Origin of the sequence: Flavobacterium sp. Arc3 (assembly GCF_041431375.1) — a bacterium.
Lineage (GTDB): Bacteria > Bacteroidota > Bacteroidia > Flavobacteriales > Flavobacteriaceae > Flavobacterium.
In genome coordinates this window covers 1-42,020 of record NZ_JASMRI010000032.1, presented here as the reverse complement: position 1 = coordinate 42,020, position 42,020 = coordinate 1, and the positions used below count along the sequence as shown (strand labels likewise).

Here is a 42,020-nt window from a genome sequence, read left to right as displayed (position 1 = left end):
ATAAATTTTAAAAGGTCTATAGAAGTCATATCTCAAAGTTAATTATGCAAAAATATTCATTTTTGCAAAACTTCTCCCCAGGTTTTGTTCCTGATCCGAAAAAGTGGATCAAGCGCAAAAGTTGGGGATTATCCAAAAAGGTTAGATAATCTGAACAAGAAAAAGTCGATTTTCCGAACTCCTATAAACTGACTTCTGAACCCTTTAATTTTTTTTGCATTAAAAGATTCTGCAGAAGCATTTATACTTCGATTATCAAAGTAGTTTAATATTGAATTATAATTGACGGTTATGGTATTGAGAACGATATTAAAGTTTTTAAAACTTGATTCCTCCATTTTTCTATACCAATGCGCTAATTTTAATATAGCAACATTTTTATCATTAGTACTGTTGCAGATAGTTCATAATTGCTGTGATAAAGCATATTCTTTTTTAATATGTGGATACAATTCAAATAGTAGCTTCGCTCTTTGTTCTTGGCTTTTGGTCCATTTTTGTTTTAAGTTGGTTTGTAAGAGAAAGACAGTTTGTTTAGGTACTATTTATTTTTTTATTTCGAAAATAATTTTTGTTTGAAATATATTTAGTATGTTGTTAAACATTCAATTTTATTGGGTATTATTTAACTTATTGCCCTTTATTGTTAATTTTATATTAATATTTCATTTGTCTGGTAAAAATAATAATATACTTTTAGTCAGTTAAAATATTTCTCTTGTTCTATCTACACATATTAATAACAAAACTTATTCTATGAAAAATAAATTACTTTTATTTTTATTGTTTTTTTCGGTTGTAAATAATGCAATGATAGCTGGCGTTATTGTTAAAAATGTAAATATCCGTGAGTTGTATTTAAAGGATTCAATAATTTCTAATGTAATTGATCCTGTTCAAAAATTAAAAAAAACAGCAAAGATAATTATGGTTGAGGCTGTCCTGCCTCCTCCTTCTACAATAGCAGGGAGTTCTTGTGGAGATGGTGTGAATTTTGTTCAAGTTAATGTTTATGCTAATGGTGTAAATGGAGATGAAATAATAGAGTGGTTTTCTAGTCAGAATTCTACATCACCTTTGTATACTGGATTTGTCTATAGTCCGAGTATAAAAACAACAAAGACCTATTATGTTAGAAGCAGATCAAAAACGACAGCTGAAATAAGTATTCGAGTTCCTGTAGTTGCTTCTGTATATCTATCGCCTCCTTCTGTTTTTTTGACTGTGTCACCAGGTAATAGTGCAATTAATGTATTGTGTCCAGGTACGTCAGTACTATTTAGTGCTGTTGGTGGTGGGGATTTATTTGAATTTTCTGTAGAGGGAGCAGTACAACAAGCTATGTCGTTAAGTAGGACGTTTACAACAAGTACGTTAACTAATGGACAAACAGTAAGTGTTCGTACAAGATTTAATAAAACTATTGATGGTTCTATGACTGAATCTGCTTGGGGAACTGGTCCGCTTGAGGAAAATAGTCTTTCAGCATCGTTATCTCCTAACGCTTCTGTCGGTTATATTAATGCTCTAAAAGTTAGCCCTGAGGAGGATAAATTAGTTTTTGGAATTGCTGGGAAGGTAAGTAAAGACATAAGTCTTTTGGTTTTTTTAGATTCTAAAACTGGAGGTTTTAATGTGTCAAATTACGGTGATGTTGTAGGATCGTCTACAATTAAAGGATTTAATTATTTTAACAACAATCCGAGTACTTTCGATTCGTATTTTCAGGCGGATTATTGTTTAGTAATCTCAAAAGCTGCCTCTCAAGATATTTTTTTTGCTGATGTTATTGAATTAAAAAGTGGGGAGTCTGTTAGAACTCCTATAGGTAGTGCGATGTCTGGTTCTCCTTCTGGTGTTTTTGGAGTAAATAAAAATAACGCAGGTACCACAGATTACAATTTAGGTTTTGAAGTCGAAATATTAAAGTCTCTGATCGGGTATACCACAGGGGATATTAAGTTCTTTGCCTTTACAATGCAAGATACCGATGAGAGTAATTACAATGTAACAAACTCTTTCCTAAGTCCAGAGACTATTAGTAGTGCGGATTTTGGAAGCTCAGCAGTTGACTATAATGTAAAAGATCCTAATCCAGTTGTTTTTTCTTCGTCTGCGCTAACTCCTTGTTATACGAATGCTTACTTTCCTGTTTACTTTTATGAAAAACCAGTAGCTTCAACAGTTATTCAGCCTACTTGTTCTGTTTATTTTGGAAGAATTGAAATTTTGGAACAAAATGGAGCAGAGTATAGTATTGATGGAATTAATTACCAAAGCTCAAATGTTTTTACAAATCTTATTCCTAACAGTTATACTTTATATATTAGAAAAGCGAGTGATTATACTTGTGTTAACGCTTCAGAGGCGTTTGTCATAATTAATGAGGTGACTACTCCTCCTTCAGAGCCTAGTGCGGAAAGTGTTAGTCAACCAACTTGTAATGTGCACTCCGGAACAATTCTGATTGCTGCACAAATAAATGTTGAATACAGTTTAGATGGTATTAATTATCAAGCATCTAGCGTTTTTACTGAATTAGCTCCTGATAATTATATACTTTATGTTAGAAATATAGGAGACGCAACATGTAGGTCTAATTCTACGTCTGTTGTAACTATAAATAATATTCCAATTCAGCCTGCTAGTCCTGTAAGTGGAGGTGATCAAGTGGTATGCGAGTTAACGCCAATACAGACTTTGATTGCAAGTGCTTCTGTAGGAAGTGGAGAGTTAGTTGTTTGGTATGATTCTGCTGCAGCTGATAATATAGTTGCAAATCCTATTCTTGATACGGTTGGAACAATTACATATTATGCACAAGCAGAAAATAATGTAACTGTATGTAAAAGTGCTACTCGTACTGCTGTGACATTAACGATTAACCCAAAAGCTGCTGAACCAGTAAGCGGTGGTGATATATCAGAATGTGTGATGTCGCCAATACAAACGCTAAGGGCGACAGCAAGTGTGGCTTCGGGAGAATCATTAGTATGGTATAATAGAGCAACTGGAGGTAGTATTGTAGTAAATCCGACCTTAAGTTCAATAGGCACCATCACCTATTATGCCCAAGCATCTACTAGTATTAACTCATGTGTAAATGAGTTGCGTACTGCTGTTACTCTAACTATAAGCCGCAATCCAACGAAACCTGTAACTGGAGGTAGTCAAGTAGAATGTTCTCAATCACCGCTTCAAACTTTAACAGCGAAAGCAACAGTAGGTTCTGGCGAATCTATTGTTTGGTATGATGCTGTATCAGGCGGTTCAGTGGTGGCAAGTCCAATATTGAATTCTATAGGTACTGTTACTTATTATGCAGAAACTGTAAAGAACGAAAACGGATGTATCAGTAATACTCGTACTGCTGTAAGTTTAACGATTAATCAAAAGCCTATTAGTCCAATAGGTCGAGATAGTAAGAGAGAATGTGCTTTATCACCAATACAAACTTTGACAGCAAAAGCTACTGCTCAATCTGGAGAGTCGGTAGTTTGGTATGATGCTGCAACAGGCGGTTCAGTGGTAGCAAGTCCAACTTTGAATTCCATAGGAACTATAACTTATTATGCAGAAGCATATAATAATGTTAGTGCCTGCTTAAGTGATTCACGTACTGCTGTGACCTTAACAATCAATCCAAACCCAGTGCAACCGATAAGTGGTGGAGATAAAATAGAATGTGCTTTATCGACAATTCAAACTTTGACTGCTACAGCGACAGCTCAAGCAGGAGAATCGGTAGTATGGTATGATGCTTCCACTGGAGGTAATGTAGTATCAAATCCTTTACTAAGTACATTGGGGACAATTATTTATTATGCGGAATCTGTAAATGATGCTACAGCTTGTGTAAGTGATTCGCGTAGAGCAGTTAGTTTAACTTTAAATCCAAAGCCATTAGTACCAGTAAGTGGAGGGAATCAAACGGTTTGCGCATCATCGCCAATCCAGACGTTAACTGCTACCGCGACAGCCCAAGATGGAGTGAAGGTAATATGGTATGATGCCATTACGGGGGGGAATGTAGTTTCAGATCCTTCTTTAAGTTCATTAGGGACGGTGACATATTATGCGGAATCTATTAAGAACATTGCCTTTTGTGTAAGTGATTCACGTGCCGCTGTGACTTTAACTATCAATAGAAAACCTCTTAAACCGATAAGTGGTGGAGATAAAATAGAATGTAGTTTATCACCAATTCAAAATTTAACTGCTACGGCGACAGCTCAAGCAGGAGAGTCAGTAGTATGGTATGATGCTTCCACTGGAGGTAACATAGTATCAAATCCTTCATTAAATACATTGGGGACAATTATTTATTATGCGGAAACTGTAAATAACGCAACTTCTTGTGTTAGTGTATCACGAACAGCAGTTTCTATAACTATAAATCCATCTCCTGCACTAGCGGTAAGTGGAGGGAATAAAACAGAATGTATTCAAAATCCAATACAAACATTAACTGCAACAGCAACTGTTGGCACTGGAGAAACATTAATTTGGTATACTGCGGCAACTAGTGGAACTGTTGTTTCTAATCCAATATTGAGTGCGGTAGGAAACGTTACTTACTATGCAGAGTCATCTAATGGAACTTGTCCAAGTTTGACACGTACTGCTGTTAGTTTGTCAATTGTGGGTGTTGTTCCAAATCCCGTAGGAGCTGATCAAACTGTTTGTTCTGACGGAACCACAACGCAAACATTGACGGCAACCGCGACAGCAGCAGGAGCTACAATCACTTGGTATACTGGTGCAATAGGAGGTAGCGTTGTTGTTAATCCAATTCAGGTTGGTGTTGGGACCAAAACCTTCTATGCAGAATCTTCAGTAGGAAGCTGCTCAAGCGGTTCGAAAACAAAAGTAACATTGACTATTGCGGCAGTGCCATTAAAACCAACTGTTATTAGTGTCTCTCAGCCAACTTGTTTAACTCCAACAGGAACAATCGCAATTACTGCACAAACAGGTGTTGAGTATAGCATAGGAAACGGTTTTCAAGATAGTCCTATTTTTACACTTTTAGTTCAGGGGAATTATACGCCAACTGTACGTTTTAAAAATAATGTTTCATGCGAAATAAAAGGAGTAGCACAAACCATTAATCTAGTTCCTGCACAGATTCAATTTGAAATAACGGGTAATTGTGAGGGTAAGGATTATGTATTAAGAGCAAACGCATTACAAAACTCTTATGATAGTAACAATGTGGTGTATGAATGGAAAGATAATTTTGGAGTAACAGTAGGAAGTAATTCTAATATGTTAAACGTTTCTAATTTATTAGGTTCAATTGTAAGTAGCACTATTTTTCCGTTGACTTATAGTTTAAAGGTTAGTTCTGCATCAACAGGGTGTGAGACTACAAATAACGTTACGGTAGAATCTATACATTGCAATATTCAAAAAGGAATTTCTCCTGATGGAAATGGTATGAATGAATCTTTTGACTTAAGATTAAGGGGTGTTAGAAAACTAGAAATATTTAATAGATATGGAATTAAAGTTTATGAGCAATCTAATTATACGGATCAATGGAAAGGCCAATCAAATGAAGGAGATAATCTTCCAAGTGCAACTTATTATTATGTAATAGAATTTAATAAAGGAGAAACAAAAACAGGTTGGATCTATCTAATCAGAGAAAAATAGTAAGTTAATTTATTTTTAGAATCCATGACTAGTTTCTGGATAAAAAAAACGAAACACAAATAGATATGAATAAAATATTTTTGAGCTCTCTTTTAGTTCTTATTGCCTATATGAATTCATATTCGCAACAGAACCCTCACTATACGCAGTATATGTATAATATGAATGTCGTTAATCCTGCATATGCAGGTTCAAAAGGAAGTATTTCTTTTGGAGCTTTATACAGAAAACAATGGGTTAATATTGAAGGTGCTCCCACTTCTTTTACTTTTTCCGGACATGCACCAGTAGGTAATAATGTTGGAGTAGGTTTGTCTTTTATCTCAGATAAGATAGGACCGGTAACTGAGCAGAATGTGTATGGGGATTTTTCATATACATTACAATTGAATGAGACTAGTCGGCTGGCTTTAGGAATAAAAGCGGGTGTGTCATTTCATGAAGTTGGTTTAAGAGATATCCAATCATCCTTGCCAGACCCTTCAGAAGGTATTTTCGGGGAAGATATAAATGATGCTTCATTAAATTTAGGAGCTGGAGCTTTTTATTATTCAGAAAATTATTATGTTGCCTTTTCTATTCCAAATTTAGCAAAGTCGGCACATTTAGATTATAATGGACGTGAATATGGTTCGGATGTATCTCACTATTTTTTGACTGCAGGCTATGTATTTGATGTTAATTATGATTTGAAGTTCAAGCCGTCATTTATGTTAAAATCTGCTTCTAATGTCAATCCTTCTTTAGACTTATCTGCAAACTTTTTATACACTGAAAAATTTGAAATTGGTGCTACATATAGATTGGAAGATAGTTTTGGAGGCATGGTGAATTTTGCTGTAACACCGGAATTAAGAATCGGTTATGCGTACGATCATGTTATTTCGGATTTGAAGGTAACTAGTCCGTCCTCACATGAATTTATTCTATTATATGATTTGTTTGCTCCAAAGAAAGTTTCACGTTCTCCAAGATTTTTCTAATATTAAATTTTACGATTAATGAAAAAAATTACCATACTATTGTTTTTAGTTTATACGACTGTATCACTAATGGCACAAAATAAAAAGACTAAGAACGCCGATAAATTGTTTGAGCAGTATGAATATGTTCATGCCGTTAAAGAATATCTAGCGCTAGTTGAAAATGGAAATACAGATAATTATGTATACAAACAACTTGGTACTTGTAATTTTAACATGGGTAATAGTGCGGAGGCTGAAAAGTGGTATGCAAAAAGCATCACGGTTAAGCAAAATGCGGATGTATATTATAATTATGCGCAGGTACTTAAATCAAATAGCAAGTATGGTGATGCTGATCTTCAGATGACACAATTTGCAATTATACAGCCAAATGATCAAAGGTCTATTGATTTTATAACTAATAAGGATTACCTGTCTAAACTTCTAAAAAAGGAAAAATTGTTCGTGCTTAATAAATTAGAAGTGAATTCTGATAAATCTGATTTTGGAGCTGTAATGTACGACAATACCTTGTATTTTTCGAGTGGAAGAAATGTGGGAGGTAAAACATATGGGGTGAATGACGAACCATTTTTAGATATATACCAAAGTACTTATAGTGCAGATGGTAGTTATTCAGATCCTATTTCTGTTACAGAATTGAATACAAGATTTCACGAAGGCCCAGTTTCATTATCAAAAGATGGTAATACTATTTATTTTTCCAGTGAAAGTTTTAACGATGATTTATTTCAAAAAGACAAGGTCAATAAATTAAAAATAAGCCAAGTTAATCTGTATAAAGCAATAAAGAAAAATGGAAAATGGACTGCTATAACTCCATTGCCTTTTAATAGTAAAAGTTATTCAACGAGTAATCCGTCAATTGATAAGGATGGAAAGACGCTTTATTTCTCATCTAATATGCCTGGGTCAATAGGAGGGATTGATATATGGAAGGTAGAAGTGAATGAAGATGGTGGTTTTGGAACACCCAAAAATCTAGGAAATAAGATAAATTCGCCTGGTGATGAAAGTTTTCCTTTCGTTACAGATGATAATATGCTCTATTTTTCCTCAAAAGGGTTAATAGGTTTTGGTGGATATGATGTTTTTTCGGTAGATTTAAATAGTGGGAGTGTTCCTAACAATATTGGTCAACCTATAAATTCAGAAAAAGATGATTTTGCTTTCACCTTGAATAAAGATAAAAATATTGGTTTTTTATCAAGTAACCGTTCGGGTGTTGATAATATATATAGTGCAAGTCCTATTTGTAAATCGCAGATAGTGTCCGTTGTTGAAAACACTAAAACCGCTAATTTTTTATCTAACGCTCGAGTTACACTTTTAGATAAAAGTAATATAGTCTTAGATAAATTATTAACTAATGATAAGGGTGAAGTAGTGTTTAATGTAGATTGTAACAAAGACTACTTTCTTGAAATATATAAAGATGGTTTTATTTCTCAAAGAAGCGCTGCTGTAAAGACTGTGAGCGGAACTTCAAAAGTCACTATCTTTTTAGTTCCAATGGAAGAGGTTGTTGTTACAGAAAATGAAATTATTCTGAATCCTATTTACTTTGAAAATAGCAGAAGTGATATTACAACTCAAGCCGTTAAAGTATTGGATAAACTAGTTTATATAATGACTCAAAATCGTGATTTATCAATTTTTGTAAAATCACATACTGATATCAGAGGTAAAGATGATTATAATATGGATCTTTCAGAAAGAAGAGCAAAGTCAACTGTTGACTATCTAGTTTCTAAAGGAGTCAATGCTGAGAAGATAGCTGGAAAGGGATTTGGGGAATCTGAATTGAAAGTAGAGTGTAATAAGTGTAGCGAAGAAGATCATGCTGCAAACAGACGATCAGAATTTATAATAGTAAAATAATATAAACAGTGTATAACAAGGAATGATCGAAAGACATCCCTTGTTTTATAGTCTTAATTTCATTATTTGCTATCCATGGACAGTTTCGTTTTTGCCGTAGTTTACAATGATGGAAGTTTCAAAGTCAATCCATTCTTGCCAACGTTTGTCAACATCAACGTTGTCAGCATATTTTCGTGCAAACCCTAGAAATATAGTATAATGCCCAGCTTCGGAAATCATTAGGTCTCTGTAAAATTTAGCTAATACTTGATCTTTTATGTTTTCTGATAATATTTTGAATCGTTCGCAGCTTCGTGCTTCAATCATAGCTGAAAATAATAGACGCTCACATAATGCATCATTGCGACTTCCATCTTTTTTCATGAATTTGAATAATTCATTTACATAATGATCCTTATGTTCACGCCCCAAACTTAGTCCTTTGCTTTTTATTAAATCGTGCACCATCTGTAAGTGTTCTAGTTCTTCTCTAGCAATAATCATCAATTCGGTTACCAATTCTTCTTTTTCCGGATTTTGCGTGATAAGGCTTATCGCATTCGAAGCTGCCTTTTGTTCACACCAGGCATGGTCTGTCAAAATTTCTTCGATATTTGATTCAACTATATTTACCCATCTTGGGTCTGTGACTAATTTTAATCCTAACATATGATTTTATTTAATTATAGCAAAATTAGTGTTTTCTTTCTGATTTCTTGTTTTAATGATGGTTTAGAGGTCTAAATTGTATTATTTTGTAATCGAATTTAAATACTAAAATGAGTCAAGTAAAAAAGCTTTTAATAATTGGTAGTGTGTGGCCAGAACCTAATTCTTCGGCTGCTGGGACCAGAATGTTACAGTTGATTTCTCTTTTTAAAGAGGAAGGATTTATTGTGACATTTGCAAGTCCTGCGATGAATAGTGATTTTATGGTAGACCTTGAATTAGAAGGAGTAGTAAAACAAACTATTACTTTAAATAGTTCCAGTTTTGATGATTTCGTAAAAGAACTAAATCCGTCAATAGTATTGTTTGATCGGTTTATGATGGAAGAGCAATTTGGTTGGCGCGTAAGTGAAAATTGTCCAGATGCCTTACGATTGTTAGATACTGAAGATTTGCATTGCTTGCGAGTAGCGCGTCAGAAAGCTTTTAAAGAGAAAAGGCCTTTTGTGGAGGCTGATTTGTTGGTGGAAGAAGTAGCGAAAAGAGAAATAGCTAGCATTTTGCGTTGCGATTTGTCTCTGATGATTTCAGAATATGAAATGGAACTGCTTAGAGGAATATTTAAAATTGAAAGTTCATTATTGTTTTATTTGCCTTTTTTATCGGAAGGAATGTCTAATGTAGATAAATTGCCCTCATTTGAAGAAAGAAAAAATTTTATTTTTATTGGTAATTTTTTACATGAGCCCAATTGGAATGCAGTGCAATATTTAAAAGAAAGTATTTGGCCTCTTATAAAAAAGCAGTTACCCGATGCTATTTTACATGTCTATGGTGCTTATCCTTCGCAAAAAGTATTACAACTGAACAATAGTAAGGAACGCTTTATAATAAAAGGTCGTGCTGCTAATGCATATGAAGTAGTTCGACAAGCGCGTGTAGTTTTAGCACCTTTACGTTTTGGAGCAGGTATTAAAGGGAAACTATTAGAAGCTATGCAATGTGGGACGCCAAGTGTTACGACGACTATTGGGGCGGAATCGATGCACGGCGGGTTACCATGGAATGGATTTGTAACGGACGATCCGTTAGTTTTTGCAAAGGATTCAGTGCGTTTGTATGATGATAGAAGCACTTGGCTTCAGGCGCAAAAAAACGGAGTTGATATAATTAATCTGCGTTATTTAAGAGAATTATATGAAGACGATTTTATAGAGCATATAAAAAACCTACAAGTTAATTTACAGCAGCATCGTTTGAATAATTTCATGGGGTCTTTGCTTCAGCATCATACCTTGAAAAGTACTATGTATATGTCAAAATGGATTGAGGAGAAGAATAAGGTTTAGATTGTTTATTACACGTTTTAATTTTCAGATTAGGGATGGTAGCGCTATCATTTTGCGGAATGTAATAGAGTAAGAAGGCTAACGTACAACGCGACTGCGCTGTAATAATATTGGAAGCGAGGTTATGCTCAAATAAAAAACCCGTCAAGTTTTGTACAAGACGGGTTTTAGATTTATAAAGAATCAGTAATTATGCAAGCATCGTAACTGGGTTTTCTATGTATTGTTTTAATGTTTGTAAGAACTGTGCTCCAGTTGCTCCATCGATAGTACGGTGGTCACAAGCAAGAGACAACATCATAGTGTTTCCTACTACGATTTGACCGTTTTTAACCACTGGTTTCTCTACAATCGCTCCTACTGATAGGATTGCAGAGTTAGGTTGGTTGATGATAGAATTAAATTCTACGATACCAAACATTCCTAAGTTAGAAACAGTAAAAGTACTTCCTTCCATTTCGGTAGGTAATAATTTTTTGTTTTTAGCTCTTCCTGCTAAATCTCTTACGCTTCCTCCAATTTGAGATAGACTCATTGCATCTGTAAATTTCAATACAGGAACAACTAATCCATCTTCTACAGCTACAGCAACACCAATATTAACATGATGGTTGATTGTAATTGCATCTTCTTTCCATTGAGAGTTAACCTTTGGATGTTTTTTTAATGCCATAGCACATGCTTTGATAACCATGTCATTAAAAGAAACTTTTGTATCAGGAATACTATTGATTATAGTTCTAGATTTCATTGCGTCATCCATCGTAACTTCAATAGTTAAGTTGTAATGAGGCGCAGTAAATAATGATTCTGCTAATCGCTTAGCTATAATTTTTCGCATTTGCGAATTCTTAATCTCTTCTGTAAATACTTCTCCCGCAGGAACAAATACTTTTGGTGCAGCAGCAGTTGCTGTTTTTGCAGTTGCAGGTGCAGCAGCTGGTGTTGGACTAGCTGGTGCTGTTGGGGTGAAATTTTCAATATCACTTTTCACGATACGTCCATTTTCACCAGAACCTTTTACTTGTGTCAATTGAATTCCTTTGTCACTTGCAATTTTCTTTGCTAGTGGCGAAGCTAAAATTCTTTTTCCATCTGTAGCTTCTTCTTGAACTACTACCTTTGTTTCTTCGGCTGGAGCTGATTTTTCCTCAGCAGTATCAGTAGTTGTAGCAGTTTCTGCTTTTGCACCTGATTTGAAGTTTGATGCTATAGCGGAAACATCAGTTCCTGCAGGTCCAATTATTGCTAGTAAACTATCTATTGGAGCAGCATTTCCTTCTTCGATACCGATGTATAATAAGGTTCCTTCATTGAAAGATTCAAATTCCATCGTTGCTTTATCAGTTTCAATTTCAGCAAGGATATCACCTTCGCTAACTTTGTCACCAACTTTTTTCAACCATGTAGCTACAGTACCTTCTGTCATGGTATCGCTTAAGCGAGGCATGGTTACTACAACGACACCTTCTGGTAAAGAGGCTGCTGCTGCAGGTGCGGCTTTTTCTTCTTTTGTAGTTTCAGCTGCAGCTGGAGCTTTGTCGGCTTCAGGTTTAGCTTCTTCTGTCTTAGGTGCTGATTTTCCTGCTATTAAAGCGGAAACATCTTCACCTTCTTCACCAATGATTGCTAGTAAAGAATCTACTGGTGCTGTTTCTCCTTCTGGAATTCCAATATATAATAGAGTTCCTTCATTGAAAGATTCAAACTCCATTGTTGCTTTGTCGGTTTCAATTTCAGCTAGAATATCTCCTTCGCTAATTTTATCTCCTACTTTTTTAAGCCAAGTCGCTACCGTTCCTTCCGTCATAGTATCGCTCAAACGAGGCATTGTTATAATTGTTGCCATAATTGATTTATAGTTTATGAGGTATAAATGGATAGTTTTCTTGGTCGTATACTACGTCGTAAAGTTGTTGCACTGGGGGGTAATCAGATTCTTCTGCGAATGTTACACATTCTTGGACTAAATCTTTTACTCTTTGATCAATGGCAGCGATTTCTTCTTCGGTAGCATATTTTTGATCTTTTATTAAGTCTAAAACTTGAGTAATTGGATCAATTTTTTTGTATTCTTCTACTTCGTCTTTAGAACGGTATAGTTGCGCATCAGACATTGAGTGTCCTCTATAACGATACGTTTTCATTTCTAAGAAAGTTGGTCCGTCACCACGTCTTGCTCTGTCAATTGCTTCAGTCATTGCTTCAGCTACTTTTACAGGATTCATTCCGTCAACTGGTCCACAAGGCATTTCGTACCCTAAACCTAATTTCCAGATGTCAGTATGGTTTGCTGTTCTTTCTACAGAAGTTCCCATTGCATAACCATTGTTCTCAACGATAAAAACTACTGGTAATTTCCATAACATAGCCATGTTAAAAGCTTCGTGAAGTGATCCTTGACGAGCAGCTCCATCACCAAAATAGGTCATTGTAACTCCGCCAGTTTCAAAATATTTATCTGCAAAGGCTAGTCCAGCTCCTACAGGAATCTGTCCACCTACAATTCCGTGACCACCATAAAAACGGTGTTCTTTTGAGAAAATATGCATAGAACCACCCATTCCTTTAGAGGTTCCAGTAACTTTTCCTAAAAGCTCAGCCATTACACGTCTTGGATCTACACCCATTCCGATTGGTTGAACGTGATTTCTGTATGCAGTAATCATTTTATCTTTTGTCAAATCCATTGCATGCAATGCACCAGCAAGTACAGCTTCTTGACCATTGTATAAATGCAAAAATCCTCTGACTTTCTGTTGTATGTATAATGCTGCAAGTTTGTCTTCAAACTTTCTCCAAAGGAGCATATCTTCATACCACTTTAAATAAACCTCTTTTGTAACTTCTTTCATCTCAATTGTTCTTTTGCTAAAGTTTTTATTGTGTTATCAACTAGTACCTATACCGCAAAATAGTCTCCTCACACAAATTTGCGAATCGCAAAAATAGGACATTCCAACTAAGAAGTAAAATTAAAAGGCTTCTTTTTGGTTATTTTACAAGAATTTTTTGTCGAACATAAATGGTAACAAGTTTTTTAAGGATTCTGACATGTAAATGTCACCTGTTTCTCCCATGAAATAAATCTCTATTGGAGTCTCTTGTCGAGTTTCATATTCGGCTATTGATTGCCTGCAGGCGCCGCATGGAGGGATAGGACTAATTGTAGTATTGGTATCTGAAGCGGCGGTAATTGCCATTTTTATAATTTTTGCTTCTGGATAAATAGCTCCTGCATGAAAAATTGCAACACGTTCAGCGCATAGGCCTGAAGGATATGCTGCATTTTCTTGGTTTGAGCCTAAAACAATTTGTCCGTTATCTAATAGAATAGCGGCTCCTACGCGGAATTTTGAGTAGGGAGCATAGGCGTTTTTTCTTACGCTCACAGCCTGTTCCATCAAGTTTTGAATGTCAGTAGGTAATTCTTGGAGTGAGCTATAAGCCGAAAATTGGCTAGTAATAGTAATATTTCTCATTGTTTTTTTAGGGAAAAAAAATCCAAATTTCATGGTGTTGAAATTTGGATTGTTAATTTGTTAATTTGATTTTAGAGATTGCTAATATACATCATATTTATCTCCAAAATTAAAAGTAAGAGAGAAACGTAATGTATTTTCTAATGGGTTTTTAACTTTTGAAGCTGAAAATAAGTAGGAGACGTCTACTTTGACAACATTGTATTTAAAACCCGCTCCTAAAGAAAAGAATTTTCTAGCACCTTTTAATGGGCTTTCATTAAAATAACCCACACGCATAGCAAAAGAGTCTTGGTAGGAGTATTCAGCTCCTACCGCATAAGTTACTTCTTTAGTTTCTTCGCTAAAACCGTCAGGCGCATCGCCAAATGATTTAAATACACCAGAAACCCAACCGATAGATCGATAATTGTCTAAATTTTGCGCTCTTTCTTCAGCAGTAATTGTTCCGTCACCGTTTAAATCAGGATCTTGAGGTGTTGGTACAAGTAATTTGTTGAATTCAACATTTAGTGCGACTTTATTATAATCGTCTAAAATAAAATCAAATCCTGTTCCCACTTTTAAATTTGCAGGTAAAAAGTTTGTGCTTATATCGTCGTTGTCATAGCTGATTTTTGGACCTAAATTTTGAATATTAAATCCAGCTCTCCATCTTCCATTAAATTCATTATAAGCCATTTCTTCTGACTGGTAGAACCCTGCAACATCGATTGTGAATGAACTAGCGGCAGAAGCATCTCCATTATCACTAACCACTTTTAAATTTGAACGAATGTATCTTCCGGCAACTGCCATTGAGAATTTTTCGCTTAATTTTAAGGAATAGGAACCGTCGATTGCAAACTCATTAGGAGAAACTCTTCTAGGTACCTCATTAGGGTCTCCAGTTTCACGTAATTCTATTTCGCCAAAACCAAAATAACGAAGACTACCTGCAAAAGCACTTCGTTCACTTATTTTGTTGTAGTATGTTAATTGTCCTAAAGAAATATCATTTGCTAAATCTGTAAGATAAGGAGTATAGCTTATGGAAAACCCTTGCTTGTCTATTGCAAAGGCATATTTTGCGGGATTCCATTGTTGTGAAAAAGCATCTGCAGATGTAGCAACACCTATATCTGCCATACCTGCGGCTCTAGCGTCAGCAGATACCAATAAAAAGGGTACTGCAGTGGTAATAACTCTGTCTTGAGCGTTTGCAAAAGAAAAAGCGAGTAAGCAGCTTGTGAAAAGTATTAATTTCTTCATTTTTTTGTGAAAATTCATTGAACAAATATAGTATTTAATTAAAGTAAGACAAGTTTTTCAAATTTTTCTGCTCTTTTATTCGTTAAAGTTGACTTGACAGTTAGTTTATAGATGTATACTCCTTTTCCTATTCGATTACCAAAATCATCTTTTCCGTCCCAAGTAATCTCTTTTGATAGAAATCCTTCTGTTGAAATAATTTGGTTTTTGGTCCAGACCACTTTGCCAGTTATTGTCATAACTTGTATTTGTACCATTAAAGGTTCGTAAGGCCTATTGTGGGTGAACCAAAACTCTGTATAGTTGACAAATGGATTAGGATAATTTAATACATGGGTCAAAGTGATAGATTCATCACCTATTACTACAAACTGGATTTCAGTAGTTGTGGGATTGTTGTATACGTCCCACGCCTTAAATGTAATAGTATGTAAACCTACCGCTATATTACGTAGAGGAAATCGTAGACTTCCTTTAGTGTAATCATCCAGATTTGTTTGATAGTAATCATTTAATAGATAGGGATTAGTTACGTCTCCGTCTAAAATTGCCACAATATCATGTCCTATTCCACTAGCCGTATTTATTCCGTTTTCATCTTCAAGGAAAGCTAGTAGAAATGGGGATGTATTTGTTATATCGCCTGAAACAAACGTCTCGTCATTCATATATAACTTCACTTTTGGGCTAATATTGTCTGCGGTGGCATTTTCATTAATTCCGCCTATCAGAATACTAGTGTCAAAACCGGTTTCGTTTTCTAGTGTTTGGTTCTTTTTAGCATAAAAACTTATTTTCCCGTTTGCTAGTGGAATTCGAATGTCTCTTGGGACTACCAAGTTAAATTCAAACAAACCATTGGTAATAGAAGCATTTCCTCTGAATATGGTTTCGCCAAGAGTGTTGAAATTTATTGCTGGGCTATTGTTGTCGTTATTTAAAGTTGTCCTTGGGATGGTTTTGTCGAATATCGTAGTGGAAACTTCGCCATTGTAATTTGTTAATCGCGTATCATTTTCATCAGTGATTTCACCACTCACTTTCATACGAGCCAATGATTTGAAGTCGTCCGTTGTTTGTGATATTGGAATGTCGTTTACTTTTGTGAGTTTTATTTTGGGCTTAGGTATTGCTAGAAATAGTGCGGGATCGCCTAAAAAGAACACCACATTTGTAGCGCTGTTTGGGTTACTGTTTTTTGATAATCGCAAAGCTTCGGCAATAGAGGTGTATTGGCTTGAGTCAAAGGAGAATAGTTTTTCAGATAGGACATCATTAAAATTTTCTGCGCTAAATTGCCCAATGGAACGAATTGTAGTAATCATCGCAATGGCTCCGCCTTTTGGGTTCCAATACGTATATTCGCCAGCTGTAGGTCTGGAAGGATTGTCAAAACGGGAGAACTCACAGGTGATTGTTATGAATAAAGGGTACTTGTATTGATTGCTTAAATTTTGGCCATCTGATTTTTCCCAAATTCGTTCTGCTGATAATCCGTCCTCACCTCCGTGTCCTAAATAATTAAAGACTAAAGCACCTTTTTCGAATGCATTAAATAAGTCTGTTCTTGCTTTTGGATATCGGAAACCTCCTGCAGATGCTTCTTGAACATAGGAGTCCAAAATAATTTTATTAATATTAAAAAATGGCTTTTGAGTTGTGATTATATCAGCTAATTTGTTTTGTCTGCTTTGTAAATTTGCATCGGAGGTTTGATCTGAATCATCGCTAATCATCACGAAATTATTTCTCCAGCTTCCGTATGATTTTATATCATGGTATTCAATTACCTTGTTTACCATTTCTTCTGCTTGTTGTGGGTCATTTACAATCATTCTTCCAACTGCAATATCAATCCCTCCAAAATAAGAAATAATATTGCCCTCGCTGCTATCCATCAGTCCATAAAAATCATCAGATGCAAAAGAAGCTTCGCCTGTTGTACGACTATTAAGGGCATGATATATAGGTACGATATTCGTGTTATTGATAGTTCGGTTTTTATAGTCATAGGAAGCATCACCAAAAAGGTTCACGTATTTTATTCTTTTAGCTGTGGTGGAAGCATTTTCATAAATATATTTTATACAATTTCTAATTGCTGCTATGTCTTGCTTTCCCGAAGAGAATTCTGGGTATATAGATTCTGTTGTGATCACTTTTACATTCAGTTTTGAATAGGATCTATGGAAGCTGGCTAACTTTTCGGCTTGGGTTATTAAGGAATTTGGAGTAATAATTACGTAATCAATATCTTCAAATTGACCTTGGTTATTTTTAAAAATGGAGCCTTTTATGTTTTGATTGGATACTTTAGGTTTGCTGTCTTTTAAAGGGGTAAAATAGTCAGAAGGATCAATAGCTACATATTCCCTAAGCTCTCCTAGATTTGCTTTGAAAGAAAAAAGGGGTTGATTAGTGGTTTCGAATTTACTGACATTAAATAGGTCCGTAACGTCCCAGACCTGGCTTATTGCTGCTGCATTAGATAGGGTGTAATTCACCACTCCAAAACTAGCAACTGAAGCATCATATTGAAAGTTAAATTGTTTTCCGTATCCTTGAAGTTTTCTTTTTGCTATTAGCTGGATGTTATCTAAAAAACCTTTTGAGCCTGGAACGCCATTGTTATTATAGGTAAGTTTTATTTTTAAACTTTCGGACGCGTTAAGGGAGGTGTCACTCGGTAAAGAGCCAACAATAAATTCGGTTTCTGAATTGGTATTGATTGCTGAAAATGATATTGCACCTATGTTTTGTCCGCTCGAGGTGATCTTAAAAGAAGTAGGGGTATATGCTGCAGAAGCTACCGTAGCTTTGATTTTTACTGCTGTTGTGAGATCTATGTTTGGAAAATTAAATTCAAATTCCTGTTCTTGGTTAATGTCAAAAGATTCGCCAAACCATTGTCTGCCAAGCTTTGCAATATTTATTAAATCTAATTCGTGGAATTGATGATCGTCAAAAGTAGTAAGACTTAGCGTAGTGCTGCCGGTGGGTTGATTTGCCTCCTTAATTCTTTTTCCCTCATCTCCTGAAGTGGTAATGTAATAATAAGATTTGCTATCATATAGATTGTTGTATGTTTGACTTTCTTCATTATAGGTGTCAAGACCTTCAGCATAGAATAATATGTAATCTTCGTTATCAAAAGTCCCATCGTTTTCTCCAATAATTTGGATTGCATTTTCGGTTAAATCTGATGGGTAGTAGATATTATTAGACAGCGGTAGCATTTTTCCTCCATTTCCGAAAATTTTCAGTTTTTTTGGATTGATGCTATTTACGTTAATGCCTATGTCTTGCAAGAAGTTTTTAGGAATTTTATAAACACCTGATTTTTCAATATAAAAACGGTACCAGTCTCCAGTGGCTAAAACAGAGTTAGAGATTGTATTTGTTGATTTGTTTGATTGTGCGATCTTTGCGGTTGAACTAGTGATGCTATAAGAAAAAGAGTTGATTCTTTTATAGCCGTATTCGTCTTTTACTATGGGGGACAAGAGTAGAAAGGATTGTGTAATGCCTCTTGACTGCGTGTTTCTTAGAGAAGTCACTATTTGCTGTGGTATGTTTTCAAGGGCTAAGTCCCCAAGTTGAGCGGTCGTTATCGTTTCGTAAACAATATTGGTGATTTGGACATTGCTGGCTTCAAAAAGGACAGGGTTTACTAATTCTAAGCTGAATAAAAGTTTTTTTTCAGATGCTTTATATTGGTAACTGTTTCCTGTGAATTGAGGAATATTGATTTTATAATTCCCAAAAGAAACTTCGGTTTTTTCTGTCCAAGCAATCGTTACGTCAGCTGTATTCTGCGCAAATGATATATAAGAAAGTAGTAATAAACTATAAAGTAGTAGTTTTTGCATTTTTTGCTTAAATTGCATGAATAGTTAATTGTTAGATAAAGTAAAAATATATCTTTTAGTATAAAAACAAATAATAAATAGTATAAATTTGCGTTTGATTTCTATGATGCGTTTAATATAAATCAACAGAATAAAATTTTTTAAAACGGTGTTGCGGGTTAATTGTTAATTATTATATTGCAACACTTAAATTATTACCTTTAAAAGAGTATGAAAGTAAATAAAATTACAGCCTTGCGATTGATGTTATCGATAACAATGATTATTGGTTTTGCCAGTTGCAGTAAAAAATCAAGTTCAAAAAATGCTTCAAGAGCTACTGGCTGGAATGTCGATGGTAAAAAAGCTTCGGGTAATACAAAACAAGTTGCCGGACCTGGATTAGTTTTTGTAGAGGGAGGAACTTTTACGATGGGTAAAGTACAAGATGATGTTATGCATGATTGGAATAATACTCCAACACAACAACATGTTCAGTCTTTTTATATGGATGAAACTGAAGTTACGAACTTTATGTATTTGGAATATTTAGATTGGTTGAAAAGTGTATTCCCACCTAGTGATGATAATTATAGACATATATATGAAGGTGCTTCACCTGATACTTTAGTTTGGAGAAATAGGTTGGGTTATAATGAAACGATGACTAATAACTATTTGAGACATCCTTCTTATGCAGAGTACCCTGTAGTTGGTGTAAACTGGATTCAAGCTGTAGAATTTAGCAAATGGAGAACAGATCGTGTTAATGAGGCCCTTTTGGAAAAAAATGGTTACTTGAAAAAGAATGCTAAAACACAAGATGTTACAGCTGAGAGTACATTTAGTACAGACACTTATTTAGCAGCGCCTACAATGACTTATGGAGGAAATGAAGAAATTGTGTTAGCAAAAGGAGCTAAGAAAGGCTCTAAAGTTGGAAAAAACGGAAACGTTGTTGAACCGAAAAATGTATATGCACAACGTTCATCTGGTATTATTTTACCAGAATACAGACTGCCTACTGAAGCAGAGTGGGAATATGCAGCTGCAGCCGATGTTGGACAGAGAGAGTATAATATTTATAAAGGACAGAAAAAATATCCTTGGTCAGGTAGTTATACCCGTTCTGGAAAAAGACAAAACAAAGGAGATCAATTGGCTAACTTTAAGCAAGGTAATGGAGATTACGGTGGGATTGCAGGTTGGTCTGATGACGGAGCTGATATCACTAATGCGGTTAAAAAATATCCGGCAAATGATTTTGGATTGTACGATATGGCTGGAAATGTGGCCGAATGGGTTGCTGATGTTTACAGACCTATTATAGATAACGAAGCAAATGATTTCAATTATTTTAGAGGAAACCGTTATACTAAAAATAAAATTGGTGCAGATGGTAAAGTAGAAATTGTCACTTTAGAGACAATGAAAAAAGATACTTTAAGTAATGGGAAAATTATTGTAAGAAGTTTCCCTGGAGAAATCGCACAAGTTCCTGTTGATGAAAATGAAACGTACTTGAGACAAAATTTTGATAAGAGTAATAATATTAATTATAGAGATGGTGATAAGCAGTCTTCTAAAAATTATGATTTTGGACGTTCTGAGTCTGATACAGATAAAGGTGATAAAGCCATGTATAACTCGCCTAAGCATAACGTAACAACAGACAGTTTAGGATTGATGGTTAGGAAATACGATAGATCAAACAAGAGAACAACATTGATTAATGACGATGTGAGAGTTTACAAAGGCGGTTCTTGGAGAGATAGAGCTTACTGGTTAGATCCTGCTCAGAGAAGATACTTCCCTCAAGATATGGCTACTGACTATATTGGATTTAGATGTGCAATGTCTAGAGTTGGTCCAAAATCGGATAAAAGAAAAACAGCAAGAAATTAAATTTTATATAAAATAGTAATTAAAGCCCTTTCATTAGGGCTTTTTTTTTAATCGTTTTTAAATGGATATAGCTAGAATTCATAGTTTATTTTTGGAATGTAAATCAGTTTCAATTGACACTCGTAAGATAGAGTCAAATTCATTATTTGTTGCCATTAAAGGGGACCGCTTTGATGCAAATACATTTGCAATAGAAGCTTTAGAAAAGGGAGCGTCTTATGTAATCATAGACAATGAAAATTATTATCTTGATAAAAGAACGATCTTGGTAGACGACAGTTTGTCTACTTTGCAGGAATTGGCAAAATTGCATAGAAAATATCTCAATTTGCCTATTATCGCCCTTACTGGAAGTAACGGTAAAACAACTACTAAAGAGTTGATTCAGGTGGTTCTTTCTAAAAAATACAAAACTAAAGCAACCGTTGGTAATCTTAACAATCATATCGGAGTTCCATTGACATTATTGTCGTTTAATTCAGATACCGAAATAGGTATTGTGGAAATGGGAGCCAATCATAAAAAGGAAATTGAATTTCTTTGTAATATAGCAAACCCCGATTATGGTTATATAACTAATTTTGGTAAAGCACATTTGGAAGGTTTTGGAGGCATTGGTGGTGTTATTGAAGGTAAAAGTGAGATGTATCAATATCTATCTCAAAATGATAAGTTAGCTTTTGTTAACCTTGAAGATCCTATTCAAGTTGAAAAAACAAAAAAAATAAAGTCTTTTTCCTTTGGTGTAAATAAAGAAAATGCTGATGTGTGTATTACATCTGTTAAAGCAAATCCGTTTGTTGAAATAGGGTATTCAAATATTGTAATTTCATCTCATTTAATTGGACTTTATAACGCTAATAATTTAAATGCGGCACTTGCTATAGGAAAGTTCTTTAAAGTAGATAATCTCTGTGCTAAAGAGGCTTTGGAGGGTTATATTCCTGAAAATAATCGATCGCAATTGTTAACAATTGGAACGAATAAGATTATTCTGGATGCTTACAACGCAAATCCAAGTAGTATGGCGGTAGCAATTGAGAATTTCCTTCAATTGGACAGTACAAATAAAATAATGATTTTAGGAGATATGTTTGAATTAGGAGCTGAAAGTAAAAAAGAACATCAGGAACTGGTTGGTTCGCTTTTGAACGAGGAAGCAGTCCAATGTTTCTTTATTGGTGCTGCATTTTACTTATGTAAGGTTGGTAATCCTCAATTTCAATTTTATGAATCATTTGATTCTTTTTCCGCCAGTTTAAAGGATATGAACATAGAAAACAGCACGATTTTGATAAAGGGTTCGCGTGGCATGGCATTGGAGCGAACATTGGATTATTTGTCATAATCTATTTTTAAGTTTTAGTAAAACAAAACAGCCATCTCAAAATGAGATGGCTGTTTTGTTTTAAATACTCATTAGGAAACCAATGAGATTTTCTTTCTTGTTGAGTTCCAGTTTTTTTCTTAATCGATAGCGAGCAAGCTCTACGCCTCCGTTTGAAATGTTCATTATTTCTGCTATCTCCTTTGTGGACATATTCAATAATAGATAAGTAGAAAGATCAAGCTCTCTAGGAGAGATTGTGGGGTATTTTTCTTTTAATCTTTTTAAGAAATCAAAATGCACATTTTTAATGTGTTTTTCTAAATCTTTCCAACTTTTATCTGCATTTACTTCCTTAGCAATGCTCTTGTTTAATTTGTTAAGCTGGAACTTCGTTGAATCGTCAAATGAGTCTATATTAATGTCTTTTAGTTTATGTATAATACCATTTAAGATTTTGTTTTTCTTGACAACTTGTAGTGAGTTGTTTACGAGTTCTTTGTCTTTTGTTAATATTTTTATTTGCAGTTTATCGTTTTTTAGCTTTTCAATTTCTTTTTCAAGTTCGTACTGCTCTAGTCTAATTTTGGATTCTTTTTCTAAATATATTCTTCTTTGTTCTATTGTTTCGTAATATTTATTCTTTCTGATTTTATCTTTTACTCTCTTTCTAATATAAATGATTGTGGTTGCTATTGCAGCTATGTAAAATAAGTAAGCTAAAAAATGTCTATACCATGGTGGAGTAATAGTGAAATTGAATATAGTGTTGTCTGATTCTATTCCGTAGCTATTGCGTGCCCTTACCATCATCTTGTAATTGCCTTCTCTTAAGTTAGTGTATTCTTTAAATGAAAATGTTGACCAAGGACTCCATTTGTCTGTAAAGCCAGATAATAGATATGAAAATTCGACGTTTTCAACATTTTCATAGGTAGGTGAGGAGAAGGTAAAGCGCACCGAGTTTGATTTGTACGGGATTGTATAGTCGTCTAGTTCTTTTTCCCCATTACCTAATAATAGCGTGTCGGTAGGAGAGGTAAAGCTCTGGATAAATGCCTTGGGCTTCGTTATGAAACTCTTTGATAGATTAGCGTTGTAATGAGCTAATCCATCCGTTAGTCCTATAAATATATTTGTAGAATCGACGGTGTTGATTGATACATAGTTATCGACTAAGTTACCGGTTAAATTTGAAAAGGGTGCTACGGAGTTTTTGTAGGTGTTGTTTTTGTTTTTTAGTAATACTCCTAGCGATTCGTTGAATGTATACCACAAATTGCCTAAGCGGTCTTCGGTAAGAGATCTAATTAATGGGATTTCTTTAAATAAAGCAGTAATAGCTTTGTCTTCATAGAATACATCCTTTTCTTTAGAATATTTGTAAAAATGATTTTTGTTTTGAAAATAAATGTGATTGTTAAATTGTTGTATGCTTCCTATTCCTTTAAAGCCTTTTGCTAATTCTTGGAATGATTTTGTTTTTGTTATTTTACTTAAGTCTTCTGATAGTTGCATCTGATATAAAAGGTCATCTTTTTTTAACCAAAGATTATCTTTGTCTATTTCGAAGGTGTTTGCTGGTTTATCAAAACCAGCTATCTTGTTTTTGAATTCCCAGCCGTTTTTTGTTTTTTCAAATACAGTAAAACCATTATAGGTAGCGGCTATCATGTTATTAGGATGATTAGGCATTTTTTTAAAGCCAAAGTAACCTCTATTGTCAAGTATTTTAACGGTATTTGGTCCTGCAATAAGTAATGCTCCTCTATTGTGAGCGCAGAATAACTGATCATCGATTATTTGTAAATTCCATGCTTGACCTGTTGTGCCTTGTACGAGTGAAAAAGCATCTTCCTTGATTGTTTTATTCCAAGTGTGGTAAAAGACTCCTTGATTAGTTGCTACGTATAATTTGTCATTAAAAATAACGGAAGCGTAAACAGTGCTTAAATCATAACTAAAGCCAAAGTAGGAAAAAGGAGAGCTTTCATTAATAAATGCAATCCCGTTATCAAGGCCCAGCCAAAGGTTGTTTTTGTTGTCAAGAAAGGAAGTAAGTACGGTATTGTTTTGTAATCCTTTTTTATGGTTGATGTGTTGAATAATTTTACCATTAAGGTCGCAAATTATTATTCCGTCTAATACTGAATTTATAGCGATAAAACGATTCGTTATCTTGACTCCCCCTAGCGAGCTATTTTTTTTAATAAACTCATTGGCTTCTGTATCCCAAGGTATCATTCCTTTTCCATCGTAAATAAAAAGTCCTTTGCTTAATGTGGCGACCAGTATTTTATTATCGGGCATTGGAAACATACCCCATGCCTCGTTATTGTTAATTATTTTTGAACCTTTTAAAGGGATGAATGTATCGTTTTTATACTCTAGTAGTCCTAGCGAAATGTCTTGTAGATAAAGCTTATTGTTTATTAAAAAGGAAAATTGAAATCGATTAGGTGCATTGCGTATTTTGAGTTTGTTGTCTTTGTAGATGTAAATTTTTTCAAAGGATTGGAAAATTACTTCTTTGCCACGGATATGTATTTTCCAGATGAAGTCTATTAGTTTTTTAGCGTCCTTAGTAATCATTTTTGATAAGGAAAAATATTCAAGCGCTCCTTTTTTATTGGAGTCAAAATAACCAAATTCACTATAGCCACCAACAAATATTTTACCGGAATCATCAATTTTTATCGATCTGACTGCAAAGGAATTTGGTAATGAATATTTTTTCCAAGATGAACCATCAAATTGAAGTAGGCCGTTATTGTTTGCGAAATATAAGTTGCCATTTTTATCTTGGTCAATAGCCCAATTTTGCGTTCCTCCTTTATAATCGGATCTCTTGTAGTTGCGAATGTCAGGAAGTCCAATGTTTTTTAATTGACTTGTCAGTATTGTTGAAGTCAATAGAATTCCTAGAAGTAGTAGTTTTAATATTTTGTATTTCATAATAACATAATAGATACTGGGTAGTTTTATAAGTTAAAACCAATTTTCACAAATCATTTTTTATCTCTTAAATATCGAATAAATGCTAAAATAATCGATTTTCATTTAATGTAGTGTTTATTTTAGTTTATTATATTTTGTAATATGCTATTATTTTATTTAAACAACTGTTTTATACGCTTTTATGATATTTTTGATGTGTTTTTGTAAAGCTAAATTTTGAGCGTTGATGTGTTTTTGTAATGAACTATAAATGATAATACCAAAAAAAAACAGGTATTATTGCAGTAAATAACTAAATAATTAACCAAAAATTATAGAAAAATGAAATTAACGAAATTACTTATTTTTTGTTTTTCATCAATACTATTCTCAGTTTATGCACAAGCGCAAGATATTGTAGTGAACGGAATAGTCAATGATGAAACAGGAATGCCAATTCCAGGAGCATCAATTTTGCTGAAAGGGAGTACTCAATCTACCTCTTCGGATTTTGATGGAAAGTTCCAATTTAAAGCTCCTACTAATGGAATCTTAATGATTAGCTATATTGGATATGCTACGATTGCAGAACCTATTAAAGGTCGATCTTCCATTACTATTAAACTGGTTTCACAATCACAAGATTTAAACGAAGTGGTTGTTGTAGGGTATGGTACTCAAAAGAAAAGTGTTGTTACTGGAGCTATTTCTAGTATCAAGGCGTCAGACCTAGAAGATTTGCCTATTACAAGAGTTGAACAATCCTTGCAAGGTAGAGTTTCAGGTTTAACTATTGCAGCAAACTCTGGACAACCTGGTTCCTCTGCAACAATACGTGTTAGGGGGATTACTACTTTCGGGAATAACGAGCCACTTTGGGTTGTTGACGGAGTTGTGGTAGATTCTGGAGGAATAGGTTATTTAAATCAATCGGATATTGCTTCTATAGAAGTTTTAAAAGATGCCGCTTCTCAAGCAATTTATGGTGCGAGGGCTGCAACAGGTGTGATTTTAGTAACTACTAAAAAAGGTAAATCTGGAAAGGTTAGTGTGAATTATAACGGTTACACCGGTATATCTGCTCCAGCCAGGAAATTAGATTTGTTAAATGCAACGCAATATGCAACGTTAATGAACGAAGCTTCTGTAGCGGGTGGTGGTGCAATTAAGTTTGCAGACCCAGCTTCATATGGTACTGGTACAGATTGGCAATCGGCTATTTTTAACAATAGTGCTAAACGTGTAGGTCATGAATTAAGCTTAAGCGGTGGAAATGAGGTTTCAACGTTCTATCTTTCATTTGGTCTTTTGGATCAAGAAGGAATTGTTGCTACTGATATTTCTAATTATATTAGAAAAAACATTAGGTTAAATTCTACACATAAAATAACTAAGAAAATTACTTTTGGTCAAACATTAGGTTATTCTAGAGAGAAAAGTGTTGGAGTTGGAAATACCAATAGTGAGTTTGGCGGAGTCTTAAGTTCTGCAATTAATTTAGATCCTCTAACACCAATCGTTGAAACAGATCCTATTCTTGCTAATCAATCTCCTTATACAAATAGCGGTGCTATTAGAGATGCTAATGGGAATCCTTATGGTATTTCATCTAATGTAGGTCAAGAAATGTCTAATCCATTGGCATATATTCAAACGAAATTAGGCAATTACGGTTGGTCTGATAATTTTGTGGGAAATGCTTATTTAGAAGTGGAACCTATAAGTGGTTTAAAAATACGTACGACTCTTGGTGGGAAATTAGCGTATTGGGGTAGCGAAAGTTTTACTCCTGAATCATACTTAAATGCTTCAAGTATTGTTGCTAGAAATAATATATATAGAAGTACTAATACTGGATTTGGTTGGAATATTGAAAATATTGCGTCCTATTCTAGACTTATTAATAGTCATAATTTTAGTGTTTTAATAGGTCAAGGTACTTATGTTGATAATATTACAAGCGGTAGTGGAGTGACCTATTATGACATTCCTGTAACTAATTATAAAGACGCTTCATTTAATTATAGTGTAGCTACTGATCAAGTTACTGCTTTTGCGTACACGGGATCAGAACATATTGTAACCTCTTTATTTTCAAGATTAAATTATGATTATAAGGAAAAATACTTGGTGACAGGTATTATCCGTAGAGACGGTTCTTCAAGATTTGGATCAAACAATAAGTACGGAACTTTTCCATCGTTCTCTTTAGGTTGGGTAGCTTCAAAAGAAGATTTTTGGAAAGAAAACAACGTAATCAGTCAGCTGAAATTTAGAGGAGGTTACGGAGTAACAGGTAATGATGCTATTGGAGATTTTAGATATTTAGCTACAATTGGCGGAGGAAGAAACTACACTATTGGGAATTCAGGTTCTGTAACTATAGGTAATAGTCCTAATGCTCCTTCAAATCCAGATTTAAAATGGGAAGAGACTAGTCAGACTAATATAGGTTTTGATGCCACAATTTTTAATGACTTTAACCTTGCGGTAGATTTATACGATAAAAAAACAACAGGTATTTTGCAAGATGTTATCATACCCGGATATGTGGGTTCAACGGGGAATCCTGTCGGTAACGTTGCTGATATGCAGAATAAAGGTATCGATTTTGAATTGGGGTACCGCAAAACGGTGGGTCAGGTAAATATGTCTATTAACGCTAATGTATCTTATTTAGATAATAAAGTTACCAATTTAGGTAACGGGGTTGATTTCTTATCAGGAGGCCAAACCATTCAGTCTAGTACTTATCCTATTACAAGAGTGCAAGTAGGACAACCATACAATGCCTTTTACGGATTTAAAACAGCAGGTATATTCCAAAATCAAACTGAAGTAAATGCATACACAAATGCTAGTGGAGGATTGATTCAACCTAATGCAGTTCCAGGAGATTTCCGTTGGAAAGATGTAAATGGAGATGGGCAAATCACATCAGATGATAGAGAGTTTTTAGGAAGTCCAATACCTAAATATACTTTTGGTTTTACTATCAATTTAGATTACAAAAATTTCGATCTATTAGTTTTTGCACAAGGTGCTAGTGGTAATAAGATCTTTCAAGGTTTACGTAGGTTAGACATTGGAAATGCTAATTTTCAAACTACTGCATTAGGTCGTTGGACAGGAGAAGGAACTTCAAATACTTTTCCAAGGTTGACTACAGATGACACGAACAAAAACTTTAATAACCCATCTGATTTTTATTTAGAAGACGGTGATTATTTAAGATTTAAAACGGTTCAGTTTGGTTATACATTGCCAAGTGATGTCATTAATAAAGCTGGTTTACAAAAAACAAGAATTTATTTAACAGCTGAGAACTTATTCACTTTCACTAAATATTCTGGATATGATCCTGAAATTGGTGGAGGAGTAATGGGAATTGATAGAGGATTTTATCCACAAGCGAGAACATTCATGCTAGGTGTTAATTTACAATTTTAATAAAAGATATTATTATGAAACTTAAAAATATAAAATTTTCACTTATTGCTTCTGTTGTGATTTTTTCAGCGACATCATGCAGTGAGGAATTTTTAAATGTGGAACCAAAAGGGACGGCATTAGAAGGTAACTATTATACTAACGAAGCAGAAGCTTATTCAGGGCTTGTTGCAGTTTATGACGTTTTAGGGAAGCAATCCAGAGGATTTGAAAATATGATTTGTATGCTAAATGCTGGGTCAGACGATTTTTATGCTGGTGGTGGTGGAGCTACAGATGGCACAGGAATGCAATCTTTTTCAGATTATTCAATAAGTGCAGTGACCATACCTTCTAGTTATTGGAATGATTTTTACCAAGGGATTTTTAGAGCAAATATTTTACTTCAAAAACTACCTACTGTTCCGATGGCAGATGCTGCTAAAGCAAGATTTACTGCGGAGACTAAAGCATTACGTGCTTATTATTACTTTGAGCTAGTTAGAACATTCAAAAATATTCCATTGATCACTGAGCCAATTTCAACTAGTGAGATTTATAACATTACGCAATCAACTTCAGATGTTGTTTATGCTCAAATAGAGAAAGATTTAACGGAAGCATTACCTAATCTACCTACTTCAATCACTGATATAGCTAATGAAGGTGGTCGCTTTTCACAAGGATCAGTGCAGGCATTGTTAGGGAAAGTGTATTTATATGAAGGGAAAAAGACTCAAGCCGCTGCGGCATTGGCTTTAGTTAATGGAACTCCCGGAGGGACAAGTATTTATGGTTATAAATTACTAAGTAAATTTTCAGACTTATGGACTATAAGCAATAAGTTTAATACGGAGTCAATTATCGAAATTACGAGTACTGACAAAAGCAATGCAGATTGGGGTAATTGGGGTTCAGGTTCAGATGAGGGAAATAGTGTTAATGTTATGGTTGGACCAAGAAATTTTTCTAGACCAACTGGTTCTACTGCTCCAGATTATGCTTCGGGCTGGAGTTTTAATACAGTGACTCAAAGTTTGTACGATGTTTTAAAATCTGATCCACGTTTTGATGCTACGATTGTAGATATGAAAGCATTAAAAGCTGCAGGACAAGCAGATTATTCTCCTGGATATAGAGATACAGGCTACTTTTTGAAAAAATTTATGCCATTAACAACGGATGTGTCTACAGGAGGAGGTGCAACTGTTTTGAATTATAAACAAGATGTATATGCGATTCGACTAGCGGATACTTATTTAATGGAAGCAGAGGCACTTGGCGCTACTGGTGCAAGAGCACAAGCATTATTAGATGCTGTAAGAGCAAGAGTAGGTCTAGGTTCAGTACCAGTTTCTATCGATGCAATATTACTAGAGAGAAGAATGGAATTAGCTGGAGAAGGACACCGTTGGTTTGACTTAGTACGTACAGGAAAAGCAGCTTCAGCATTGGCGAGTAAAGGTTTTACAGTTGGTAAAAATGAAATCTGGCCTATTCCTTTGAAAGAATTGGAAAACACAAAAATTGTACAAAACCCTAATTATAACTAAGCGCTAAAACATATAATTATGAAATTAAATATCGTTTTAAAAAGAAGTATTTACCTAATGTTTGCTATGGCAACATTAGGGTCGCTGACTAGTTGCCAGCCCGACACTATAGGAGAAGGAAACGGATTAACGGATACTAATGTAGATGCAACATTTACAATTACTCCAATTGCAGGAAAAACAAATACTTATCAATTAATGGCTCAAACGCAAAGTGTAATTTCCTCAAAATGGGATATAGGTGACGGCTTGTATATGGGAAAAATGAATGAAGAAATTTCATTGCCAGATGCAGGAACTTACCAAATAAAGCACGTTGCAATAGGAAGAGGTGGGGCAGAAAATACAACTACGAAAGAAATTGTGGTTGCTACTTCCGACCCTTTAAAAGGGAATTTAGTACAAGGCGGTACTTTTGCAGATGCAACTGATTATGCAAAATGGACCGTTATGAATTTAAGCCCATCAGGTGCAGCAAAATGGACTTTTAAGACTGGTAGTGCTACTATAAATTCTAATGGTGGCTGGAGTCAAGAGGCTATCTATCAAGCGATAGATGTGGTAAAAGATAAAGAGTATAAAATTGATATGCTGGTTTCTTCACAAAATGGTTCTGATGAAACTTGGTTTGAAGTATATGCAGGAACGACAGTACCTGTGCTAGGGGTTGAATATAAAGACAATAAAGTTATGGGGTTAAGTACTTGGGACGGATGTGCTAAAGCTGCTTTCTCCGGAAAATTATCCGTGGTAGGTTGTGTGAAAAATGACTCTGGGTCTATTTCAAACGTAGTTAAATTTAGTCAAACAGGAAAGATATATCTAGTAATTAGAAGTGGCGGAAATGTCTTTACTAGCAGTGGAATTACGGTTGCAAAAGTAGAGTTGAGAGGGGTTTAATAGAACTTTAAAAAAGAGGCTATTTCGAGTTGAAATAGTCTCTTTTTATAAAAAAAGGAGTAAAAACTATTTGAATTAGAGGTAGTAATATAGGTACCTATAAAGAGTTTTAATTCGTGGTTTTAATAAATTAAAATTATATCACAATGAGAAAATTTATATTGTTTTTAAGCCTAATCAGTCTTTTTTCGTGCAGTAGTAGTAACACAGATCCTGAAGTGATAGTCGTAACACCATCGAACCTGTCAGTTTCTGCAACGGTTGTAGGTGCTGATGCTCAAAATCCTAACGGTGATGGCAGTGGAACTGTAAATTTTACAATTACGGCAACCAATGCGACATCGTATAAAATTTTACTAGGTAATGGAGTGACTAAAGAACTAACAGATGGGAACCTTGCTTATACTTATTCAACAGCTGGTACAAATACCTATGTTATATATGTGTCTGCATACAATTCTGGAAAATTTGTTTCTACTTCAATTACAATAAAAGTTTTAGTAGGCACATCATTGGTTTGGTCAGATGAATTTAATGTGGATGGAGCTCCTGATGGCACTAAATGGAATTTTCAAACCTGGGATCCAGGTTATGTTAATGACGAACTTCAATCTTATACCAGCCGTGCAAAGAATATAAAAGTTGAAGGTGGCGTTTTGAAAATCACAGCATTTAGAGAAGATTATGGTAAAGGGAAGTTTACTTCTGGAAGAATAGAAAGCAATGGAAAATTTGAATTTACTTATGGTACAATTGTGGTAAGAGCAAAAGTGCCTACTGGAGTTGGGACGTGGCCAGCTGTCTGGATGTTAGGCGGTAATATTGGTAGTGTAGGATGGCCAGCTTGTGGAGAGATAGATATTTTAGAATCTGTGGGAAAAAATTTAAATCAAAATCACTCTTCGTTGCATTCGCCAGGAAGATCAGGAAATACACCTGATACAGGAATTATAAAAGTCCCTAATAGTAATACAGAATTTCATATTTATAAAGCAAATTGGACTGCTACTGATATTAAGTTTTATGTTGATGATGTCTTGTATTATACTTTTCAGAATTCGGATAAATTCCCATTCAATAAGAACTTCTATCTAATAGTAAATTTAGCCATGGGAGGCATTTGGGGAGGGGATGTTGATCCAAATTTCACATCTTCTACATTTGAAATTGATTACATAAGAGTTTATAATTAGTTTATTGTTTTTGGTTAGTAGATTCTTCATCAAGAGTTTATATTCAAATTTGGAAAGGAACTCTAATGAAGAATTAATTAATAGTATAGAAAATGAATTGTATCAAAAAAGTAATTATTCCAATAATTTTCATGTTAGTGAGTGTTGTTTCTAATGCGCAATCATTAAAAGTAATGGCGTACAATATCCGTTTGGATGTAGCTAGCGATGGAGATAATAATTGGAATCTGAGGGCAGTTTTTTTTACATCTCAAATACAATTTTATGCTCCTGACATTTTTGGAATTCAAGAAGCATTGCCTAATCAAGTTTTGGATATTTCTAATGCACTGCCTTCCTACAATCACATTGGGTTAGGTAGGGAAGAAAATGGGCTAGGAGAGTCTTCAAACATTTTTTATAATAAAAATAGATTGGAGATTAAAAAGAGTAGCACTTTCTGGCTTTCTGATACTCCAGAAAAAGTTTCAAAGGGTTGGGATGCAGCTTATAATAGAGTTTGTACCTACGCTTTATTTAAAGATGTAAAAACAAAACAATTGTTTTGGGTTTTCAATACACATTTAGACCACATTGGGGAAGTAGCTAGGAACAAAGGGCTAAGTCTTATCATGACTCGAATTGCTCAACTCAATACTAAAAAGTATCCAGTAATTTTCATGGGAGATTTGAATTCTGAACCTACCGAAAATAGAATTATAGCATTAAAAAATACAATGGATGACTCCAGAGAAATAACTAAAGAAAAGCCTTTTGGACCTTTAGGAACATTCAATAATTTTAAGCACAACGAAGCAGTCAACAAAAGGATTGATTATATTTTTCTTTCTAAGAACAGTATTTTTAAAGTAAAAAAGTACGCGGTTTTAAGTGATTCAAAAGATTTAAAATATCCATCAGACCATCTGCCTGTTTATGTAGAAATAGACTTTTAAATAAAAACATGAAAACTATAAAAAATACTATGAAAGCTTTCTTTTTATTAATCGTTTCGGTGATGATTTCAAAATGCTCACCGTCTAGTGATACCGTTAGTCCTACACCAACTAATCCCACGCCTGTAACGGTTACTAACGAGGTTGATTTTTGGTTGACCAAAGGGAATCAAAGCAGTATGCTCCAAAAACAAACAGGAGTTTTAGCTTTCAATACGACTTATAACACCTATCCTAATATAACAGTTGATGAAGCGCAAACTTTCCAAACAGTAGATGGATTTGGATATACCTTGACAGGAGGAAGTGCTCAGGCAATTAATCAATTAAATGCTAGCAAAAGAAAAGAGTTATTAGAGGAATTATTTGGTACAAGTAGCACTTCTATTTCAATTAGCTATTTAAGATTAAGTATAGGAGCATCTGACTTAAATGCAACGGCATTTACTTATGACGATATGCCCGTTGGACAAACAGATCTAAATCTGACTAATTTTAGTTTAGCTCCTGATAAGACGGATTTAATCCCTATGCTTAAAGAAATCATTGCAATCAATCCTGCTATTAAAATTATGGCAGTGCCATGGTCTCCGCCAGTTTGGATGAAGGATAATGGTAGTTTTATAGGCGGTAGTTTGCAGCCACAGTATTATAGTGTATATGCAAAGTATTTTGTAAAATATATTGAGAAAATGAAAGAAGAGGGAATAACTATTGACGCTATTACTCCTCAAAACGAACCGTTACATCCTGGAAATAATCCTAGTTTATTGATGTTAGCGGCACAACAAGCTGATTTCATTAAAAATCATTTAGGGCCTGCTTTTAAAGCGGTAAACAGTAAAGTAAAAATCGTAGTATATGACCATAACTGTGATAAGCCTGAATATCCTATTGCTATTTTGAATGATAGTGGTGCAAACTCGTATGTTGATGGTTCAGCATTTCATTTATATGCTGGGGATATTAGCGCGCTGTCGACTGTTCATAATGCTTTTCCAAATAAGAATGTTTATTTCACGGAGCAGTATACTTCCTCATCAGGGAGCTTTGATGGAGATTTAAAGTGGCATGTTAAGAATGTTATTATTGGATCAATGCGGAACTGGAGTAAAATAGCCTTAGAGTGGAATTTAGCAAATAATAGTTCTTTTGGTCCACATACTCAAGGAGGTTGTGATTCTTGTAAAGGAGCTTTAACAATAAATAGTAGTGAGAGTTTTTCTAGAAATGTGGCCTACTATATTATAGCGCACGCTTCAAAGTTTATTCCTGATGGATCAATCAGAATAGCTAGTAATACTGTAGGTAATTTAAATAATGTGGCGTTTAAAACTACTGCAGGTAAGAAAGTTCTAGTACTAGAAAATGATGGAACTACAAATGAGATTTTTAATATTAAGTATAATGGAAAGTGGATTGCTACATCTCTGGACGCAGGAGCAGTAGCAACTTACATTTGGTAAAATAACATAAAAAAGATGATGAAAAAAATTACAACAGCGGCACTTTTAACGGTTACACTTTTTGCTTTTTCGCAACAAAAGAAGCAAGTTAAGACGATACCTTTTTCTATAAATAATAGAACCGTTACAGTTTATACTTCTGCAGATAGCACAGACTTGAGACTAACAAAAACAGATGTAAACTTAAAATTCAAAGATTTAAAACAACCGCTTGAAACACAATTTTGCGTTTTTGTAAATCCAAGCAAGACCTTTCAAACCTATTTAGGTATTGGAGGAGCAATCACTGATGCAAGTGCTGAGGTTTTTGCAAAATTATCCAAGGAAAGTCAGGCAGAATTTTTACAAGCTTATTATGATAAGGAAAAAGGAATAGGGTATTCTATTATTAGAACTAATATTCACAGTTGTGATTTTAGTTCAGAGAGTTATACTTATGTAGATGAGGGAGATGCTGCTCTAGAAAGCTTTAGCGTTGCGCACGATAAAGAATTTAGAATTCCATTAATTAAAAAAGCAATTGCAACCGCAGGAGGGAAAGCAACTGTTTACGCAAGTCCATGGAGTCCACCCGCTTTCATGAAAGACACGAAGGATATGCTACAAGGAGGTAAGTTATTGCCGGAATTTTATCAATCATGGGCAAATTATTACGTGAAGTTTATCGATAGTTATGCAAAAGAAGGAATTCCAGTATGGGGGCTAACGGTTCAAAACGAACCTATGGCTAAACAAACTTGGGAGTCTTGTATTTATACCGGTGAGGAAGAACGTGATTTTGTTAAGAACTTTTTAGGGCCAACATTGCAAAAAGCAGGACTTAAAGATGTAAAATTGACTGTTTGGGATCACAACAGAGATTTATTATCCCAAAGAGCAAGTGCTGTGCTTGATGACCCCGAAGCTGCAAAATATGTATGGGGTGTTGGATTTCATTGGTATGAAAAATGGAGTGGTGGAGAATCGATGTTTGAAACCGTTGGAAAAGTCCACGAGATGTACCCAGATAAAAATTTACTTTTTACTGAAGGTTGTGTTGAAAGTTTTGATAGCAAAAATTTACAACTTTGGGCAAATGGAGAACGTTATGGAGAATCTATGATTCATGATTTTAATAACGGTACCGTAGGATGGACAGATTGGAATGTACTATTGGATGAAAATGGAGGTCCAAATCATGTGGGTAATTTTTGCTTTTCGCCTATACACGGAGACACAAAAACGGGTAAATTGATCTACACACCTTCTTATTATATGATTGGTCATTTTTCTAAATTCATTGGGAAAGACGCCAAAAGAATTAGTAGTGTTTCTAGTAGAAGTGCATTACAAACAACTGCTTTCTTAAACCAAGACGGTAAAGTAGTAACGATTGTTATGAATAAAACGGATAAAAACTTAACATACAATTTGTGCATTGGTACAAAAGCAACTGAGGTTACTATTCTTCCTCATGCAATTCAAACATTAGTTTTCTAAATTAATTTTCTTGAGTCTGGATTATTTCTCGATACAATTTTTCATTAGTGAAGATGTATCGAGAGTTAACTATGCTCAACAGTTATAACCATGAAATAATTATTACATGAAAAAAATACTAGTAATACTTTTTGTATTTCTTTCGATCTCTGTCTTTTCTCAAGGATTTTTGCATCGAAACGGACAAAATATAGAAGATGGTAAGGGGCAAAATATTGTGCTTAGAGGTTTAGGTATTGGCGGTTTGATGGTGCAGGAAGGATATATGTTAAAGACATCGGCTTTTGCAGGTCCACAGCGTGAAATTAAGCAAAAAATTACTGATTTAATTGGAACTGAAAATACAACTGAATTCTACAATGCTTACAAAGAAAATGGATTGACAAAGCGAGATGTAGATTCACTTGCTGCCTGGGGATTTAATTCTATTCGATTGCCCATGCATTATAATCTTTACACTTTGCCTATTGAGCAAGAGACTGTTTTGGGAAAACAAACCTGGCTGGAAGAAGGTTTTAAAAGAACTGACGAATTGCTAAGCTGGTGTGCTGCAAACAAAATATACTTGATTCTAGATTTACATGCGACTCCAGGAGGTCAAGGAAAAGATGCTAATATATCAGATTACGATCCATCTAAACCATCGCTTTGGGAAAGTACAATTAATCAGGATAAAATGGTTGCGTTGTGGGAAAAATTAGCAGCTCGTTACAAAGACAATCCATGGATAGGAGGATATGATATTATTAATGAACCCAATTGGAATTTTTCTGGAACGAATCAAAACGGCTGTGATGAAAAGCTAAATGCCCCTTTGAGAGCCTTGCAATTAAGAATTACAAAAGCAATCAGGGCTATCGATACGAACCATTTAGTTATTATTGAAGGGAATTGCTGGGGAAATAATTACAATGGAATTTTTCCGTTGTGGGATGATAATATGGCATTGAGTTTCCATAAGTATTGGAATAAAAATGATGTAGGTTCGATTCAAACGATGTTGAACTATAGAGCACAATTTAATGTCCCAATTTGGATGGGAGAAGGAGGAGAGAACTCTAATGTTTGGTTCCAGGAAGCTATTTCTTTATTAGAATCAAACAATATAGGTTGGGCCTTTTGGCCAATGAAAAAAGCAGAAAATACTGCAGGAGTTACCTCAGTAAATAAGCCAGCGACTTATGATGCGCTTTTGGAATATTGGGAAAAGGGTGGGGAGAAACCTACTGTGGCTTCCGCCAAAGCGACCTTAATGGAATTAGCGAATAATTATAAGTTAGAAAACACTGTGATTAAGTATGATGTTATTGATGCGATGTTCAGACAAGTACACACTACAGATACTAAGAAATATACGACGCACATTGTACCTGGAAAAATATTTGCCACCGATTATGATTTAGGTCAAAATGGGTATGCCTATTTTGATACTGATGTGATCAATTATGACGGAACTAAATTTACCAAATGGAATAAGGGGGGTGTTATGAGAAATGATGGCGTCGACATTGAAGTTTGTAACGATGAAATCACTAATGGTTTTGATGTGACTTTTATTGAAGATGGAGAATGGTTACAATACACAATTGATCTGGACAAAGCTCAAACTTTTGACATTGCGATTCGATTCTCCAGTAAAAAAGCGGGTGGTAAATTGTTCTTAGAAGATGAAAAAGGAAACAAATTGTCACAAACGATCTCAATTCCTGGATCTGGAGCAGTAGCTAAATGGGATACAGTTGTACTAAAGAGCGTTACTTTGAAGCAAGGGATTAATAAAGTGAGAGTACACTTTATAAAGGGAGATTTTAATTTTAATTATTTAGAATTTATAAAAACAAAGTAAGCTAATTAATCAATTGGTCAGGCATTCGCTTTTAAAAAGTAATTTTTAGCCAAGTCCTGAAGCGTGGGGATGTCAAATTGAGAAGAAAAAAATTAGTTACCAGAACTAAATTTGTGCCGACTTTCTTTTAATTTTTTTGCAGAAAGTTAAAAGCGGAGAGCTCAAAAAGGATAAAGGGTGTAAGACAATATTAATAATTGAAGAAATGAAAAAAATAACAACACTATTGTTTTTAGCAGTAACGGCATTAGGTATTGCTCAGCAAAAAACAATTGATCAAAAGGTAAATGCTTTACTAAAGCAAATGACAATTGAGGAAAAAATAGGACAGCTCAATCAATATACTGGAGACAATCAAGCTACAGGTCCTATTACTATAAATGCAAATAAAGAGAAAGACATTAAGGACGGTCACGTAGGTTCGATGTTGAATGTCATTGGGACAAAATACACGAGACAATATCAGGAATTAGCAATGAAGTCTAGGTTAAAAATTCCTTTGCTGTTTGGTCAAGATGTGATTCATGGCTTTAAAACTACTTTCCCTATTCCTTTGGGTGAAGCGGCAAGTTGGGATTTAGATGCTATGGAACTTTCTGCTAGGATTGCTGCAACTGAAGCGGCTGCTAGCGGAATTCATTGGACTTTTGCACCTATGGTCGATATTGGTCGTGATCCTCGTTGGGGTCGTGTAATGGAGGGGGCTGGTGAGGATACTTATTTAGGTTCTCAAATTGCCGCTGTTCGAGTAAAAGGTATTCAAGGGAAATTAGGAGACGTCAATTCGGTTATGGCTTGTGTTAAACATTTTGCTGCTTATGGCGCTGCTGTTGGCGGGCGAGATTATAATTCAGTTGATATGAGTCCGAGAATGCTTTGGGAAACCTATTTACCTCCTTTTAAAGCGGCCTTAGATGCTGGAGCGGCTACATTTATGAATTCATTTAATGATTTAAATGGGATTCCGGCAACGGGGAATAAATACTTGCAAAGAGATATTTTAAAAGGGAAATGGAATTTTCAAGGTTTTGTAGTTTCTGATTGGGGTTCTATAAGTGAAATGGAAAGCCATGGTTATGTGAAAAATAAGAAAGAAGCCGCCTTAGCTGCTATACTTGCCGGAAGCGATATGGATATGGAAGGGAATGCCTATCGTTATCATTTAGCCGAATTAGTGAAGGAAAATAAGGTGCCAATTGCGCTGATTGATGACGCCGTAAAAAGAATTTTGCGTAAAAAATTCGAATTAGGATTGTTTGAGGATCCTTATAAATTTTCAAATGTAGCTCGTGAAGAAAAAGAGCTAAATAACCCAGAGCATAGAAAAGCGGCAAGGGATATTGCGGCAAAAAGTATCGTTTTATTAAAAAACGAAAATAGTATTTTACCCTTATCTAAAACAACTAAAACAATTGCTTTTATTGGACCATTGGTAAAAGAACATAAGCAAAACATGGGCTTTTGGGCAGTCGAATTACCCAGTTTAGATTATGACAAAGAGGTAGTTTCTCAATGGGAAGGCATGCAAAATAAAGTAAGTAAAAACACCAAATTACTCTACGCTAAAGGTTGTGAAATAGAAGGAGATAATAAGGATGGTTTTGCTGAGGCAGTTGCTGTAGCAAAACAAGCAGATGTGGTTGTACTAAGTATTGGCGAAAGCTGGAATTTGAGTGGAGAGGCTAAAAGTCGCAGCAATATCCACTTGCCAGGAGTGCAAGAAGAACTTGTTAAAGCTATTCAAGCAACAGGTAAGCCAGTAGTGGTGTTAATTAATGCAGGGAGACCACTTATTTTTAACTGGACTGCTGATAATGTTCCGGCTGTAGTTTATACGTGGTGGTTAGGTACTGAAGCAGGTAACGCTATTGCTGATGTGCTATTTGGAGACTACAATCCTTCGGGGAAGTTGCCTATGAGTTTTCCAAGAGAAGAGGGTCAAATTCCTATTTACTATAATCATTTTAATACAGGAAGACCTGCGCCAAATGAAACGGCGACTAATTATGTATCTGCGTACATTGATTTAAAAAATAGTTCTAAGTTTCCTTTTGGTTACGGATTGAGTTATACAACTTTCGAATATTCTAATTTAAAACTTTCGAAAAATAAAATAAAAGACAGTGAAACAATTGAAGTTACTTTAAACTTAAAAAACTCAGGAAAAGTTGCTGGAGAAGAAGTGGTTCAGTTGTACCTAAGAGACAAAGTGGGTTCAGTGGTGAGACCGATAATTGAGCTAAAAGATTTTCAGAAAATAAAATTGAATGCAGGAGAAACAAAAGAATTGAAGTTTAGGATTGGCAAAGAAAAGTTGTCATTCTATAATAATGAATTAGAATGGGGAACTGAACCTGGTGATTTTGATTTGATGATTGGTGCCTCTTCTGAAGATATCCGTTTGAGAGATAGTTTTGAATTATTAAAATAACACACTAAAACTTAAACCAACTATTAATTATGAATTCAGAAAATTCACAAACAAAATGGGGACAATTTATCCCTTTAGCCATAGTATTCTTCTTTTGGGGATTTGTAGCTGCCAGTAATGATATTTTAATACCCGTATTTAAAAAAGCATTTGATTTGTCACAAGGGGAGAGCCAGTTGGTTTCTTTGGCATTTTACATTGCTTATACAGTAGGCTCTCTAATCTATATGGGAATTTCTCTTTTAATAAAACAAGATATCGTCAATAAGATTGGGTATAAAAATGGATTGTCCTTAGGATTGGCTATTTCTGCACTGGGAACATTGCTGTTTTATCCTGCGGCTAACATGGGTTCTTTTCCATTAATGTTATCTGGCTTGTTCATTGTTGCCTTGGGTTTCTCTTTACAACAAACTGTTGCAAATCCACTGGCAATCGCTTTAGGTCCATTAGCCACGGGATCGCAACGTTTAACAATGGCAGGAGGGATTAATAATCTTGGAACTACCATTGGTCCTCTGATTGTGAGTTTTGCTATTTTTGGAACAAATGTAGCGGGCAGCACTGAGATGAGTATTGAAAGTGTGAAAATCCCCTATTTAGTATTGGGATTGGCTTTTCTAATTGTAGCAATCTTATTGAAATTTTCGTCACTTCCAGAAAAACCAAGAGCAATATTAGAAGTGATAGATGAAGCGGCTGTTTCAAAAAAATCAGCCTTGCAATACCCTCAATTGGTTTTAGGGATGGTAGCCATTTTTGTATATGTTGGTGTTGAGGTATCTACTGCCAGTAATTTACCGGCCTATATGGAAAAACATTTAGGGTTTTTGACTCAAGATGTAGCTCCTTATATTTCTTTGTATTGGGCGAGTTTGATGATTGGTCGCTGGACCGGAGCTGTTGAAGCGTTTACTAATGATATGAGTCTGCGAAGAGTACTGCGTTTTTTGGCTCCTTATTTGGCTTTTGGTGTGTTCTTAGCTGTAAATGCTATTGCTAAACATGATTTGACGCCATTCTATATTTATGGTTTAGTTATTTTGGTATTAATTGCCGCTGACATTGCTAGTAAGGGAAATCCTGCCAGAATGCTGCTTATTTTTTCGTCCTTAGGAATAGTGGTGCTTTTAATAGGAATGGGGACAAGCGGAATGGTTAGTGTATATGCTTTCACTAGTGTTGGTTTATTCTGTAGTACGCTTTGGCCTTGTATCTTTACATTGGCGGTAAGCGGGTTAGGAAAGCACACGAGTCAAGGGAGTAGTTTCTTAATCATGATGATTATGGGTGGTGGAATTGTAAGTTGGTTGCAAGGATCCATTTCAGAAGTTATCGGTATCCAAAACAGTTATATTGTAGGCGTTTTATGTTTTAGCTATTTGGTTTTTTATGCTTGGAAAGTTAGTGGTATTCTTAAAAGTCAAGGAATTAATGGATCAAGTCTAAATGTTGTGGGGAAATATATAAATAACGACTTTTGCAATTATAAAATATGTCTCAATGCAAGATT

Annotated in this window: 24 protein-coding genes; 16 read left to right on the top strand and 8 right to left on the bottom strand. The window is 34.8% G+C overall.

From position 1 onward, the window contains the following. Positions 1-128 precede the first annotated feature (128 nt). Complete coding sequence (locus QO200_RS17645) at positions 129-401, bottom strand: transposase (RefSeq protein WP_371542846.1); 273 nt, start codon at positions 399-401, stop codon at positions 129-131. A 355-nt stretch (positions 402-756) separates the two neighbouring features. Between QO200_RS17645 and QO200_RS17640 the strand changes: the two genes are divergently transcribed. The 3 genes from QO200_RS17640 to QO200_RS17630 all read left to right on the top strand — a co-directional run bounded on the left by QO200_RS17640 (position 757) and on the right by QO200_RS17630 (position 8,525). Beyond that, on the top strand, positions 757-5,658 hold the full coding sequence (locus tag QO200_RS17640; RefSeq protein WP_371542841.1) for a gliding motility-associated C-terminal domain-containing protein: 4,902 nt from the start codon (positions 757-759) through the stop codon (positions 5,656-5,658). A 65-nt stretch (positions 5,659-5,723) separates the two neighbouring features. After that, positions 5,724-6,641, top strand: a complete 918-nt coding sequence (locus QO200_RS17635) for a type IX secretion system membrane protein PorP/SprF (RefSeq protein ID WP_371542839.1) — start codon at positions 5,724-5,726, stop codon at positions 6,639-6,641. Between the two features lie 18 nt (positions 6,642-6,659). After that, a complete protein-coding gene (locus QO200_RS17630) occupies positions 6,660-8,525 on the top strand; it encodes an OmpA family protein (RefSeq protein WP_371542838.1) in 1,866 nt (621 codons plus the stop codon). A gap of 69 nt (positions 8,526-8,594) precedes the next feature. Here QO200_RS17630 and QO200_RS17625 read toward each other — a convergent pair whose 3' ends face one another. Then, a complete protein-coding gene (locus QO200_RS17625) occupies positions 8,595-9,176 on the bottom strand; it encodes a tRNA-(ms[2]io[6]A)-hydroxylase (protein WP_371542835.1) in 582 nt (193 codons plus the stop codon). Positions 9,177-9,286: 110 nt separating this feature from the next. Between QO200_RS17625 and QO200_RS17620 the strand changes: the two genes are divergently transcribed. Beyond that, positions 9,287-10,525 carry a glycosyltransferase gene (locus QO200_RS17620; RefSeq protein WP_371542833.1) on the top strand — a complete coding sequence of 413 codons (1,239 nt, stop codon included), beginning with the start codon at positions 9,287-9,289 and terminating at the stop codon, positions 10,523-10,525. A 190-nt stretch (positions 10,526-10,715) separates the two neighbouring features. Here the strand turns inward: QO200_RS17620 and QO200_RS17615 are convergent, their stop codons facing one another. From QO200_RS17615 to porU, 5 genes are all read right to left on the bottom strand, one after another. Continuing rightward, a complete protein-coding gene (locus QO200_RS17615) occupies positions 10,716-12,374 on the bottom strand; it encodes a 2-oxo acid dehydrogenase subunit E2 (RefSeq protein WP_371542831.1) in 1,659 nt (552 codons plus the stop codon). Between the two features lie 7 nt (positions 12,375-12,381). Further along, complete coding sequence (gene pdhA / locus QO200_RS17610; protein ID WP_091091392.1) at positions 12,382-13,380, bottom strand: pyruvate dehydrogenase (acetyl-transferring) E1 component subunit alpha; 999 nt, start codon at positions 13,378-13,380, stop codon at positions 12,382-12,384. Between the two features lie 144 nt (positions 13,381-13,524). Further along, the gene (cdd, locus tag QO200_RS17605) at positions 13,525-14,007 is read right to left on the bottom strand and encodes a cytidine deaminase (protein ID WP_371542829.1); all 483 of its coding nucleotides are present in this window, start codon (positions 14,005-14,007) and stop codon (positions 13,525-13,527) included. 81 nt (positions 14,008-14,088) lie between these two features. Continuing rightward, on the bottom strand, positions 14,089-15,258 hold the full coding sequence (gene porV, locus QO200_RS17600) for a type IX secretion system outer membrane channel protein PorV (protein ID WP_371542827.1): 1,170 nt from the start codon (positions 15,256-15,258) through the stop codon (positions 14,089-14,091). A 38-nt stretch (positions 15,259-15,296) separates the two neighbouring features. Then, positions 15,297-19,127, bottom strand: coding sequence for a type IX secretion system sortase PorU (gene porU, locus QO200_RS17595; RefSeq protein WP_371542825.1), 3,831 nt, complete (start codon positions 19,125-19,127; stop codon positions 15,297-15,299). Between the two features lie 210 nt (positions 19,128-19,337). Here porU and gldJ point away from each other — a divergent pair, with 210 nt between their 5' ends. Both gldJ and murF read left to right on the top strand, forming a co-directional pair. Next, positions 19,338-21,011 carry a gliding motility lipoprotein GldJ gene (gene gldJ, locus QO200_RS17590; protein WP_371542823.1) on the top strand — a complete coding sequence of 558 codons (1,674 nt, stop codon included), beginning with the start codon at positions 19,338-19,340 and terminating at the stop codon, positions 21,009-21,011. A gap of 61 nt (positions 21,012-21,072) precedes the next feature. Continuing rightward, positions 21,073-22,359, top strand: coding sequence for a UDP-N-acetylmuramoyl-tripeptide--D-alanyl-D-alanine ligase (gene murF, locus QO200_RS17585; protein ID WP_371542821.1), 1,287 nt, complete (start codon positions 21,073-21,075; stop codon positions 22,357-22,359). A 60-nt stretch (positions 22,360-22,419) separates the two neighbouring features. Here the strand turns inward: murF and QO200_RS17580 are convergent, their stop codons facing one another. Beyond that, the gene (locus QO200_RS17580; protein WP_371542818.1) at positions 22,420-25,293 is read right to left on the bottom strand and encodes a triple tyrosine motif-containing protein; all 2,874 of its coding nucleotides are present in this window, start codon (positions 25,291-25,293) and stop codon (positions 22,420-22,422) included. Positions 25,294-25,617: 324 nt separating this feature from the next. Between QO200_RS17580 and QO200_RS17575 the strand changes: the two genes are divergently transcribed. The 10 genes from QO200_RS17575 to QO200_RS17530 all read left to right on the top strand — a co-directional run. Next, positions 25,618-28,725, top strand: a complete 3,108-nt coding sequence (locus QO200_RS17575) for a SusC/RagA family TonB-linked outer membrane protein (protein ID WP_371542816.1) — start codon at positions 25,618-25,620, stop codon at positions 28,723-28,725. A gap of 14 nt (positions 28,726-28,739) precedes the next feature. Continuing rightward, the gene (locus tag QO200_RS17570) at positions 28,740-30,257 is read left to right on the top strand and encodes a RagB/SusD family nutrient uptake outer membrane protein (protein WP_371542814.1); all 1,518 of its coding nucleotides are present in this window, start codon (positions 28,740-28,742) and stop codon (positions 30,255-30,257) included. Positions 30,258-30,275: 18 nt separating this feature from the next. Further along, positions 30,276-31,157 (top strand): hypothetical protein, encoded by an 882-nt coding sequence (locus QO200_RS17565; RefSeq protein ID WP_371542811.1) that lies wholly within the window; start codon positions 30,276-30,278, stop codon positions 31,155-31,157. 146 nt (positions 31,158-31,303) lie between these two features. Further along, entirely contained in the window at positions 31,304-32,350 is a 1,047-nt protein-coding gene (locus tag QO200_RS17560) for a glycoside hydrolase family 16 protein (protein WP_371542808.1), read from the top strand. Between the two features lie 92 nt (positions 32,351-32,442). Beyond that, positions 32,443-33,285 carry an endonuclease/exonuclease/phosphatase family protein gene (locus QO200_RS17555; protein WP_371542805.1) on the top strand — a complete coding sequence of 281 codons (843 nt, stop codon included), beginning with the start codon at positions 32,443-32,445 and terminating at the stop codon, positions 33,283-33,285. An 8-nt stretch (positions 33,286-33,293) separates the two neighbouring features. Beyond that, complete coding sequence (locus tag QO200_RS17550; protein WP_371542803.1) at positions 33,294-34,751, top strand: glycoside hydrolase family 30 beta sandwich domain-containing protein; 1,458 nt, start codon at positions 33,294-33,296, stop codon at positions 34,749-34,751. Positions 34,752-34,769: 18 nt separating this feature from the next. Then, the gene (locus QO200_RS17545; RefSeq protein WP_371542843.1) at positions 34,770-36,230 is read left to right on the top strand and encodes a glycoside hydrolase family 30 beta sandwich domain-containing protein; all 1,461 of its coding nucleotides are present in this window, start codon (positions 34,770-34,772) and stop codon (positions 36,228-36,230) included. A 106-nt stretch (positions 36,231-36,336) separates the two neighbouring features. Beyond that, a complete protein-coding gene (locus QO200_RS17540; protein ID WP_371542800.1) occupies positions 36,337-38,076 on the top strand; it encodes a cellulase family glycosylhydrolase in 1,740 nt (579 codons plus the stop codon). Positions 38,077-38,281: 205 nt separating this feature from the next. Further along, positions 38,282-40,507 carry a beta-glucosidase BglX gene (gene bglX, locus QO200_RS17535; RefSeq protein WP_371542798.1) on the top strand — a complete coding sequence of 742 codons (2,226 nt, stop codon included), beginning with the start codon at positions 38,282-38,284 and terminating at the stop codon, positions 40,505-40,507. A 29-nt stretch (positions 40,508-40,536) separates the two neighbouring features. Next, positions 40,537-42,020: MFS transporter (locus tag QO200_RS17530; RefSeq protein ID WP_371542795.1), on the top strand; the 1,484-nt coding region annotated here is incomplete at its 3' end.

Bases quoted from the DNA above. Each gene is read 5' to 3' on its own strand.
- QO200_RS17640 (WP_371542841.1), top strand. From the start codon at position 757: ATGAAAAATAAATTACTTTTATTTTTATTGTTTTTTTCGGTTGTAAAT.
- QO200_RS17635 (WP_371542839.1), top strand. From the start codon at position 5,724: ATGAATAAAATATTTTTGAGCTCTCTTTTAGTTCTTATTGCCTATATG.
- QO200_RS17630 (WP_371542838.1), top strand. From the start codon at position 6,660: ATGAAAAAAATTACCATACTATTGTTTTTAGTTTATACGACTGTATCA.
- QO200_RS17625 (WP_371542835.1), bottom strand. From the start codon at position 9,176: ATGTTAGGATTAAAATTAGTCACAGACCCAAGATGGGTAAATATAGTT.
- QO200_RS17620 (WP_371542833.1), top strand. From the start codon at position 9,287: ATGAGTCAAGTAAAAAAGCTTTTAATAATTGGTAGTGTGTGGCCAGAA.
- QO200_RS17615 (WP_371542831.1), bottom strand. From the start codon at position 12,374: ATGGCAACAATTATAACAATGCCTCGTTTGAGCGATACTATGACGGAA.
- pdhA (WP_091091392.1), bottom strand. From the start codon at position 13,380: ATGAAAGAAGTTACAAAAGAGGTTTATTTAAAGTGGTATGAAGATATG.
- cdd (WP_371542829.1), bottom strand. From the start codon at position 14,007: ATGAGAAATATTACTATTACTAGCCAATTTTCGGCTTATAGCTCACTC.
- porV (WP_371542827.1), bottom strand. From the start codon at position 15,258: ATGAAGAAATTAATACTTTTCACAAGCTGCTTACTCGCTTTTTCTTTT.
- porU (WP_371542825.1), bottom strand. From the start codon at position 19,127: ATGCAAAAACTACTACTTTATAGTTTATTACTACTTTCTTATATATCA.
- gldJ (WP_371542823.1), top strand. From the start codon at position 19,338: ATGAAAGTAAATAAAATTACAGCCTTGCGATTGATGTTATCGATAACA.
- murF (WP_371542821.1), top strand. From the start codon at position 21,073: ATGGATATAGCTAGAATTCATAGTTTATTTTTGGAATGTAAATCAGTT.
- QO200_RS17580 (WP_371542818.1), bottom strand. From the start codon at position 25,293: ATGAAATACAAAATATTAAAACTACTACTTCTAGGAATTCTATTGACT.
- QO200_RS17575 (WP_371542816.1), top strand. From the start codon at position 25,618: ATGAAATTAACGAAATTACTTATTTTTTGTTTTTCATCAATACTATTC.
- QO200_RS17570 (WP_371542814.1), top strand. From the start codon at position 28,740: ATGAAACTTAAAAATATAAAATTTTCACTTATTGCTTCTGTTGTGATT.
- QO200_RS17565 (WP_371542811.1), top strand. From the start codon at position 30,276: ATGAAATTAAATATCGTTTTAAAAAGAAGTATTTACCTAATGTTTGCT.
- QO200_RS17560 (WP_371542808.1), top strand. From the start codon at position 31,304: ATGAGAAAATTTATATTGTTTTTAAGCCTAATCAGTCTTTTTTCGTGC.
- QO200_RS17555 (WP_371542805.1), top strand. From the start codon at position 32,443: ATGAATTGTATCAAAAAAGTAATTATTCCAATAATTTTCATGTTAGTG.
- QO200_RS17550 (WP_371542803.1), top strand. From the start codon at position 33,294: ATGAAAACTATAAAAAATACTATGAAAGCTTTCTTTTTATTAATCGTT.
- QO200_RS17545 (WP_371542843.1), top strand. From the start codon at position 34,770: ATGAAAAAAATTACAACAGCGGCACTTTTAACGGTTACACTTTTTGCT.
- QO200_RS17540 (WP_371542800.1), top strand. From the start codon at position 36,337: ATGAAAAAAATACTAGTAATACTTTTTGTATTTCTTTCGATCTCTGTC.
- bglX (WP_371542798.1), top strand. From the start codon at position 38,282: ATGAAAAAAATAACAACACTATTGTTTTTAGCAGTAACGGCATTAGGT.